The sequence below is a fragment of the Novosphingobium sp. HNCC26DJ243 genome (genome assembly GCF_057180545.1).
The window spans coordinates 1-56,739 of sequence record NZ_JBXUGN010000004.1 but is presented as its reverse complement, the minus strand read 5'-3'; the positions used below and the strand labels follow the sequence as shown (position 1 = coordinate 56,739).

At 65.1% G+C, this 56,739-nt stretch carries 51 protein-coding genes (1 of these 51 only partly in view); 19 read left to right on the top strand and 32 right to left on the bottom strand.

All coding sequences use genetic code 11. The features are described from left to right. The 4 genes in view from AC2A04_RS12805 to AC2A04_RS12790 are tightly spaced (at most 60 nt apart) and all read left to right on the top strand, a layout consistent with a single transcriptional unit that may run on beyond the window. Positions 1 to 200 carry the end of an SDR family NAD(P)-dependent oxidoreductase gene (locus AC2A04_RS12805; RefSeq protein ID WP_484212733.1) on the top strand. Its footprint begins 643 nt before the window's first position, so only the last 200 of its 843 coding nucleotides appear in the window; its start codon lies beyond the left edge, outside the window; its stop codon occupies positions 198 to 200. Further along, the gene (locus tag AC2A04_RS12800) at positions 197 to 1,159 is read left to right on the top strand and encodes a nuclear transport factor 2 family protein (RefSeq protein WP_484212732.1); all 963 of its coding nucleotides are present in this window, start codon (positions 197 to 199) and stop codon (positions 1,157 to 1,159) included. The genes AC2A04_RS12805 and AC2A04_RS12800 overlap by 4 nt, the downstream gene beginning before the upstream one ends. A 2-nt stretch (positions 1,160 to 1,161) precedes the next feature. Then, a complete protein-coding gene (locus AC2A04_RS12795; protein WP_484212731.1) occupies positions 1,162 to 1,923 on the top strand; it encodes a glucose 1-dehydrogenase in 762 nt (253 codons plus the stop codon). Between the two features lie 60 nt (positions 1,924 to 1,983). Then, on the top strand, positions 1,984 to 3,048 hold the full coding sequence (locus tag AC2A04_RS12790) for a helix-turn-helix domain-containing protein (protein ID WP_484212730.1): 1,065 nt from the start codon (positions 1,984 to 1,986) through the stop codon (positions 3,046 to 3,048). 95 nt (positions 3,049 to 3,143) lie between these two features. Here AC2A04_RS12790 and AC2A04_RS12785 read toward each other — a convergent pair whose 3' ends face one another. The 4 genes from AC2A04_RS12785 to AC2A04_RS12770 form a co-directional block, all read right to left on the bottom strand. Next, entirely contained in the window at positions 3,144 to 5,537 is a 2,394-nt protein-coding gene (locus AC2A04_RS12785; protein WP_484212729.1) for a TonB-dependent receptor, read from the bottom strand. A gap of 239 nt (positions 5,538 to 5,776) precedes the next feature. After that, positions 5,777 to 6,556 carry an SDR family NAD(P)-dependent oxidoreductase gene (locus tag AC2A04_RS12780; RefSeq protein WP_484212728.1) on the bottom strand — a complete coding sequence of 260 codons (780 nt, stop codon included), beginning with the start codon at positions 6,554 to 6,556 and terminating at the stop codon, positions 5,777 to 5,779. A gap of 82 nt (positions 6,557 to 6,638) precedes the next feature. Then, positions 6,639 to 7,862 (bottom strand): cytochrome P450, encoded by a 1,224-nt coding sequence (locus AC2A04_RS12775; RefSeq protein WP_484212727.1) that lies wholly within the window; start codon positions 7,860 to 7,862, stop codon positions 6,639 to 6,641. 50 nt (positions 7,863 to 7,912) lie between these two features. Further along, entirely contained in the window at positions 7,913 to 8,110 is a 198-nt protein-coding gene (locus tag AC2A04_RS12770; protein ID WP_484212726.1) for a ferredoxin, read from the bottom strand. 425 nt (positions 8,111 to 8,535) lie between these two features. Between AC2A04_RS12770 and AC2A04_RS12765 the strand changes: the two genes are divergently transcribed. Beyond that, positions 8,536 to 8,907, top strand: a complete 372-nt coding sequence (locus AC2A04_RS12765; RefSeq protein WP_484212725.1) for a Rap1a/Tai family immunity protein — start codon at positions 8,536 to 8,538, stop codon at positions 8,905 to 8,907. A gap of 28 nt (positions 8,908 to 8,935) precedes the next feature. Here AC2A04_RS12765 and AC2A04_RS12760 read toward each other — a convergent pair whose 3' ends face one another. Genes AC2A04_RS12760 through AC2A04_RS12750 form a run of 3 tightly spaced genes read right to left on the bottom strand, consistent with a single transcriptional unit; the run spans position 8,936 to position 13,125 of the window. Further along, positions 8,936 to 10,318, bottom strand: coding sequence for a TolC family protein (locus tag AC2A04_RS12760; RefSeq protein WP_484212724.1), 1,383 nt, complete (start codon positions 10,316 to 10,318; stop codon positions 8,936 to 8,938). Continuing rightward, positions 10,315 to 11,430: an efflux RND transporter periplasmic adaptor subunit gene (locus tag AC2A04_RS12755; RefSeq protein WP_484212723.1), complete on the bottom strand. Its 1,116-nt coding sequence runs from the start codon at positions 11,428 to 11,430 to the stop codon at positions 10,315 to 10,317. Before AC2A04_RS12755 ends, AC2A04_RS12760 begins: the two co-directional genes overlap by 4 nt. A 3-nt stretch (positions 11,431 to 11,433) precedes the next feature. Further along, positions 11,434 to 13,125, bottom strand: a complete 1,692-nt coding sequence (locus tag AC2A04_RS12750; RefSeq protein WP_484212722.1) for an ABC transporter transmembrane domain-containing protein — start codon at positions 13,123 to 13,125, stop codon at positions 11,434 to 11,436. A 251-nt stretch (positions 13,126 to 13,376) separates the two neighbouring features. Between AC2A04_RS12750 and AC2A04_RS12745 the strand changes: the two genes are divergently transcribed. Continuing rightward, entirely contained in the window at positions 13,377 to 14,882 is a 1,506-nt protein-coding gene (locus AC2A04_RS12745; protein WP_484212721.1) for a phosphomannomutase, read from the top strand. Between the two features lie 93 nt (positions 14,883 to 14,975). After that, a complete protein-coding gene (locus AC2A04_RS12740) occupies positions 14,976 to 15,839 on the top strand; it encodes a bifunctional 5,10-methylenetetrahydrofolate dehydrogenase/5,10-methenyltetrahydrofolate cyclohydrolase (protein ID WP_484212720.1) in 864 nt (287 codons plus the stop codon). A gap of 139 nt (positions 15,840 to 15,978) precedes the next feature. On the opposite strand, the gene AC2A04_RS12735 is transcribed toward AC2A04_RS12740, so the two are convergent. Genes AC2A04_RS12735 through AC2A04_RS12725 form a run of 3 tightly spaced genes read right to left on the bottom strand, consistent with a single transcriptional unit; the run spans position 15,979 to position 19,022 of the window. Then, positions 15,979 to 17,505, bottom strand: coding sequence for a DHA2 family efflux MFS transporter permease subunit (locus AC2A04_RS12735; protein ID WP_484212719.1), 1,527 nt, complete (start codon positions 17,503 to 17,505; stop codon positions 15,979 to 15,981). Then, positions 17,492 to 18,580, bottom strand: a complete 1,089-nt coding sequence (locus AC2A04_RS12730) for an HlyD family secretion protein (RefSeq protein WP_484212718.1) — start codon at positions 18,578 to 18,580, stop codon at positions 17,492 to 17,494. The genes AC2A04_RS12735 and AC2A04_RS12730 overlap by 14 nt, the downstream gene beginning before the upstream one ends. Then, on the bottom strand, positions 18,573 to 19,022 hold the full coding sequence (locus AC2A04_RS12725) for a MarR family winged helix-turn-helix transcriptional regulator (RefSeq protein ID WP_484212717.1): 450 nt from the start codon (positions 19,020 to 19,022) through the stop codon (positions 18,573 to 18,575). Before AC2A04_RS12725 ends, AC2A04_RS12730 begins: the two co-directional genes overlap by 8 nt. Before the next feature lie 52 nt (positions 19,023 to 19,074). On the opposite strand from AC2A04_RS12725, the gene AC2A04_RS12720 reads away from it, so the two are divergent. Next, a complete protein-coding gene (locus tag AC2A04_RS12720) occupies positions 19,075 to 20,658 on the top strand; it encodes an acyl-CoA dehydrogenase family protein (protein WP_484212716.1) in 1,584 nt (527 codons plus the stop codon). Here the strand turns inward: AC2A04_RS12720 and AC2A04_RS12715 are convergent, their stop codons facing one another. The 7 genes from AC2A04_RS12715 to AC2A04_RS12685 form a co-directional block, all read right to left on the bottom strand. After that, positions 20,659 to 21,972, bottom strand: coding sequence for an ABC1 kinase family protein (locus AC2A04_RS12715; RefSeq protein WP_484212715.1), 1,314 nt, complete (start codon positions 21,970 to 21,972; stop codon positions 20,659 to 20,661). 113 nt (positions 21,973 to 22,085) lie between these two features. Continuing rightward, the gene (ribH, locus tag AC2A04_RS12710) at positions 22,086 to 22,505 is read right to left on the bottom strand and encodes a 6,7-dimethyl-8-ribityllumazine synthase (RefSeq protein ID WP_484212714.1); all 420 of its coding nucleotides are present in this window, start codon (positions 22,503 to 22,505) and stop codon (positions 22,086 to 22,088) included. A gap of 6 nt (positions 22,506 to 22,511) precedes the next feature. Then, positions 22,512 to 23,783, bottom strand: coding sequence for a 3,4-dihydroxy-2-butanone-4-phosphate synthase (gene ribB, locus AC2A04_RS12705; RefSeq protein ID WP_484212713.1), 1,272 nt, complete (start codon positions 23,781 to 23,783; stop codon positions 22,512 to 22,514). 65 nt (positions 23,784 to 23,848) lie between these two features. Beyond that, positions 23,849 to 24,310, bottom strand: a complete 462-nt coding sequence (locus tag AC2A04_RS12700; RefSeq protein WP_484212712.1) for a GreA/GreB family elongation factor — start codon at positions 24,308 to 24,310, stop codon at positions 23,849 to 23,851. A 51-nt stretch (positions 24,311 to 24,361) separates the two neighbouring features. Beyond that, on the bottom strand, positions 24,362 to 25,339 hold the full coding sequence (locus tag AC2A04_RS12695) for an alpha/beta fold hydrolase (RefSeq protein WP_484212711.1): 978 nt from the start codon (positions 25,337 to 25,339) through the stop codon (positions 24,362 to 24,364). A 40-nt stretch (positions 25,340 to 25,379) separates the two neighbouring features. Continuing rightward, on the bottom strand, positions 25,380 to 25,877 hold the full coding sequence (locus tag AC2A04_RS12690; RefSeq protein WP_484212710.1) for a DUF3237 domain-containing protein: 498 nt from the start codon (positions 25,875 to 25,877) through the stop codon (positions 25,380 to 25,382). A gap of 3 nt (positions 25,878 to 25,880) precedes the next feature. Continuing rightward, positions 25,881 to 27,758, bottom strand: coding sequence for a bifunctional sugar phosphate isomerase/epimerase/4-hydroxyphenylpyruvate dioxygenase family protein (locus AC2A04_RS12685; RefSeq protein ID WP_484212709.1), 1,878 nt, complete (start codon positions 27,756 to 27,758; stop codon positions 25,881 to 25,883). Positions 27,759 to 28,059: 301 nt separating this feature from the next. Here AC2A04_RS12685 and AC2A04_RS12680 point away from each other — a divergent pair, with 301 nt between their 5' ends. From AC2A04_RS12680 to AC2A04_RS12665, 4 genes are all read left to right on the top strand, one after another. Continuing rightward, positions 28,060 to 28,731 (top strand): TetR/AcrR family transcriptional regulator, encoded by a 672-nt coding sequence (locus AC2A04_RS12680; protein ID WP_484212708.1) that lies wholly within the window; start codon positions 28,060 to 28,062, stop codon positions 28,729 to 28,731. 78 nt (positions 28,732 to 28,809) lie between these two features. Further along, positions 28,810 to 30,045, top strand: coding sequence for an MFS transporter (locus tag AC2A04_RS12675; RefSeq protein ID WP_484212707.1), 1,236 nt, complete (start codon positions 28,810 to 28,812; stop codon positions 30,043 to 30,045). 144 nt (positions 30,046 to 30,189) lie between these two features. Next, complete coding sequence (locus tag AC2A04_RS12670; RefSeq protein ID WP_484212706.1) at positions 30,190 to 33,132, top strand: TonB-dependent receptor domain-containing protein; 2,943 nt, start codon at positions 30,190 to 30,192, stop codon at positions 33,130 to 33,132. Positions 33,133 to 33,194: 62 nt separating this feature from the next. Then, complete coding sequence (locus AC2A04_RS12665) at positions 33,195 to 34,022, top strand: shikimate dehydrogenase (protein WP_484212705.1); 828 nt, start codon at positions 33,195 to 33,197, stop codon at positions 34,020 to 34,022. A 6-nt stretch (positions 34,023 to 34,028) separates the two neighbouring features. Here the strand turns inward: AC2A04_RS12665 and AC2A04_RS12660 are convergent, their stop codons facing one another. The 5 genes from AC2A04_RS12660 to AC2A04_RS12640 form a co-directional block, all read right to left on the bottom strand. After that, complete coding sequence (locus tag AC2A04_RS12660; RefSeq protein ID WP_484212704.1) at positions 34,029 to 34,934, bottom strand: sugar phosphate isomerase/epimerase family protein; 906 nt, start codon at positions 34,932 to 34,934, stop codon at positions 34,029 to 34,031. Positions 34,935 to 34,998: 64 nt separating this feature from the next. After that, positions 34,999 to 36,594, bottom strand: a complete 1,596-nt coding sequence (locus tag AC2A04_RS12655) for a HAMP domain-containing sensor histidine kinase (RefSeq protein WP_484212703.1) — start codon at positions 36,592 to 36,594, stop codon at positions 34,999 to 35,001. Beyond that, complete coding sequence (locus AC2A04_RS12650; protein ID WP_484212702.1) at positions 36,591 to 37,307, bottom strand: response regulator transcription factor; 717 nt, start codon at positions 37,305 to 37,307, stop codon at positions 36,591 to 36,593. Before AC2A04_RS12650 ends, AC2A04_RS12655 begins: the two co-directional genes overlap by 4 nt. Next, complete coding sequence (locus tag AC2A04_RS12645) at positions 37,304 to 38,893, bottom strand: DUF4153 domain-containing protein (protein WP_484212701.1); 1,590 nt, start codon at positions 38,891 to 38,893, stop codon at positions 37,304 to 37,306. The genes AC2A04_RS12650 and AC2A04_RS12645 overlap by 4 nt, the downstream gene beginning before the upstream one ends. A gap of 161 nt (positions 38,894 to 39,054) precedes the next feature. Next, a complete protein-coding gene (locus AC2A04_RS12640) occupies positions 39,055 to 39,321 on the bottom strand; it encodes a hypothetical protein (protein ID WP_484212700.1) in 267 nt (88 codons plus the stop codon). A gap of 56 nt (positions 39,322 to 39,377) precedes the next feature. Here AC2A04_RS12640 and AC2A04_RS12635 point away from each other — a divergent pair, with 56 nt between their 5' ends. Continuing rightward, positions 39,378 to 39,638, top strand: a complete 261-nt coding sequence (locus tag AC2A04_RS12635) for a hypothetical protein (RefSeq protein ID WP_484212699.1) — start codon at positions 39,378 to 39,380, stop codon at positions 39,636 to 39,638. Between the two features lie 268 nt (positions 39,639 to 39,906). Here the strand turns inward: AC2A04_RS12635 and AC2A04_RS12630 are convergent, their stop codons facing one another. Genes AC2A04_RS12630 through AC2A04_RS12605 form a run of 6 tightly spaced genes read right to left on the bottom strand, consistent with a single transcriptional unit; the run spans position 39,907 to position 45,596 of the window. Beyond that, positions 39,907 to 42,000, bottom strand: a complete 2,094-nt coding sequence (locus AC2A04_RS12630; RefSeq protein WP_484212698.1) for a beta-galactosidase — start codon at positions 41,998 to 42,000, stop codon at positions 39,907 to 39,909. 23 nt (positions 42,001 to 42,023) lie between these two features. Next, complete coding sequence (locus tag AC2A04_RS12625) at positions 42,024 to 42,656, bottom strand: 2-dehydro-3-deoxy-6-phosphogalactonate aldolase (RefSeq protein WP_484212697.1); 633 nt, start codon at positions 42,654 to 42,656, stop codon at positions 42,024 to 42,026. Further along, positions 42,647 to 43,528 carry a 2-dehydro-3-deoxygalactonokinase gene (locus tag AC2A04_RS12620; protein ID WP_484212696.1) on the bottom strand — a complete coding sequence of 294 codons (882 nt, stop codon included), beginning with the start codon at positions 43,526 to 43,528 and terminating at the stop codon, positions 42,647 to 42,649. Before AC2A04_RS12620 ends, AC2A04_RS12625 begins: the two co-directional genes overlap by 10 nt. Further along, the gene (locus AC2A04_RS12615) at positions 43,525 to 44,394 is read right to left on the bottom strand and encodes an SMP-30/gluconolactonase/LRE family protein (protein ID WP_484212695.1); all 870 of its coding nucleotides are present in this window, start codon (positions 44,392 to 44,394) and stop codon (positions 43,525 to 43,527) included. Before AC2A04_RS12615 ends, AC2A04_RS12620 begins: the two co-directional genes overlap by 4 nt. A gap of 15 nt (positions 44,395 to 44,409) precedes the next feature. Further along, positions 44,410 to 44,580 (bottom strand): hypothetical protein, encoded by a 171-nt coding sequence (locus AC2A04_RS12610; RefSeq protein ID WP_484212694.1) that lies wholly within the window; start codon positions 44,578 to 44,580, stop codon positions 44,410 to 44,412. Further along, positions 44,577 to 45,596 carry a LacI family DNA-binding transcriptional regulator gene (locus tag AC2A04_RS12605; RefSeq protein WP_484212693.1) on the bottom strand — a complete coding sequence of 340 codons (1,020 nt, stop codon included), beginning with the start codon at positions 45,594 to 45,596 and terminating at the stop codon, positions 44,577 to 44,579. The genes AC2A04_RS12610 and AC2A04_RS12605 overlap by 4 nt, the downstream gene beginning before the upstream one ends. 152 nt (positions 45,597 to 45,748) lie before the next feature. On the opposite strand from AC2A04_RS12605, the gene hisD reads away from it, so the two are divergent. Both hisD and AC2A04_RS12595 read left to right on the top strand, forming a co-directional pair. Next, entirely contained in the window at positions 45,749 to 47,080 is a 1,332-nt protein-coding gene (hisD, locus tag AC2A04_RS12600) for a histidinol dehydrogenase (protein WP_484212692.1), read from the top strand. 9 nt (positions 47,081 to 47,089) lie between these two features. Then, a complete protein-coding gene (locus AC2A04_RS12595; protein ID WP_484212691.1) occupies positions 47,090 to 47,857 on the top strand; it encodes an SDR family NAD(P)-dependent oxidoreductase in 768 nt (255 codons plus the stop codon). A 12-nt stretch (positions 47,858 to 47,869) separates the two neighbouring features. On the opposite strand, the gene AC2A04_RS12590 is transcribed toward AC2A04_RS12595, so the two are convergent. Genes AC2A04_RS12590 through AC2A04_RS12580 form a run of 3 tightly spaced genes read right to left on the bottom strand, consistent with a single transcriptional unit; the run spans position 47,870 to position 50,826 of the window. Further along, positions 47,870 to 49,036 carry an acyl-CoA dehydrogenase family protein gene (locus AC2A04_RS12590; RefSeq protein WP_484212690.1) on the bottom strand — a complete coding sequence of 389 codons (1,167 nt, stop codon included), beginning with the start codon at positions 49,034 to 49,036 and terminating at the stop codon, positions 47,870 to 47,872. A 14-nt stretch (positions 49,037 to 49,050) separates the two neighbouring features. Then, entirely contained in the window at positions 49,051 to 49,914 is an 864-nt protein-coding gene (locus tag AC2A04_RS12585) for an HTD2 family dehydratase (protein ID WP_484212689.1), read from the bottom strand. A gap of 51 nt (positions 49,915 to 49,965) precedes the next feature. Next, entirely contained in the window at positions 49,966 to 50,826 is an 861-nt protein-coding gene (locus tag AC2A04_RS12580; RefSeq protein WP_484212688.1) for a LysR family transcriptional regulator, read from the bottom strand. 93 nt (positions 50,827 to 50,919) lie between these two features. Here AC2A04_RS12580 and AC2A04_RS12575 point away from each other — a divergent pair, with 93 nt between their 5' ends. Together AC2A04_RS12575 and AC2A04_RS12570 are read left to right on the top strand one after the other, a co-directional pair. Continuing rightward, a complete protein-coding gene (locus AC2A04_RS12575) occupies positions 50,920 to 52,086 on the top strand; it encodes an isovaleryl-CoA dehydrogenase (protein WP_484212687.1) in 1,167 nt (388 codons plus the stop codon). Next, positions 52,086 to 53,687 (top strand): carboxyl transferase domain-containing protein, encoded by a 1,602-nt coding sequence (locus AC2A04_RS12570; protein WP_484212686.1) that lies wholly within the window; start codon positions 52,086 to 52,088, stop codon positions 53,685 to 53,687. Before AC2A04_RS12575 ends, AC2A04_RS12570 begins: the two co-directional genes overlap by 1 nt. Positions 53,688 to 53,713: 26 nt before the next feature. Here AC2A04_RS12570 and AC2A04_RS12565 read toward each other — a convergent pair whose 3' ends face one another. Beyond that, the gene (locus AC2A04_RS12565; protein ID WP_484212685.1) at positions 53,714 to 54,124 is read right to left on the bottom strand and encodes an endonuclease domain-containing protein; all 411 of its coding nucleotides are present in this window, start codon (positions 54,122 to 54,124) and stop codon (positions 53,714 to 53,716) included. Between the two features lie 74 nt (positions 54,125 to 54,198). Here AC2A04_RS12565 and AC2A04_RS12560 point away from each other — a divergent pair, with 74 nt between their 5' ends. Together AC2A04_RS12560 and AC2A04_RS12555 are read left to right on the top strand one after the other, a co-directional pair. Continuing rightward, positions 54,199 to 56,115, top strand: coding sequence for an acetyl/propionyl/methylcrotonyl-CoA carboxylase subunit alpha (locus tag AC2A04_RS12560; protein ID WP_484212684.1), 1,917 nt, complete (start codon positions 54,199 to 54,201; stop codon positions 56,113 to 56,115). A 97-nt stretch (positions 56,116 to 56,212) separates the two neighbouring features. Then, complete coding sequence (locus AC2A04_RS12555) at positions 56,213 to 56,665, top strand: MaoC family dehydratase (protein ID WP_484212683.1); 453 nt, start codon at positions 56,213 to 56,215, stop codon at positions 56,663 to 56,665. The last annotated feature ends 74 nt before the right edge of the window (positions 56,666 to 56,739 follow it).

Genomic DNA, 56,739 nt, shown 5'->3' with positions numbered 1-56,739 from the left:
GCAGGCTGGGCGAGCCCGAAGACATCGCGCCGGCCATCCGCTATCTCGCCGGACCGGAGTCGAGCTGGATGACTGGCCAGAGTTTTGCCGTCGATGGTGGCAACGAGCTTCGCCGCAACCCGGACCTTTCTGCGATGGTCGCGGCAATGTTCGGCCCCGAGGCATTGGGCGACGTTTCGACAGCGACCGCGCAGCCGTGAACCCCAAGATCACAGGAAATCATATGACTATCAGCAACGAACGCGACGAGGCCGGCATCCGTCGGGCAACGAATCTGTATTCAGTGGGCGCAGATCTCCGCGACAAAGCGTTGTGGGCTCGCGCTTTCACCAAGGACTGCGTTCTGGAAGGACCGGGCTTCCGCACCGAGGGGCTGGAAGCGACGCTGGCCAATCTTGACCATCTCGCGCAGTACTTTCCCCTGACCCAGCATCGCTTGCACAGCCAGAACCACGTGATCGACGGTAATCGCGCCGTTGGCGTCAGCTACGCGACCGCAGATCAGGTTACGATGGCAAATGGCAGGCCCGAGCTGCTGGCATGGTCGCTGCGCTACATGGACGAACTCGTCCGCGAGGGCGACGACTGGCGGTTCAAGTCGCGCAAGCTGGTGGTTGATTGGGAAGAGATTCGCCCTCTGAGCCGCGTCCGGCAGGGGGACGAGCTGGTTGCCGTCGACAACCTTTTGGAGGACGAGCGCCTCAAGGTTGCACAGACGGTCTACAAGTATGCCACAGGTCTCGACAACCGCGATTGGGACCTCCACCGGTCAATCTTCACCGACGAAGTGGAGATGGATTTCGAATCGTGGAATCAGATTCCGCGCCATCGTATCCGCGCTGACGAGTTGCGGGAAAACTGTCGGGTGTTCTTTGCCGGACTCGACGCAACGCAACACAGCATGACCAACCCGACCGTTACCATCGAGGGGGACCAGGCACGTTGCATCGTCTACATGCAAGCCGAACACTTTCTCAACGATGAGGAGCCGAGCCGGCGTTATGTGATCGGTGGATATTATACCGACGATTTGGTTCGCGGAGATGACGGAAACTGGCGGCTGAAGGCGGTGAAACTGACGCTGCTCTGGGAAGCGGGCGACCGCAGCTTCATGAACGATGCATTCGAGCGCGGACTTGCGCGTCTGAAGGAGGCTTGATCATGGCCGGACGGGTTGAAGGCAAAGTTGCGTTCGTGACCGGTGGCGCCAGCGGTCTTGGCGAGGCGATGGTTCGCTTGCTGGTGGCCGAAGGCGCGCGTGTGGTCATTGCAGACCTTTCGCAGGAACGCGGTGAAGCGATCGCGGCGGAAATCGGCGAGGGTGGAAAAAAGGCCAAGTTCGTCCATCTCGACGTTGTCGACGAGGCGGCTTGGGACAGGGCGATGGACGAAACCATCGCCTGGGCCGGCAAGCTTAATGTCCTTGTCAACAATGCGGGCATCGCGCTGCCCGGCGACATGGAGATGGAGTTTGCGCTCTGGCGCAAGATGTTGGCCGTTAATCTCGACGGAACCTTCCTCGGTACCCGGGCGGCCATTCGAACGATCACGCGATGCGGAGAGGTTGGCTCGATCATCAATATCTCCTCGACCCAAGGCATGACCGCCGAGCCGACGACCGCGGCCTACAGCGCAAGCAAGGGCGGGGTCCGGAACCTGACAAAGGCTGCGGCCGTCCACTGTGCGACGAAGAAGCTTCCTATCCGCGTGAACTCGGTTCACCCCGGAATGTGCGTGACGCCGCTCGTCAAAAGCTATCTGGATGAGCACCCGGACCAGCTTGCACCCCAGATCGCCGCGCATCCGATCGGACATTTGGGGGAGCCTGATGATATCGCATTTGGTGTCCTCTATCTTGCATCGGACGAATCGAAGTTCATGCTGGGATCGGAATTGGTGATCGACGGGGGCTATCTGATCTAGCGGGCTCACCATCGGGCGCGGGCACCGCGCCCGATGGTGTAAATAGGGTTAGGAGGGATAGTGGCAAAACAGATTGCGCAGGTTGCTCCGCGGCGAGCATCCCGCGCCTTGCTAAGGATAGTGTTGCAACAACTTCGCGACTTCAGCCCGCAGCTGGCCGAAGAGATTGCCCGTGCTTATCTTGGCAGGACGGTTGCTGAAGTCGTGGATGCCAATTGGGTCGGACCTCTGACCGACCAGGCCTTTGCGGATGCTTTCTCCGCCACCATGACCTTGATAATCGAGCGCTGTGCGTCGCGAGAGGGCAGGGCGCCCATGACCAAAGAAGAGGCCAGCCTGCTTTTTCATTGCGTCATCCACTGCGCGACATTGCGCGAGGTGATCGAGCGGTCCACGATCTTCATGCGCGCCTTGGCAAGCAATCCAGGGCGACTATCCCTGGAGATCCATGATGGCTTTGCCGAATTCATCATCGAAACCAATTACACTGTTCGCGATCTAACGGGGTTGCTGACTGATCTTTCAGGTCTTGCGGCCTTCCATCGCTTCTTCGGATGGCTGATCGACATGCCCGTTGAACTTCAGGGCATCCGGATGTGCTATCCTCCGTTGCTGGACAGTGGTGCCTCGGCTTTCATGATTCCCTATCCGATCACATACAACGCCGAAACAAACGCCTTTCGCTTCCCCGCCGAACTACTCGACAGGCCGGTACTGCGCCATCCGCGCCAGCTGGCGACATTGTTACGGCATTTTCCCTTTGATGTTAACGATACCCAGGTCGCCCACGAAACCCTGACCAATCGTGTCAGGTCGGTCCTGGCATCCGCGCTCTCCAAGCCCGAGCCCTTGCCGACCGAAATCGAGACCGCCGAGCGGCTGAGGATCAGCCTCTCGACCCTCAAGCGTCGTTTGCACGCCGAAGAAACCTCGTTTCGAGCTATTCGGGACGGGTTGCTGTGTACGATTGCGATCGATTGCATCGAAAGCGAGCGCTACAGTATCGGGGAGCTTTCGAGGCGGTTGGGTTTTGCCGATATCGCAAGCTTTCGCCATGCCTTCAAACGATGGACCGGTGCTTCTCCCGGCAGGTATCGCATTCAAGGTGCTGACTTGGCAGTTTGATTCGCCTCCAGTAGGCTGGTGCACCTTTGATCCCGTTCCTGTGAGGCTGGTCAGGGAGGTGCGCACCACATTGCAATTCGCACCTCCGTCAGTCCTCAAAACTTCATTGTCGCTTCGACGCCCCAAGTCCTGGGAAGACCGAAGTTGATGCCCGCGATCCCCAGAGATGGCCCGAAGTCAATGCCGGCGGGCCGGATCGTGTCGTCGAGGAGGTTTTCGCCAAAGACGCTGAACGTGGCACTTGTCGTGCCGATCTGCACGTCCGCAAGCGTAGCGCGAGCGCTGAGCAAGTATTCGCTTGGCGCTGCCAAAGCATCGTTCAAGGGATTGACCGCGACGTCAGTGAAGAACCAGCGTTTTGACTGGTAAGACAAGTCGCTGCGCAGGATCAGCTTGCCGATGCCAAGCGGCGTCGAATACTGCGCGCCCGCGTGAGCGTTCCAACGCGTGACGAAAGGGAATCGTGCGGTCTTGGTGATGTCGACCGTCGGACTCAGCTGAAAGCTGGTGTAACGCGGATCGGTATAGCCTACGCTGCCGTCCAGCTGGAAGCCATTGGCAGGCAGTGCCACGAGTTCCAGTTCGAAGCCGCGGTAGGTGGCGTTCGCGTTGGGCACGAAGCCATCGGCAGCGCCCGTGAATTGGGGCACCTGAAGCCTGCGGTGGCGGGTATAGAATGCGGAACCGTTGAGGCGCAGCGTCCGGTCGATAAGTTCGGCCTTGAAGCCGACTTCATAGGCCGTGACCTTTTCCGGACCGAAAGTCAGCTCTTGGCTGGCATTCGCGCGAGCGAAAAATCCGCCCGCCTTGTAGCCGGTAGAGACCCGGGCATAGGTCATGACATCAGGTGTCCAGCGATAGCTGCCCGACAGAAGGAAAGACCAGTCGGAAAAACTCGCGCTGCCATCTCTGGAAGGTCCGGCCGGGAAGATCGAACCGGGTATGCCGCCCGGCACCAGCGATGCGTTGTTGACACTTGTAATGTCGACCGAGCGTTTGTCTCGCGTATAGCGAATGCCACCGGTAAGTTCGAGTTTCTCTTCGGCAAACTCGGGCTTCCAGCTAATCTGTCCGAAGCCTGCGATGGACGAGCTTTTGGTAGAGTACCTGAAGTCCTGAGCGAGATTCGCGCCGATGATCCCGATTCCTTGGCCAACGATGGCATCTTCGACAGGCTGGGTAAAACCGAACTCGGCCAGGAATGCTGACGGAACGAGCAGGGTGAAGGCGGTCTGATTGCTTTCAGAGCCTCGTTCGTTGAAATAATAGACGCCGGCGACGTAGCTGAGCGTATCCGTGCTCCCCAGGAATTGCACTTCCTGGCTGAACTGCCTCTGCTTCAGGTCCTGCCCCGGGGCCGTGAATGGCGTGACATCCTGCACGCTGAACAAGGTGGGCGAGAGGAAGTCGAGCACACGACCACGCAGGCGGCTTGCATAATTGGTTGGCTGGACGGCGGACCAGCCACGCCAGGATGAAATGCTCTTTATCGTCAGGGCTTCGCTTATTTCATACGCCGCCGAGAATGCCGCACCATAGACTGTGGATGTCTGCTTCCCCAGGTAACTGAGCGGATAGCGACGGAGAAAGTTGTCGGAGGCGATGAACGGATCGCCCCCGAGCGACACGGATTCGTTGTAATAGGAGATCACCGGATAAGTGTCCGTGACCTGGAATGGATTTCGCTGCCCGCTGACATGGTTCCAGTCAGCCGTGACGTCGATCTTCAAGTCACCCCAGTCACCATGGATCTTGCCGAACAAGGCGTCGGAACGCAGCGCGCCTGGATCCTTGCTGCTTTCGACGAGCGTGTTGTCAACGAAACCGTTTCTCTGGCGGTGCATGCCGGAGAGCGTCGCGGTTATGCCGCTGGTACCAAACTGTCCGGTGTCGATGGTGCCACGGACGTTGATGTCCTGGAAGCTGCCGTAAGCCAGCTTCAACGATGCTCCGGGCGTCTCTTCAGGTGTGCGGGTCACGATGCTGACCGCGCCGCCCACGGTATTTCGACCGAACAGTGTTCCCTGCGGGCCGCGCAGAACCTCGATGCGCTCGGGCGCGATGAGGTCAAGGTTGTTTGCGGCAGATCTGCCGAGGTATACGCCGTCGAGGTAGAACCCCACGCCGCTGTCGACAGTCAGAAGCGGGTCATTGGCACCGATGCCGCGAATATAGGCCTGCAGGCCAACGATATTGCCCGATCCCTGCGACATGGAGATGTTCGGAACCAGCTGAGTGATCTTTGCTGCTGAATTGAGATTGAGATTGGTCAGCGACTCTGCGCTAAGCGCCGAAACCGACACAGGGGTCCGCTGCAGATCCTCTGACTTGCGCCGAGCGGTGACAATGATTTCCTGTAGCTGGGCGCGTCCACTCGCCAAGGTATCGTCGCTCGCCTGGGCAGCAGCTGTATCCTGGCCAAATGCAGAGCTGATCGGCAGCAGACAGGCGGCCGATGTTAATAGCGACATCATGATGCGCTTTGACATTAAGAATTCCCCTCCGTTTTCCCGTATTTTTCGGGTTATCTCCAGTCAGCCTGGCATTCAGCACCAGCGACTGTTCGGCGATGCTATCACGAGCCCATGCCGGCAAACGGCTCAACAAGAGCGTGAATTCGGCTCATGCCTGCCGGCACCGGATCACATCCGGGCCTCGGGCACCAAGAAGTTCGGCTGAGCTGGAATGCGAGAGCATGCCTCAGCTTGAAGGGTTCAAATCCTGGCGATCAGCGGACGTAGCCGAGGGCTCCATTCACCGAGATGATCTGACCGGAGATAAACTTGGAGCCATCGGACACGAGAAACGCCATCACCGGTGCCAGATCGGTCTCGGGGTCTCCGAGCTTGCCGCCAAGGGGAATTGCAGCGGCCATTGCTGCATCGTGCATGGCGAGCTCTTCGGTGGACTGGCGCTGCCTGAACTCGTCGTACAGCGGCGTCCAGATGGCAGGCACGACCGAATTGACGCGGATGCCGTAACGGCCCCACTCATATGCCGCCTGTCGGGTATAGGCAAACACTGCGCCTTTGGTGGCAGCATAGTGGGCGCCGACCGGGCCGGGTTTGAGCCCGGCGTCAGAGCCAAAATTTATGATGCTGCCGCCGTGCTTCTGGAGATGGCGAAACGCTGCCTGATTGCAGAACATCAATCCCTTTACATTAATGTCGAAGATCTCGTCCCAGTCCTGTTCGGCAAGAGACTCCGCCGCGCCGCCTCGCTCGATACCGGCAACACAACAGATGGCATCAAGGCCTCCGAGCACATCGACGCCTAGGTCGATAGCGTCGAAAATCTCGGCCCGCTTCGTCACGTCGGCGTGAATGTATCGTACCCAGCCCGGCCCCTTGGCTGTGGCCTCGTCGGCAACCGCCTGACCGGCCTCATCGTTGATATCGAGCGTGACAACTTTTGCGCCTTCACTCGCGAGGACCTTGGCCGTCGCTGCGGCGATCCCTCGCGCGCCGCCGGTTACGATGACGCGCTTTCCGGCAACCGAGTTCGGCATGGCTTTATCCTCTGTTCCGTTGTTCAGTATTCATTGACGCGCAAGCCTGCGGCCCAACGGTCAGGGCGCAGAAGCGCGGACGTCATCGATTCCACGACAGATGAAGGGTGTTAAAGCCCATCGTCGATCCGGTAAGGACATCGCCCTGCGGTTTGTCGCTGTCCAGTTGGAAGTCAGGAATACGCTTCAGCCACTCCTGCAGGGCGACCATGATTTCACGCTTCGCAAGATGGGATCCGACGCAGCGATGGGGCCCAACCCCGAATGTCGTGTGGACGTTGACTTCGCGATCGAGATCAATGGTATCAGGATCGACGAATACCTTGGGATCGCGATTGGCGAGAACACCGGAAAGCACGACGCGATCGTTCTTGCGCAGCTTGATCCCCTGATACTCACAATCATCCGCGACACGCCTGAAGATATTGGCAACGGCATTGATCCGTAGCAATTCCTCGGTTCCGTTTTGGAACGCGACCGGATCGTCGATATTATCGACGAAGTACTGGCGGGCTTCGGGGTTGGTGGCGAGATAGCGCCAGACAAGCGTCATCGTATTGGTGACCGTGTCCAGCCCCGCCACGAACAGCAGGAATCCTGCATTGAGAATGTCCTGCCAGGCATGCTGCTCGCCATCCTCGTTGCGCGCCGTCACGATTGCGCTGGCCAGATCGCTTCCCGGTTTTTCCTGCCGCTCGCGGAACAGTGCATCAAGCTCGGCATATATGTCGGTGATGTTCTGTGCCCGCACCTCAGGATCTGTCGAGCGGAAGAACGTCTGCGAGAGGTTCCGGAAGTCGCCAAGGCGGCTTTCCGGCATTCCGAACAGGTAGAGGAACATGCTCGTAGGGAAGACGTCGGCAAAATCCTCGACGAAATCGCAATGGCCCTTGTCGGCGAAGGTTTCGATGAGCGCGATCGCGCGCCGCTGGATTTCCTGCGTCATCGCGCGAACCGCGATGGGCGTGAACATCGGGGCCAAAAGGCTGCGGAACACTTTGTGCGCCGGCGGATCGACGCCTTGCGGCTGCATTACCGGATAGGGCTCGATCGGCGGAACCGGCGTCTGGTGATTCGAGAAGATCGAATAGTTGCGAAAGCCGTCGGTGATCTGGGCGTATTCCGTGAACACCCAGTGCCCGCCGTTGTGCGGTGTATAGAAGACTTTCGGAACGCCCCTCTTGATCAGATCGGTCCAAATCTGGGCAGGGTCGGTCACACCGGGCGGAACCTTGAAGAAATCGAAATCGACGACAAGCTCCGGCGGAACATGATCGGGTGGCGAGGGCTGAAACCTCAGTTCCATTTTAAATGTCCTTCCTCTCGGGATCTGCCCCGGACGCTGCTTTTTTGGGTTTAGTTTTTCACGATGCGCAGCGCGCCTTCAGGGCAATTTCGCACCGCAAGGCGAACTTGCGGCTCAAGGTCGTCGGAAAATTCCGCCTGGATGATGACTACTTTGCCTTCGACCGCATCTGTCCGGAAAACCTGCGGGCACAAATCTTCGCAACGGGCATGACCCTGACAAAGATTTTCATTTGCGACCACCTTCATGACAAATTACCTCTTCCCAACGACAATATTTTAGCATGTCTTTTTAAGACAAGAGAAACCCGAGTTTAAACAGACTCGAATATAGCCATTAAAAGAACATTGAATTTCATCCGTTCGAAACGGGCTTTGTGTTATAGTCAAGGTCTAACGCAGGGCCCCATCGCTGACAATGTGATTACAGCCCACTTTTGCAAAGAATTCGGCCCATGTTGAAAGGCCTTTGCCTTTGCATCAAGTTGGCCGAGTCAGCATCCATCACCCAACCTTTGCCGAGAAACCCAGGGTCCGGTTTGCGGGGGCGCTGGCAGATTCCGAACTGGCTCTGTCGCCACTTCATACGTCCACAGCGGTGCGAGCGTTGGGTGCGCAATGGAGCGCTACCGCTCATTTCGCGTTGTGGGGTCAGAGGAGTGCTTATGGTCCGCTTGAAATTCCTTTTGCCGCTTGCCCTTGCCGGGATCGCCATGCCGGCCCGCGCCGAGTGGATGAGCGGCGAACAACTTGCCGAAACTTGCGCCGGGAAGGTGCCGGTCGACCGCGCGATGTGCCTGTCCTACGTGATGGGGGTGATGGACGGGGTGCGCTACCTTGACCCGCCGCCGCGCACGCCGGTCGGCACCAGCGCGGGCGAGGTGCGCGATGTGGTTGTGGCCTGGCTTGGCGAGCACCCCGAGGCGCGCGAGTTGCAGGGGCGCGAGATCGTGCGTGCGGCGGTGGTGGCGGCCTGGCCGGAGATACAGCCCAAGGTGGCCAAGCCTGCGGTCAGGAAGAGGGCGGTGCGCAAGAAGCGGTCGTGAGATCTGGCTTTGGCTCAAGGCCCAATCGTCAGAGCATCAGTTGTTCCCTGTCCGCCATTGCTGCCACCAGTTCTGCGCGAGCGGCGGCACTCCGGTAAAGCGCGTCGATCTCGCGGATGGTGGCGTCGGCCAGCGCCTCCTCGCGCAAGTTGACGACGAGGAAATCGCTAGCTCCCAGCGCATAGCGTCGACGTTCGGCTTCCGCCATGCGGCGGGCGAGCGCGGCCTCGCTGGTGGCAAGCTCGGCAAGGCGTTCGGCGCCGTCCATCTGGGTGCGCAGATTGGCGATCTCGACGCCGACCTGGTCTTCGAGCAGGCGCAGGCGGTGGCCGAGCGCGTCCTGTTCGGCGGCGACCTCGGCAATGCGGCCGCGTGGGCCACGCTGTTCGAGGGGGAGCGAGAAGCGCAGCCCGATCAGTGCTTCGGCGGGCGCGCGTGTGGGCGATCCGGGGCCGATGTCCTTCGATCCTTCGACGCGCAGGTCGAGCCGGGGGCGCAAGTCGTTCTGTGCGAGTGCGGCGCGCACGCCGTTCTGGTCGATCCGCGCGAGCAGGGCCTTGATGTCCGGGCGGCCGGCCATGGCCTCGGCACGGTCGATCAGGCGGGGGGTGACGCCAGCGGGCATCCTTGCTGGCAGGCGCGCGGGCTCGGGCACGACCGGGCGGCCCAGATCATCGCGCAGGAACAGCGAAAGAGCGTTGGCGAACAGCGTGAGATCCTGTTCGGCGCGGACGAGCAGCGCCTTGCGGCGGACGATGTTCTGGCGGTTTTCGACGCCGAGGATCCCGGGCCGAGCGCCGAGTTCGATCTGGCGCTCGATGGAGGCCTGGCGTTGCTCGGCCAGATCGAACAGTTCGCGCAAGGTGGCCACGCGCAGGCCTGCGGCGACCCATTGCTGCCACGCCTCGATCGCGCGGCGCTGGACGCCGATGGCGATCATGTCGCGGTCGAGCGCGGCAAGGTCGACGTCGGCCTGAGCGAGTGCGAGGCGGCCGCGGCGCTCGTCTATCGCGCGGTCGCGCAGGAGCGAGAACACCGCGCCGACGCGCACTTCGCCCAGCTGGTTGGTGACCGTCTTGCCGTCATAGCCGGGGAAGCTTCCCGACGAGAGGCGGTAGCCGGTATAGACCTGCCCCCCGTTGGTGGTGAGCGGGCGGGTGGCCTTCACGTCGGCAAAAGTCCCGTCGTAGAAGCCGAGCGCGCGGCTCTGCGCATCGGCATCGAACACCAGATCGAACTGGCCCTTTGCGGACAGGGCGCGGGCATCGGCGGAGCGCTGGCGCGCCATGGCTTCCAGCACCTGCGGCGCGTGGGTGGCGGACGAGCGCAGGACTTCGGCCAGTGTCAGCTCTGCCGCATGGGCTGCGGGCGCAACCAGCAACCCAAGCGCGAACAGGAGGCGGCGGATCATTTCTCGTCCTCACCGTAGCCGCCGCCCGTGTCCTTGGTCTTGGACTTGGTCGCTTCCTTGTCCGAAAGGGCCTTGGCGGCGGTGCCCTTGCGCGGGCCGGGATCGACAGGCGGCGGGAATTCCAGCGGGAAATCGTTGAGCTGTCGCCACAGTTCGTAGCCGATGGTCACCGTCTCCATCTGGATCAAACCGCGCACCTTCGAGCCGAGCCGCACGAAATTGCCATCGGGCCATGCGGGCTTTCCGGGCATGGGTTCGACCAGCACGCGGAACAGGCCGCTGGCTTGCGCCGAAGGATCGATCGCGCGGACGCGGCCGTCGAACATGCCCTGCGCAACCGAAGGCCATCCGCTGAACTGGATCGCGGGCCAGCCTTCGAAGTGCAGGCGCACGGCCTGTCCGCGCCGCACCAGCGCAACGTCGCGGCCATCGACCATGAGTTCGACGACGCGGGTGGCGCGATCGGGCGCAAGCGTTGCCAGCCAGTCGCCTGCGCTGACCAGCGTGGCCCCGGCAGCGGTATTGAGCGCCTGGATGCGCCCGTCGCGCGGCGCGCGCACGAGCTGGGCGGACTGGCGGCCCAGCGCGATATCGACCTTGCTCAGCTTCGCGCGGGCCTCGGCCAGCTTGGCGGCGTGGTCGGAAACCTTGATCTGCGCAGTTTCGTAATCGCGGCGGGCGGCGAGGCCCTCGGCCAGCAGTTCGCCCGAGCGGCCGACATCGATCCGGGCAACGGCCATGGCCTGCTGGGTCGCGGCGATCTGGGCGAGGACTTGCGCGCGTTCGGCGGCAAGGCTGGTCAGCAGCGAGGGATCGTTGTCGATGATCCGGGCGATGGGATCGCCCTTGTGCACCTGCTGGCCATCGGCAACGTACCAACGCTCGACCCGCCCGGGAACGAGCGCGGTGACCTGCTGGACGCGGTCCTCGGGATTGAGCGCGATGATTTCACCCCGGCCCGGCGCGGTCTGGACCCAGGGGACAAGGAACAGGAGAATCGCGATCACCGGAATGGTCGTGGCGATCATCCAGCCAAGGACACGGGTAAGGCGGGGGACGCGCAGGGCGGCTAGCGTCGGGAAGGCGGCGAGATTGCGCGGAGCGGTGGCCATGGTTCAACGCTCCTGCCGGGCTGTGGCAAGATGGAGCAGGTCGGTCGCATCGGCGGCGCGGGCCTGCTGGTCCTTGCCGATCCATAGCCATGTGTCACGCACCAGCCCCTCGGGGCGTTCGGTGAATTGCAGGACGGTGGTGCCGTGGGGGCGCAGGGCTTCGAGCACGCTGTCGAGGCGGGCGGGCGGAAGCATGTCGTAGAGCGGCGAGAGCATGAGCACGCGCGGGCGGGCAAGGATCGCGCCCGCAAGCTTGAGCGCCATCGTCTCGCCCACCGAAAGCGGCCAGCCCGAGGAGGAGAGGCGCGCGTCGAGCCCGCCGGGGAGCGTGCCGATGCGGGTATCGAGCCCGACGCGCTCGAGGGCTTCGAGCATGGCCTCCGGGCGTCCCGGCGCGCTGAGCGAGAGGTATTGGCGCACGGTCATCTCGACGATGGTCGGGCGGTCGAGCACGATCACGTCCGAGCGCAGGCGGTACATGTCGAAGGTGCCGAGATCCGCGCCGCCGACGCTGACAAAGCCGGTGGCAGGCAGGTCGAGCCGCTTGAGCAGGGCGACGAGGCTGCGCTCGACCCCCGGCGCGGCCAGCACGCCCACCTGTGCGCCGCTTTCGATCGCGAAATCGAAGCGGTTCCCGGCGTGGGTGACATCGCGCAGGCGGATCGCGCCATGGGGGAGCGCGGCAGTCTCGCCCTCGGGCGCGACTTCCTGGGGGACGTCCCAGAACAGGTGAAGCTCTTCAAGGCTGGCGGCAAGATCGTAGAAGGTCTCGAGATAGGTGCCGAGCTGGGCGATGCCGTAGAACACGCCCGAAAGGATCAGTTCCGCCGCGACGAGCTGGCCGATCGAGAGTTCGCCCTGGAGGATCAGCCAGCCGCCCATCGCCAGCAGGCCTGCGCTGGCGAGCGCATAGAGCAGCAGCAGCGCGATGGTCTGCGAGAAGGTCTGGCGGAAGTGGCGGCGGTGCGTCTCGACATAGCGGGCGGTAACCGCTTCGGAGCGGTCGATGGCAAAGGCCATGTGGCGGCTCGACTTGTAGATGCCGTTCGATCCGCCGACGCTTTCGAGCCAGTGTGCGGCCGCGTGCTTGGCGTGGCTCTTGGTGATCGCGGTGCGCAGCGAGGCATTGGCCCAGACGCGCCAGATCACCACGACCAGCAGCACGAGCACGACATTGAAGGCAAGGAAGAACGGGTGGTAGAAGCTGGTGACGACAAGGCCGACCATGCTTTGCAGGACGATGGTGAAGCCGCCGATCAGCAGGCTGGTGAGGGCCTTCTGCACCACGACCATGTCGAAGAAGCGGTTGAACAGATCGCCGCGCCGGGCATCGACGAAGAACGGGTTCTGGGCGTGGACCGCGCGCAGGGTGATCTCGGCAACGAGGCGCGCAAAAAAGCGTCGCTCGAACTGCGCAAGAAGATGGACGCGAAAGGCGCTGAGCACGCCCGCAATCAGCAGCAGCACGAGCAGGATTGCGGCGAGCGTGAGCAGCGGCGCGGGCAGGGCGGTGTTGGCGACCGAGTTTATCAGCAACTGCACCGAGATCGGCGTCGCCAGCGAGAGCAGCGAGATCGCGGTGCCATAGAGCAGCGCCAGCCGGATGAATCCCGCCTCGGGACCGAGGACTTGCGCGGTCCAGCGGGCAAAGTCACGGAACGTGGGGACGGGGCGGTCGGCAGGGGTGTCGGCCATCGGGTGCGCTTGCATTCCATTGTTTCGCAGGTGCAGCAGGAATGGGGGGCCGATGGTGACAATGTTGGAACCGCGTGTAAGCAATTGTTGCCGGTTTGCAGGTAGGGCGTGGAACCCATGGCGCACGACGCCGGTTTCGCATCTGCACTCCCCAAGGCTTTTGCCTTTTCGGGGCGGCAGACGCTAAAGATCGGGTGCCTGCCGTACGGCGGGTGCCTGCTGGCAAGGGAAACGCTTTTCAGATGAATGACATGAGCGCGATTCGCAGCTTTTCGGTGGCCGACCTCATGCGTGACAGCGGGGTGCCCTTCGGCACCAGCGGCGTGCGCGGACTGGCCTCTGCGATGACCGACCGGCTGTGCCATGCCTATGCCAGCGCGTTCCTGCAGTACTTGCGCCAGATCGGCGAGTTTTCCGACGGGGACCGTGTCGCGTTGGCGGGCGACTTGCGGATCAGCACGCCGCGCATCCTTGCCGCCGTGGCGACGGCGGTGCGCGATTGCGGCGGCGAGGTGGTGTTCTGCGGGTTCACGCCAACGCCCGCGCTCGCCTATCACGCGATGGGCATCGGCATGGCCTCGATCATGGTCACCGGCAGCCACATCCCCGCCGACCGCAACGGCATCAAGTTCTATCGCCCGCACGGCGAGGTCCTGAAGAGCGACGAGGCAGGGATCGTCGGGCAGGTGGTGGAGATAGACGCCGCGCGCTTCGGCGCGGATGACGGGCTACTTGAGCCTGTGGTGCTGCCCGAGGTGACCGGGGTCGAGGATGCCTATGTCGCGCGCTACGTCAGCCATTTCGGGCCAGATGCGCTGGAGGGGCTGACCATCGGCGTGTACCAGCATTCCGCGGTGGGTCGCGACCTTCTGGTCCGAACGGTGGAGGCGCTGGGCGGGACGGCCGTGCCGTTCGGGCGCTCGACCGTGTTCGTACCGGTCGATACCGAGGCGATCCGCGAGGAGGACGTCGCGCTGGCCGCGGCGTGGGCGGCGGCGAACAAGGTCGATGCGATCATTTCGACTGATGGCGATTCGGACCGTCCTCTGGTGGCCGATGCCAGCGGCACATGGTTGCGCGGGGATATCGTCGGGCTGCTGTGCGCGCGGGCGGTGGGCGCGGACGTGGTGGTGACACCGATCAGCAGCAATACCGTGGCGGAATTGAGCGGCGCGGTGCCGCGCGTCCTGCGCACGCGGATCGGGTCGCCCTATGTGATCGCGGCGATGATGAAGGCGGCGGCGGCCGACCCGGCTGCACGGGTCTGCGGGTACGAGGCAAACGGCGGTTTTCTGCTGCAGACGCCAGTCGATGGCCTGTCCGCGCTGCCGACGCGCGATGCGCTTCTGCCGATCCTGGCGGTCATCACGCAGGCGCTGACGACGCCGGTGGCCGAGGTCGTGGCCGCGCTGCCGCCGCGCTTTACCTTCAGCGATCGCGTGGCCGATTTCCCGCAGGCGCACAGCGCGGCGCTGATCGCGTTCCTTTCAGCAGGGCCCGAGGACGAGCAACTGGCGCGGATCGCGCGGGTGTTCGGCGAGATTGCAGGCTTTCCGACCGGCATCGACACCACCGACGGCTATCGCATGACCTTTGCCGACGGTGCGATCATCCACTTCCGCCCATCGGGAAACGCGCCCGAACTGCGCTGCTATTCCGAGGCCGAGACCGAAGCCAGGGCGCGCGAGATCAACGCACGGGCGCTGGCGCATGTGCTGGCCGATGTCATTCCCGAGGCGCTGACGACACAAGTCTAAAACGCTGGTTGATAAATTAGTATGCAACACATACAATATTACCCGTTACGACGCGGGGGGAGAGACCCTGCGCAGATGCGGGGATAGCTGAACATGGCACAGATCATCGATGGCAAGGCGCTGGCTGCGCAAGTGATCGAGCGCACCGCAGCCGATGTGGCGGCAATCGTCGCAGGCGGCGGCGCTGCGCCGGGGCTGGCGGTGATCCTCGTCGGCAATGATCCGGCAAGCGAGGTCTACGTCGGGCGCAAGATCGCGCAGTGCCGCAAGGCCGGCATCCGTTCGATCGAGCATCGGCTGGCAGCGGACACGCCACAGGACGAGGTGCTGGCGCTGATCGACACGCTCAACGCCGATGCAAGCGTGCATGGGATACTGGTGCAGTTGCCGCTGCCCAAGCACATCGATGCCGCACTGGTGCTCGACCGGATCGATCCGGGCAAGGATGTCGACGGGTTCCACCCGGTCAACGTCGGGCGCCTGTCCACCGGCACGGGCGGGCTCGTCCCTTGCACGCCGCTTGGCGTCATGCTGCTGCTCGACAGCGTGATCGAGGATTATCGCGGCCTCAACGTGGTGGTGATCGGCAAGTCGAACATCGTCGGCAAGCCGGTGTCGATGCTGCTGCTGGAGCGCGAGGCGACGGTGACCGTGACGCATATCGAAACGCGCGACCTGCCCGATGTGGCGCGCAAGGCCGATGTCATCGTGGCGGCGGCGGGCGCGCCGCATCTGGTGCGCGGCTACTGGGTGAAGCCCGGCGCGGTGGTGATCGATGTGGGTATCAGCCGCGTGACCGATTTCGACGGCAAGACGCGGATCGTGGGCGATTGCGCGACGCACGAACTCGATCATGCCAAGGCGGTGACGCCCGTGCCGGGCGGCGTCGGCCCGATGACGATCGCCTGCCTGCTCAGCAACACCGTGCTGGCGGCAAAGCGGGCGGCGCCGAAGTGACTTGCGTTGATTGCAATCGCAACCGCCCCTTTCGCACTTGCAGCATCGGGCGTCGGGGTGGATAGAGGGGGTGCCTTTCAGGCATCCTCTCCCAAACTTTCCAAGGGGGCCAGCGCAAGCCGGCCCCCCTTTTTTTGGTCTAGCGCGAAGGCTTGGCTGTCCTGACGAGGAACAGCAGCGGAATGGCGATGAAGCAGGCGATCGCCATCGCGTAGAAATCGTTGATATAGGCGATCATCGCTGCCTGCTGGTTGACGATCCCGTCGATTATCTGCAGCGCGGCATCGCCCGCGCCGCCATAGGCGGTGATGCGATCGAGATTGAACGGCACCAGCGCGCGGGTGACATGCGCGCCGAGTTCCGCATGGTTGACCTGCACGTTGCGCGCGAGTTCGACCGAAGCGGCGGCGATGCCGATCGAGGAGCCGAGGTTGCGCATCAGGTTGCCGAGGCTCGAGGCGTCGGTGCGGTATTGCGGCGCGAGGGTGGCAAACGAGATCAGGTTCATCGGCATGAACGTGAAGCTCAGCCCCAGCCCCTGGAGCAGCCCTGCGACGATGATCGGACCGCGCGGCATGGAGGTGGACCATCCGGTCATCATCCACATCGAGGCCCCCATCATCAGCAACCCGATGGCCAGCAGCAGGCGCGCATCGACCTTGGTCATGAACCGGCCGAACAGCGTGACCGAGACGAGCATGCCGATGCCGCGCGGGGCGAGCAGCATGCCCGATTGCAGCGGCGTGTAGCCGTAGATCTGCTGGAGCAGTCCGGGCAGCAGGGCCATGACCGACATCATCACAAGGCCGATCAGGAACATGAAGGCGAGCCCGACCGTGAAATTGCGATCGCGGAACAGCGCGGTGGGAAACAGCGGGTGCGGATTGCCGGTCAGGTGGAACGCGGCGAGCCATGCGCAGGCGGCGGCGATTACGGCATAGACCACGATCTCGGCCGAGGCGAACCAGTCCTGCGTCAGGCCGCGGTCAAGAATGAGCTGGAGCGCCGAGACGGTGATCGCGACGAGCGCCCAGCCGACCAGGTCGACCGGCCTGCGGCGGGTGGGTGTCCGCGGCAGGTAGAGCGCGAGCAGGGCAAAGCACAGCACGCCGACCGGCAGGTTGACGTAGAACACCCAGCGCCAGTTGAAGTTGTCGGTAAGGTATCCGCCGATGATCGGCCCGGTGATCGGCCCGAGCATGACGCCCTGGGTATAGAGCGCCATCATCCGCGGACGTTCGGCGACGGTGCTCGAATCGAGCGTGACCGTCTGGGCGAGGGGCGAGAGAAACGCGCCCGCCAGACCTTGCAGGATGCGGAACGCGACCATCTGTTCGAGGCTTTGCGCCACCCCGCACAGCATCGAGGCGACCGTGAACAGCAGCACCGAGGCCAGCATCATCATGCGGATGCCGAACTTGTCGACCAGCCAGCCCGCCAGCGGCAGCGCCACCGCCGAGGCCAGCACGTAGCTGGTCAGCACCCACGAGATCGTGTCGCGCGTCGCGCCGAGCGAGGCGGTCATGTGCGGCAGCGCGACGTTGGCGATGGTCGTGTCGAGCGTGTACATGACCATCGCGGCCATCGACCCGAGCAGCATCAACATCCGGTTGCGCGAGACGATCGGTGGCGTCTCGTGACCGGGAGCGGCGCTACTTGCCGACATGGACGGTGACGTCGGAACTCAGCCCGGCGATCAGCGGACGGTCGGACTTGCTGTCGATCGCGATGCGCACGGGGACGCGCTGGATTACCTTGACCCAGTTGCCGGTGGCATTCTGTGCGGGCAGCACCGAGAATTCCGAACCGGTGCCTGCGCCGATGGATTCGACGTGCCCCTTCAGCGCAAGGCCGGGATAGGCGTCGAGTTCGATCTCGGCCTTCTGGCCGGGGCGCATGTGGGCAAGGTCGGTTTCCTTGAAGTTCGCCTCCACCCGCGCGCTGCCATCGCGCACGATCGAAAGCATCGGCACGCCCGGGAAGACCATCTGGCCGACCTGCAGGCGCGTGACTTGCGTGACCACGCCATCGGCGGGCGCGCGCACTACGGTGCGTGTCACCTCGAGACTGGCACGAGCGCGCGTGGCCTGCGCGGCGGCAATGGCGGGATCGACGCCGGGGACGGCCGAGCCTTGCGCCATCTGGGCGCGGGCCTGCGCCACTTCGGCCTGGATTGCGCCGATCCGGTCGCGCGCGACGGCAACGGCGTGGGTGGCGGCGTCCATGCGCGCGCGGGTGTTGAAGCCGCGGTCCATCAGCGCCTTCTCGCGCGAATAGTTTGCCTGGGCGAGCGCGAGATCATCGCGCGCGCCGGCCAGTTCGGCAGCCTTGGCGGAGATGTCGGAACTCATCGCGGTGACGCGCGCCTGCGCAGTGGCGATCTGGGCATCGGCCTGGCGGACGGCGGCGGTGAATGTGGCCGGATCGATCGTGAACAGCACGTCGCCTGCGCGCACGTGCTGGTTGTCGCCCACGTTGACGCGGGTGATGAGGCCCGAGACCTCGCCTGCGACCGAGACGATGTCCTGCTTGACGTAGGCATTGTCGGTCTCGACCACGCCGGGGCTGCCGAACCAGTACCACAGGCCTCCGGCAATCGCGAGGACGGGGCCGAGCACCATCAGCATGGCGCGCAGGCGGCGCGGCCTTGGTGCCGGGGCGACAGGGGGTGGGGCGACAGGGGGTGGGGCGACAGGGCGCGGGGTGGCTTCGTTGGCGGGGAACGGATCGGCTTCAGCCATGGGCGGGGATCGCTTCTGCAGGAATTTCGTCGGAAAGATTGGTGCGCACGCGTTCAAGCAGCGTGAGCAACTGGTTCTGCTCGGCCTCGGTCAGGCCGGCGACCGCCTCGTCGATGACGGCACGGGCACATTCGCCCATGCGACCCATCAGGTCTTCGGCGGCCGGCGTGAGATAGAGGCACCAGCGCCGCCGGTCGGCCGGATCGTCGCGCCGTTCGACGAGATCAAGTTTTTCGAGCCGGTCGATCATGCGCGCGGCGGTGATCGCCTCGACCTCGAGCCAGGAGGCGAGCGCCTGCTGGGTGGTGCCGGGGCTGCGCTGGATCGCGGCCAGCGCGCGCCATTGCGGGCCGGTGACGCCGAACTTGCGCGCCGCCACGCCAAACCGCTTGCGGAACAGCCGTCCGACGTCGGATGAGAGGAAGGCCACGTTGACTTTCATGCCGTGGCGATAATAGCCATGCTTACATTCATCAATGCAAAAAAGGATGGGGATGTTCGAAAAAGCTCTCGCAGCGGCACGGGCCTATCGCGCGCAGGCGCAGGCTGGACTGGTCGCGCGGATCGCCGATGGGTCGGTCGATGCGCACCAGCGTGCCGCGCATGGCTTTGCCTGGGTGGCGACAAGCGTGGCCGCGCTTGAGGCGGTGACGGACTGGGCCGGGCGCGGGGGAAGCACGCTCGATAAAGGTGTGGCCCGGCTCGCCTTTGCCGAGACGCTGGCGCAGATCACGGGCGGGCTGCCGATGGGGCAGAACGAGATCGCGCGGCCTGCCGACCTCGGTCTCGGGCAAGCGGCGCGTGCGCTGGCACAGGCCTGCGCCGAATTCGTAGACGCTGATCATGCCGCCTGGCGGGCGCAAGTTGCCGCCGCGTTGGCTGATGGGCAGTGGCCGTCAGAATCGTTCGGTAATGCCGATCTCGACGCAATCCGCGAGCAGTTCCGCCGCTTTTCCGATGCGGAGATCCTGCCCCATGCGCACAAGTGGCACCTTGCCAACGCTCTGATTCCCGAGGCGACGGTGCAGGCGATGGCCGACCTTGGCACGTTCGGCGTGTGCATTCCCGAGGCGCACGGCGGGTTGGGCCTTGGCAAGCTGGTGATGTGCGTGGTGACCGAGGAACTCTCACGCGGGTGGATCGGCGCAGGGTCGTTGGGCACCCGCTCTGAAATCGCGGGCGAGCTGATCGCGCTGGGCGGGACCGAGGCGCAGAAGGCGCAGTGGCTGCCGCGCATTGCCAGTGGCGAGGTGCTGCCGACCGCCGTGTTTACCGAGCCCGATACCGGATCGGACCTGGGATCGCTGCAGACGCGGGCGCGGCGCGATGGCGATGGCAGGTGGGTGATTGACGGCGCGAAGACCTGGATCACCCATGCCGCGCGGTCGGACCTGATGACGCTGCTGGCGCGCACTCTGCCCGATGCGAAAGGCTACGCGGGCCTGTCGATGCTGCTGGTGCCCAAGCCGCGCGGCACAGATGATCAGCCGTTTCCAGCCGAGGGCATGAGCGGCAGCGAGATCGAGGTGCTCGGCTATCGCGGCATGCGCGAATATGCGCTGCAGTTCGATGGCATGCGTGCGCCGGGCGAGGCGCTGCTCGGCGATGAACAGGGCCAGGGCTTCAAGCAGTTGATGCGCACTTTCGAGGGCGCGCGCATCCAGACCGCCGCGCGCGCGGTGGGCGTGGCGCGCCGCGCGCTCGAACTGGGGCTGGACTATGCGCGGAACCGCAAGCAGTTCGGCAAGGCGATCGTGCATTTCCCGCGCGTGGCCGACAAGCTGGCGATGAGCCTTGCCGACATGGTCATGGCGCGTGAGCTTACCTATGCCGCCGCGCGGGCCAAGGATTCGGGCAAGCGCTGCGACATCGAGGCGGGCATGGCCAAGCTGCTGGCCGCGCGCTGTGCCTGGGCCAATGCCGATGCCGCGCTTCAGATCCACGGCGGCAACGGTTATGCCCTGGAATACGAGATCAGCCGTGTGCTGTGCGATGCGCGCATTCTCAACATCTTCGAAGGCGCGGCGGAAATCCAGGCGCAGGTGATTGCGCGCGGGCTGATCGAAGGGCGGAACTGATCAGGCCGTTGCGCGCTCCACCATGTCGCGCAAGGGCAGGCTGACCTTGAGGCGGATGGCGAGGAGCGCGGTGCCGCTGACCTTGCGCTGGACGAACAGGGTTTCGGCGGGCGGCAGGTGCCAGGCGCTGCGGTCGGCGAAGATTGTCTCGGCCTCGGCGCGGACGCGCTCGACGAACGAACGGTCGGCAAAGTCGAACAGGCCGGGCTTGCCGAGATGGGCGAGCAGCACCGCGATCATCCGGTCGAGCGCGGGGCCGTGGCGCGCAAGGACCACAGGCGCGACGAAGCCGATGTCGAGCAGGGCGGCGCGCAAGGCACCGGCATCGTCGGCAAGGCCTGCGTGCATCAGGCGGCGGTAAGCCTGCGTCGTGGCCGGATCGATCGCGCGGGCCGCGCCGAAATCGAGCAGGACTACGCGGTTGCCGTCCGGTTGCCAGCGGAAATTGGCGAAATTGGGATCGGTCTGCATGAACCCGAATTCGAAAAGTTCGCGCAAGGTCAGGCCGAGCATCGCCGCCATTGCCTGCTGGCGCGCCTCGGTATCGGCGGTGGACAGCGCCTCGATCGGTCGCGCTTCGATGAAGTCCATGGCCAGTACGGTGGACCCTGAAAGCTCCGGGTGCGGGCGCGGCACGAGGAATGCGGGGTCATCGGCCAGAAGTTCGGCATAGCGGGTCATCATCGCCGCCTCGCGCAAGTAGTCGGCTTCCTCGTGCAACTGTCGCTTGGCTTCGGCCAGCAGCGGGGCGATGTCGAGGCTGGAGGGCAGCAGGCCCGAGACGCGCAGGAGCGTGGCGACATTGTCGACATCGGCATCGATGCTGGCGGCAATGCCGGGATACTGCACCTTGATTGCCAGAACCCGGCCATCGGGCAGCGTTGCGCGGTGGACCTGTCCGATCGAGGCTGCCGCGATGGGCCGCGCCTCGAAATGGGCAAAGCGGCTGCGCCAGCCAGTGCCCCATTGCGCGGTGAGCACGCGCTCGAGCTGGGCAGGCGGCATGAAGTGCGCGGATTCGCGCAGGCGCGCGAGAATCTCGGACAGTTCGCGCGGCAGCATGTCGCCCGCATCGAGCGAGATCATCTGGCCAAGCTTCATCGCCGCTCCGCGCAGCCGCGAAAGCTGGTCGGCCACGCGCATGGCATTGCCCGGAGTGAGCAGCATGTCCGAAAGGCGCGGGACATCGCCGCGCGCAAGACGCCTTGCGCCTTCGGCCAGCATGCCCCCGGCCACGCCGCCCGCAAGCTGTCCGAACGAGGCCAGGCGCGACAGGCGACGCGAGGGAACTTTCCGATAGCGGTCGCCGCTCAACGGGCGAGCCTCGGCCGTGCGGGGCGGCTCGGGGGAGGGAAAGGACTCATGGCCCCCCTATGGCGGTCTGCGTCAGTCGCGAAGACCTGCCATTTGGGGCAAGCCCCATGAACTCAGGCCCAGCGTTCGCGCAGCTTGAGCAACTCGATGGCCGCCTTGGCCGCTTCGCCGCCCTTGTCCTTCTGTGCGGGGTCTGCGCGGACGAGGGCCTGCGCTTCGTTCTCGACCGTGAGGATGCCGTTGCCGATGGCGGTGCCGTCCATGGTCAAGGCCATGATGCCGCGCGCGCTTTCGCCCGCGACGATCTCGAAATGATAGGTCTCGCCCCGGATCACGACGCCGATGGCGACATAGCCGTCATATTCGCCCGACTGTTCGGCAAGCGAGATGGCGCCCGGAATTTCCAGCGCGCCGGGGACGGTGACGACGTCGGACGTATGTCCGGCGGCCTTGATCGCGGCCTTGGCGCCTGCGATCAGCATGTCGTTGAGATGGTCGTAGAAGCGGGCTTCGACAATCAGGAACTTGGCCATGGAAAATCAGTCCTCGGTGATCGGCTGTTCGCCGACGATGTTGAGCCCGTAGCCTTCGATGGCCACGACGTTGCGGTGGGCGTTGGTCAGCAGGACCATGTCGTGCACGCCAAGGTCTGCCAGGATCTGCGCGCCGATGCCGTAGCTGCGCAAGTCCATGTTGCCGCCGCCGGTACCCGATACCTCGTTGACCAGCTGGTCGGGGTCGCTCGGCATCAGCAGCACGATCACGCCCGAGCCGGCCTTGCCGATCTCGGCCATGGCGCGCTGGAGGATGCGCTTGCGCGGTCCGGGCGCGCCGAGCACGTCGGACAGGACCGAAATCGCGTGCATGCGCACCAGCGTCGGCCGATCGGGGTGGATCGCACCCTTCTGCAGCACGAGATGGACCGAGCCATCGACCTTGTTGCGATAGGTGCGGATCGTCCAGTCGCCGCCGTAGTCCGAGGTGAACGGGGCAAGGGCGGTGCATTCGACGAGATGGTCGTGGCGACGGCGATATTCGATCAGATCGCGGATCGTGCCCATCTTGAGGCCGTGCTTGCGCGCGAAGGGGACGAGATCGTCCATCCGCGCCATCGTGCCGTCGTCCTTCATGATCTCGCAGATCACGCCCGAAGGATTGAGCCCGGCCAAGCGGCTGATGTCGACCGCGGCTTCGGTGTGGCCGGCGCGGACGAGCACGCCGCCATCGCGCGCAATCAGCGGGAAGACGTGGCCGGGGGTGACGATGTCGTCGCGGGTCTTGGCCGCGTCGATCGCGACCGAGACGGTGCGCGCGCGGTCACCCGCCGAGATGCCGGTGGTGACCCCTTCGCGCGCCTCGATCGAGACGGTGAACGCGGTTTCGTGGCGCGTGCCGTTGTTACGGCTCATCAGCTCGAGGCCAAGCTGTTCGCAGCGGCTGCGGGTGAGCGTGAGGCAGATCAGGCCGCGGCCATGCGTGGCCATGAAATTTACCGCATCGGGCGTGGCCATCTGTGCGGGGATCACCAGATCGCCTTCGTTCTCGCGGTCCTCGTCGTCCACCAGGATGAACATGCGACCGTTGCGCGCTTCCTCGATGATCTCCTCGATCGGCACGAGCGCGGGCGTGTCGTCGCTGTCCGAAAGGAAGCGTTCGAGCTTGGCCAGCGTGTCTGCCGTGGGATTCCAGTTCGGCTCGGTCAGGTCACGCAGCGTATTGGCGTGGAGGCCTGCGGCCCGGGCGAGGCCGGAGCGCGACATGCCGCCTTCGTTGACGAGGCGGCGGATTCGGACGATGAGTTCGCTGGACATGCCAGCCTAATTTCACATCGCAATGTGTGGCGCAAGCGCCTAATCACATCAAGGCGTAATTTCTGTCAGGCTGCGCGCGTATCCAGCACCTCGACGGCGTCGGACTTACCGGCGAAATCAACATGTTCCCCGGCTTCGGCACCGATCAGTGCGCGCGCCAGCGGTGCGGAGAAAGACACGAGGCCCTGCGCCGGATCGGCCTCGTCATCACCGACGATGGTGATCGAGCGTTTCTTGCCATTGAGAGCGAAGGTTACGGTACTGCCAAAGGCGACGGTATCACCTTGGGGCGGGTCCTGCAGCAAGGCGGTGGCCTGGCGCGTGCTCCAGTAGCGCAAGTCGCGCCGCGCGGACTTGATCGCGGCCTCGTCGGCCAGCGTGGGGATCAGCGCCTCGATGGCCGCAAGCCTCTCGCCGATCAGCGCAAGACCGCGCGCCGTGACAAGGTTCGGTCCCGGCGGGATCGGCAGCTCGAACTTCGGCTCGAGATGTTCATCGTCACTCTCGCGGCGAAACGCGACACTCATGGCTCTCTCCTTGGGCATCCAAGATCGGGAGCCGGGGCCGCGCGCGCAAGGTCATTTGCGCGGAACGCCGAGCTTGTCGTGAAAGAAATCGAACGTGGCGTTCATCGCGGCGAGCGAGGACTTGCGAGTCTCCTCGGGCGTCTTGCCCATGAAACTGTGGTCCGTGGCGGGGTAGTAGATCGCCGTGACCGGTACGCCCGCTGCCTTTAGCGCGTCTTCGGCCTGTTGCGACTGGCCGACGGGGACGACCTTGTCCTCGGTCCCGTGGATCAGCAGGAAGGGCGGATCCCTGGGATCGAGATAAGTGAGGGGGCTGGCGAGCCGCAGGGCCTCGGGCGCGCAGGTGCCGTCCTTGCAGCCGAGCAGAACCTGCTCGGGCGTGCCCGCCACGAGGCGGCGCGGCATCGTGTTCATGTCGAACACGCCGTACCACGAGGCGACCGCCTGCGGGCAGTGGTCCTGCGCCGAGGCGGGATCGAGCGTGGTATCGCGGCAGCCGAGGCCGGCGAGCGCGGCAAGGTGGCCACCGGCCGAGCCGCCGAAAATGCCGACGCGATCGGGGTCGATGCTGTACTTCGCAGCGTTCTCGCGCAGGAAGCGCAAGGCGGCATTGACGTCGCGGGACTGGGCCGGGAAGGTCGCTTCGCCCGAGAGTCGGTATTCGACGCTGGCGACGGTGAAGCCCTCGGCGGAAAAAGCCGCGAGCATCGCCGGGAAGTTTTCGAACGCGCCCGACTGGCGGGTGTGGCCGCCCATCCAGCCACCGCCGTGGATATAGAGCACCAGCGGGTGCGGGCCCTTGCCGCGGGGCACGTAGATGTCGACGATCTGCGGGCGGAAGCCGGGCTGGACCTGGTAGGTCACGTCGCGCCACGCCTTGACGCCCTTGGGAAAGGCGACCGGCACTTGCGGAAACTTGTCGGCCATCGACGGTTCGGGGCCGACCGGAAGGACGCGGGGTGGTGCGGCGTCGAGCGCGGTGGCGGTAAGCAGCGATGCCAGCGCGACGGTGAGGGCGTATCTTGCCATGGGGGTCTCTCCGGGATTGTTATGTTTTCGGGCTGCTGCGTCAGGTGACGCGGAAAAAGCGGATGCGCACGGCACGCTGGCCGTCCGGCAGGCTGACCGGATCGAGCGTGCCGACGAAGCTCGTCTGGCCGAGCCATTCGTACTTGCCCATCGGCGCTTCGAATACCGGCTGGGTGCGGACCACGGCAGCGGGGTTCTTCGCGCGGCAGCTGACCCCGGTGTTGACGACATTGATCACCACGCCGTCGTCGGTGCGCAGCATGTAGTCGGCCTTGATCTGCAGGCAGCCGTCGGCGCGGCGCAACTGCCAGTCCCATCCGCCGCCGATGACCGTGCCCTTGAGGCCGGGGCCTTCGAAGGTGCCGCCGGTGATCGGCACGATATTCCGCCTGCCCATTGGTGTCTGACCCGCTGGCGTGTCGGGGCCGAGCAGCACGGTTTCCTCGAAGACGAATTCGAGGCCGGGTGCCGGGGCGGGGGCGGGAACTGCAGCAGCGACGGCGGGGGCTGCTGCGGCGAGGGCGAGAAGGATGGTCATAGCTTATCCCGGAAAGTCGGTCTTGTGGCGCGCCTGTGCGGCGAGGCGGATCGGAGCGTTGGCGGCACCATAGCCCGCATAGCCGCGCCGCTCGACCACTTCGAAGAATACGCGGCGGGCAAAGGCGCGGCTGTAGAACTGGAAGTATTCGGTGTCCTGCCCGTCGTCGCCGGGGGCGCGATCATAGAGCATGTCGTCTGCGGCCATGCGATCGGCGAGTTCGGGATCGATGCCGAGACGGGCCTCGAGATCGTCATGGTAATTGCGCGGGATGGCCAGGCGCGGGAGGCCTTGTGCGGCGGCAGCCTCGGCCGCGGCAAAGGCATCGGGCGTGGCGAACGCGACATGCTGGACGCCCGCGCCGAAGTAATTCTGGACGAAGCGCGAGGTGAGCGACTGCGCTGCGAGCGAGCCGTTGAGCGTGAAGCGCACCGCCTTGTCCGCGCTTTCGACCGCCTGGCTTTGCACGAGGCCCATCGGATCGGCGATCTCGAGCTGCGGGGTTTTCGAAAGATCGAACAGTGCGACGTAGAACAGCAGCCAGCTGAGGAATTCCTCGTACTGCATGGTCTGGGCGATATGGTCGATGCAGGTCAGCAGAGGCCCTTCCGGCGCGGGTTCGAGCGGGTGAGGGAATTCGTGCGCCCACATCGCCGCGCGCGTTGACGCATCGACGAAATAGAGCAGGCTGCCGCCGACCGCGCGGACGCTGGGGATTGGCCATTCATCAGGGCCGACCGCCTGCTCGAAGCGGGGCACGCGCAGGAAATCGGCGCGCGCCAGCGCCGCGGGGACGTCGCCCACCGCCAGGCCGATTGCGCAGACAGATGCGCCGTGAACCATGTCAAAGCTGTGGGCGAGGCCTTCGGGCTCGCAATTGATGACGATGTTGATCGCGCCCTGCTGCCAGCGGGTGACATCCTTCGAGCGGTGGCGTGCGGTGGGGCGAAAACCGAGCGGGCGGAGCATCGCGCCCAGCGTTTCGGCTTCTTCGTGGCTGGCGGCAAATTCGATGAATTCGGTGCCGAGCGGGGTAGCCTTGGGCGGGAGCGTGGCTGCTTCGGCGCTGGGGCGGGCGATACCGCCCTGCATCAGACGCAGCGAGCGGTAGCCATCGAGCGCGACACCGTGGGCCGAGCCAGCCCGGAAGCGGTCGTTGAAGATCTCGAGGCTCCAGTACCCGTCATATCCGATGCGGCGGATCGCATCGGCCCAGTCGTCGAGCGGGAAATCGCCCTGTCCCGGCATCGAGCGGAAATGGCGGCTCCATTGCAGCAGATCCATGTCGAGCACGGGTGCGTCCGCCACCTGCACGATGAACAGCTTGTCGGCGCGGATGTCACCGATCGAGGAGGAGGGGATCTTGCGCGAGAGCGAGTGAAAGCTGTCGAGCACAAGCCCGATGGCGGGGTGGTCTGTATCGCGCACGATGCTCCAGGCATCGCGGTGATCGTTGACGTGGCGACCCCAGGCGAGCGCCTCGTAGCCGATGCGCAGGCCCCGCTTGTCTGCCCGCTCCCCCGCTTCGTGCAGGTCGGCGATGGTGCGCGCGCGGTCGGCATCGGCCAGCGGCGAACAGGACGAGCAGACCAGCAGCAGATCGGTGCCCAGCTCCTGCATCACGTCGAACTTGCGTTCGAGCCGGTCAAAGGCGCGGGCGCGCTGGAGATCGGGCAGGCCTTCGAGATCGCGGAACGGCTGGAACATCGTGCAGGCAAGGCCGAGATCGGCCATCATGGCGGCCACCTCGCGCGCGGAAAGGTGCGTCGAGAGCAGATCGTTCTCGAACACTTCGGCGCCATCGTAGCCGGCAGCGGCAATCGCCTGCAGCTTGGCGTCAAGCGTGCCGCTGATCGATACGGTTGCTATCGAGGTTTTCATGAGCTGACTGCCCGACTCCCGCATCCGGCTCTGTGGCCGGTGTTGACATGTTTAACTGTTAGGGACTAGTTCGTTACATAAATGCCGGGATGTGGCAAGGCCGGGTTTGCAGTCGGGGAGGTTTGCAGGTGGACATTGACGCTGGCGCAATTGTGGCTGGGGAAAACCCTGCCGCGTGCGCGTCGCGGCGCAAGTCACAGGCAGACCGGGTGAACAAATGGCGCTAGGGTCGCCCGCGGCGGAGGCGCTGCATCCCATTTCGGTGCCGGGCCCCGCGTGCGAAGCCCCGGAGGTTGCCGACTTGTCCCGAACAGCAGAGCCCGAAGCCCCGGCGGCAGAGAAGCCCGCCCGCCGCAGCCGCGCCGAAAGCCGCGAGCAGGCGATCAACGAGATCATCGACATCGCTACCGCAGAGTTTGTCGAGAAGGGTCTGGCCGGCGCGCGCATCGACGAGATCGGCACCAAGGCGACCAAGCGCAAGATCTACTACTACTTCGAGGGCAAGGACGAGCTTTATCGCGCGGTGCTGGAGCGCGCCTACCGCCGGGTGCGCGAGAGCGAGGGCGAAGTCGACATCGAGAGCGGCAGTGCCGCCGACGCGCTGCGCCGCCTGATCGAGCACGACGTCCATTACCACGCCCGCCATCCCGAACTGGTGCGGCTGGTGATGAACGAGAACATCCACCGCGCCGAGCATCTGCGCCAGATCCCCTCGCTGCCGCAGGGCAACCGGCGGGTGATCGAAATGCTCGAGAAGATCATCGCGCGCGGGCAGGCCGAGGGGCTGTTCCGCGCCGGTCTGGCTGCGGTCGACCTGCATCTCAACCTGACGGCACTGAGTTTCTACAACGTTTCGAACCAGTTTACCTTCGCGCACAACTTCGGGGTGGACATGACCAGCCCAGAGGCGATCGCGCGGCGGGCGAGCCAGGTATCGGACATCATCCTCGCCTGGGTGACGAAGCAGGACTGATCCTTGCGCCCGGGCCGATGTGGCCCGGCAGTGCAAGGCCGGTCATTCGTCCCTCCGGCGCGGCAGAGGAGAGGGCGAATGGCAATACCCGTGAGCGCCGAGGGTGCGGGCGGTCCTGAAGACTGGACCCGCACGGGGCTGGGCATCGTGGCGCTGTGCTTTGCGATCAACATGGCCGACGGCGTGGACGTGACGATCCTTTCGTTCATCGCGCCCCGGCTTCAGGCCGAATGGGGCATCGGCCCCGATACGATGGGCAGCCTGTTCAGCGCAGGACTTGTCGGCATGGCCATCGGCGGCATGTTCATCGCGCCGCTGGCTGACCGGGTGGGACGGCGCGCGGTGATCCTTGCCGCATTGGCGTTGATGTCGGTCGGCATGTTCGCCAGCAGTTTTGCCGCGAGCGTGCCCGTGCTCTTTGCGATGCGCGTGCTGGTGGGATCCGGGATCGGCACGGTGCTGGCCGCGATGGCCGCGCTTGCTGCCGAAAGCGCGCCGCCGGCCCGGCGCAATCTCGCGGTGGGCGTGGTTCAGGCAGGTTATCCCTTTGCCGCGGTGTTCACCGGGCTGATCGTGGCGCGTCTGCTGCCGGTCTACGGCTGGCAGGCCATGCTCCTGGGTGCCGCCGTGCTGACGGTTGCGCTGTTTCCGGCCGCTTTGCTCGTGTTGCCACACAAGCGGCCGGACGAGGCCGGCACGGTCCGGACCGAGGCAGGGAAGGTTGCGCACCTGTTTGCGCCGGACCTGCGCGCCCGGACGATCGCGCTGTGGTGCGCGGTGTTCTTCGGGCTGATGGTGCTCTATTTCATCGTCAGCTGGATTCCCAAGCTCTCGATCGCGGCGGGGCTGTCGGAAACCAACGGCATCTATGCCGGTGCGCTCTACAACGCCGGTGCCTTCGTCGGAACGATGACGATGAGCTTTCTTGCCTTGCGCGTGCCGCTCGGAAAGCTGGTGCCGACGATGCTGGTGCTGGCGGGCGTGGCGATGGTGGTGTTCGGATCGGTGGCGATGCCGGTCTGGACCACGTTGTGCGTCGCCTTTGCGATCGGCGTCCTGCTGCAGGGCGGATACAATGGCGTCTGGCCGATTGCGGCGGGCGCCTATCCCGAAAAGCTGCGCGCGACGGGCGTGGGCTGGGCGATCGGCGTGGGCCGGGGCGGCGCGGTGATCGGGCCGATGTTGGGCGGATACCTGATGGCAGCCAGCGCGCCGCTGCCGTTCCTGTTTGCGGCTTATTGCGTGCCGCTGGTGATCTGCGCGGGCGCGGCCAGGCTGGTCGAACGCCACAAACGGCCCGTTTCACAAGTGTAACTGGATAGTTACAAGATATTTGACAGGGACTGGTTCGTAACATAAATGGGCAGGGTGAAGGATGGCGAATCAAGCCGTCCGAGGAGGAGGATGACCATGCGTTTGAGGGGCACACGCCTAGCTGTTTCCGCGTCTTTGCTTTCGGTGGGTTTCGCGATCGCCGCGCCCGCACTGGCACAGGATGCCGCCCAGAATGCAGGGCAGGATGCCGCACCTGATGAAGCCGATGCCGCGCCCGCTGCGGACAAGGAAATCGTGGTTACCGGCTCGCTGATCCAGCGCCCGAACAACACCGCGGTCAGCCCCATCGTCACCATCAGCGATGCCAGCATCCGCCAGACCGGCAAGACCAGCCTTGTCGATTCGCTCAACCAGCTTCCCGGCTTCACCGTGGGCGGCAACGAAGCGACCGGCGGCCAGGGCACCGGCGCGCGCGCCAGCATCAACCTTCATGGCCTCGGCACCAACCGCAACCTCGTGCTGCTTGACGGCCGCCGCCTGCCCGTCTCGGACATCCGCGGCAACGTCGACATCAACATCCTGCCCGATGCGATCATCGGCGGCGTCGATGCGATCACCGGCGGTGCTTCGGCGGTCTACGGTTCGGACGCCATGTCGGGCGTGGTCAACTTCAAGTCGATCCGCTCGCTCGAAGGCCTGGTATTCGACGCGCAGAACACGATCAGCTCGCGCGGCGATGCCTACAAGTTCAAGGGTTCGCTCGCAGGCGGCACCACCTTTGCCGAGGGCCGTGGCCACGTCGTCGCAGCCTTTGCATATGCCAAGCAGAACCCGCTGAACGGCAGCCGCCGTTCCTACTTCTTCGACAAGACGCCGTCGGGCTTCATCGGCACCGGCACTTTCGTGCCAAGCGCCCTGAACGCGCCGAGCGCAGCCGCCGTAACCGCGCTGTTCAACAGCTACGGCATCGCCGGTGACCGCAATCCGCTGGGCTCGAACCTCGGCTTCAACAACGACGGCACCCTGTTCACGCAGACCGGCGGGCTCAACTACAAGGGTCCAAACGGCACCGGCGGCTACGCCGTTGTCGGCGGCAACGTGCGCATGCCGGTCGGTCAGCAGATCGACTACATCAACGGGCTTGAGCGCAAGAGCGCGTTCCTCAAGGCTGACTACGACATCACGCCTTCGCTCAACCTCTATGGCCAGCTCATGTATGTGGATCTGACCACCAGCACCGAGAGCGGCGGCAGCCTGACGCAGTTCCCGCGCCTGACCACGATCCCGGTGACAAACCCGTTCATCCCGGCGGACCTGGCCACGATCCTTGCATCGCGCCCCAATCCGACCGCAAACTTCAACTGGAGCGCGCGCTACGTCGGCGTGCCCTACAAGGGCTGGGACGAAAACTACAAGGTCCAGCAGTACCTTGGTGGTCTGAAGGGCGACATCACCGAAGGTTGGACCTTCGACGGCTTCGTTGCCTACGACCGGTCGGTCCACAGCTCGATCATGCACAACGCCGTGCTCAAGAGCCGCGTCCAGCAGCTGCTGAGCGCGCCTGATGGCGGTGCGTCGCTTTGCGCTGGCGGCTTCAATCCGTTCGGCGATGCCAACGCGCGTTCGCTGTCCGATGCCTGCCGCGCCTACATCACCAAGGACGCGGTCAGCAAGGAGCGCCTGAGCCAGACCCAGGCGCAGCTCCAGATCAACGGCAAGCTGTTCGATCTGGGCGCAGGCCCTGCCCAGATCGCGCTCGTTGGCGGCTATCGCCGCAACACCTACGAATACGCGCCAGACTTCGACGTCACGCCGGCATCGGGCTTTGCGCCGAGCGGCAACGTCGAAGCATTCGCTGCCCAGCTTCCGGTCTCGCGCGTCGGGATCAACGTCAAGGAACTGGCCGGCCAGATCGACATTCCGCTGATCTCGGGCAAGCCGTTCTTCGAGGAACTGGGCATTGGCGCAGCCGCGCGCGTCTCCGACTACTCGGTGACCGGCTCGGTCACGAGCTACGAGGCCGACATGCGCTGGAAGCCGGTGGAATCGATCCTGTTCCGCGGCAGCTACCAGCGCGCCGTGCGTGCGCCCAACATCGCCGAACTGTTCTCGCCGCCACAGAACGCGCAGCTTGCCCTCGGCACGCCGCCCGCATCGCTTGGCGATCCATGCGACGTCCGCTCGAGCGCCCGCACCGGCGCGAACGGCGCGAAGGTGGCAGCGCTCTGCGTGGCGCAGGGCGTTCCCGCTGCGCAGATCAGCACTTACCAGTTCCAGACCACTGCGACCGGCTCGACCACCGCGGGCAGCCTCACGGTGACGCCTGAAAAGGCTGACACCTTCAATCTCGGGTTCGTGTTCAACGCACCGCGCGGTGGCGGCGTGTTCGGCGATTTCTCGCTCTCGGTCGACTACTACAACATCAGCATCAAGAACGTGATCTCTGCAATCCCGGGCGGCACGGTGCTGGCGGGCTGCTACAACCTCAACGGGAGCAACCCGAACTACTCGCCGACCGACGCGAACTGCGCGCTGATCTCGCGCGATGGCAACGGCCAGCTCCTGAACGTCAACACGCCGTTCAAGAATCTGGGCGCGCTCAAGACTGACGGCGTCGAGGTGCAGGTGCACTGGGGCATCGGCGTGCCGTTTGTCGCGCAGAGCGGCAGGCTCTATGTCGACTCCGCAATCGGCTACCTTGCCAACTACAAGGTGCAGCTCCTGCCGGGTGCGGCGTTCCTCGATTATACCGGCATCAGCAATGGCTCGGTGTTCGACGCCGGCGCCGTGCCGCCGCGCGCCACGCCCAAGTGGAAGGCGCTGACGACGTTCGGCTATCGTTCGGACGGGCTCAGCTTCGGCCTTCGCTGGAAGTACCAGAACGCACTGGATGACGTGAGCCGGATCAATAGCCCGAACAACGTCGCGCTGGGCGTCCCGTCCTACCAGACCTGGGATCTGTTCAGCTCGGTGAAGGTGAACGATCGCTTCGAACTGCGTGGCGGCGTGAACAACCTGTTCGACCGTGGCCTGCCGTTCGTGGCCAGCAATCAGACGCTGACCGATACCGCACAGTATGACGTGGTCGGCCGTTCGTTCTACGTCGGCGTCCGCGCCACCTTCTGATCTCCCCTGTATCCCGGTGCGGCTTGCGCCGTGCCGGGATTTTTTCGTAACCCAAGGAACAGATGATCCGCTCCGGTCTCATTGGACGCTCCATTCTCGCATCGCGCTCGCCCGAGTTGCACGAGAAGGAAGCGCAGGCACAGGGCCTGGACCTGACGTACGAACTGTTCGACTTCTCGGCCCGCGGGCTGGACGATGCGGATCTCGCCAGCGTCATGGCCGATCTGGTCGAACGCGGCTTCAGCGGTTTCAACGTGACATTTCCGTTCAAGCAGGCCGTCGTGCCGCTGCTCGACGAGCTTGACGAAAGCGCAGCGGCGGTGGGCGCGGTCAACACCGTAGCGATCCGCGACGGACGGCTGATTGGCTACAATACCGACATGGCCGGCTTTCGCGGCTCGGTTCTTGACGGACTGCCGGGGGCGGGCCTGACCCATGTCGTGCAGCTGGGCGCGGGCGGGGCAGGATCTGCTGTTGCCAATGCGCTGCTCTCGATCGGGGTCGAACGGCTCGACCTGGTCGACATCGACGCTGACCGGGCGAGTGCTCTGGCAGCGGACCTTTCCGCACGTTATCCCGGCAGAACGGTCACTTCGGGCAGTCTGGAAGACTTGTCCACGCAGGGCGCTGACGGCATCGTCAACGCCACACCCATCGGCATGAACGGCAAACCCGGCATGCCGCTCGACGCTGGCAAGATTGCCCCGTCGCAATGGGTTGCCGACATCATCTATTTTCCGCCGGAGACTGAGCTGCTTCGGGTCGCACGGGAAAAGGGCTGTGCCGCGATCAATGGCGTCGGCATGGTCGTGGGCCAGGCCGCGCGCGCGTTCGAGATCATCACCGGCCATGTGGCCGATGCCGAACGGATGCGCGCGAGCCTCGGCTGATCCGGCCTAGCCGATTGTCCTGAGATAGCCGATGCTGCTGGTGGCGGCACCCATCGGGTTGTCCGACCGGTCTATCTCGACGAAGAAATGCTTCGCGCCCGATTGGCGCGCGGCAGCGATCAGGCCCGGCAAGTCTAGCTTGCCCGAACCCGCCGGTGCGAAGTCGCCGTTGGCGTCCATGTCCTTGACGTGGCAGCCGAAGAAGCGGCCCGGATTGGCGGCGAGATAGGCCGGGGCATCCTTTCCGGCCTTGTTGATCCAGTAGAGATCGAGCTCCATCTTCACCAGCGCCGGGTCGGTATTGGCGAGGATCCGGTCATAGATGATCTGGCCGTCGAGCATGTCGAATTCGCGCGCGTGATTGTGGAAGGCAAAAGTCACGCCTTCTTCGCGCGCGATCCGCCCGGCTTCATTGAACATCGCGATATAGCCGTCGAGAATGGCCGTGTTGGCCAGCATCTGCGGCATCAGGATCGGCCAGGTGACATAGTGCTGGCCAAGGACCTTCGCCTTGGCGATGCCATCGCGCACGGCGGCGATGGCGCGCGGCAGGGCGAGCTGGATATCGTAGTTCTCGCGGTTCTGCTCGGTCGTGATCTGCTTGCGCGACCATGCGCCGAACGAAGCATAGAGCGCATCGGGCGCGACATGCTGCGAGGGTGAGGCGAGGCCGAAGCGGTCAAACTGCGCGCGCAGCCATTTCGGATCACGCCCGAAGCTGCCGATTGTCTCGACCTCGCGATAGCCGAGCTTCGCCACTTTGCGCAGCGTGCCTTCGAAGTCCTGTTCGAGCGCGGCTATCACCGTAAAGAGCTGCAGGCCCCACTTGCGGCGAGGCCTGGCCACTGCTGGCGCGGCCAGGCCGGTGCCGATGATGGCAGCCGAGGCCCCGAGGAAATGCCTGCGATCCATCGTTTACCTCTCCCATGCCAGTATTTTCTGACACGAAGCTAGAGCAATCCGACAGCGTTGCCAATCAGGCCGGACCTGACTTTCCTGAGAGGGGCAGGCGCAGGACGAAGCAGGCACCGCCGGGGGCATCGGCCAGATCGAGCGCACCGCCACGATTGGCGACGAGCGCGCGGGCGATGGGCAGGCCGAGGCCGGTGCCGCCTTCACCCCGGCGCGTGGTGAAGAACGGATCGAACACGCGGGCGCGATCCGGCTCGGGCACGCCGGGGCCATTATCGTCCAGAGTGATCGTGCCTTCGCGGGTGTCGTGCGCGGCAGATATGGCAAGCTGCGTGGCCCCTGCCTGACGCGCGTTTTCGATCAGCGTGGACAGCACGGTTTCCAGCGCAGCGGCTTCGATCGCCAGAGGCGGCACGGGTCGGGCCACGGTGATGGCAATGGCAAAGCTCTCGCGCTTCATGCCATCGGCAAGGCGGGCGAGGAGGGGGGCAAGCTGCGCGGGCTCGGTCACCTCGCCGCCGCGCATGTCGGCCTGGGCCATTTCCATCAGGCGGCTGACGAGACGCGATAGGCGGTCGGTGTCCTCGCCCATGTTGGCCAGGAAGCGCCGGCGTTCCTGCGCGGTCATGTCCGTCTCGTGGTCCTGCAGCAGTTCGACACCACCGCGCAGGGCGGCAAGCGGCGTCTTGAACTCGTGCGCGAGCGAGGCGGCGAAATCGCGCAAGTAGCGCGAGCGGCGGGCAATCGACTGCGCCATTACTGCGAAATCATCGTAGAGGCTGCGGATCTCGCGCACCTCGAGCGTCGGCCGCAAGGGAGCGGCCTCGTGTCCCGAGGCGAGCGCGCGGGCAGCCTCGCTCAACTTTTCGACCGGGCGGACGATGGCGCGGGCAAGGACGGCGCTCAAGGCGATCAGCAGCGCGAGGATCATCAGCGTGCCCGCGGCGATCTTGCCCGCATCCTCCCACATGCCGCGAAACAGCGCGGCGGGGCTGCGCGAAACCAGCACGACGCCGGCGACCTTCCCGCCGACCATGATCGGCCGCGCGTGGTGAAGGCGGATCGAGGTGCCGCGACTGATCCATTCGAGCGGCGAGGAGCGCGCGTAGCTGTCGTTGTGGCGCAACACGGTGAGCGCACGGCCCGCGAGCGCTGTGCGGACCTCGGGCACGCCCGCAAGGCTTCCGCCCGTCTCGCTGCCATTGAGGACAATGCCGTGGGAATCGAGCAGGACGATGGCCGCCAGTGTGGTGCGGCGAGTCTCGGCGAGGGCAGGCGCGATCCGCTGTGCGAGGTAGACGCCGACCGGATCGGGCGCTTGCCTGACCGCGATGGCATGGGGGCGGGAACCAAGCACGGGCGAGGAGCGCAAGTCGATGCCGGTGGGGATGGGTTCGTAACGCTCCGCCGCGTCGGATGCGGTGTCGGCCGCCGTTTGCGGTGTCGAGTTGAGCAATAGCGCGGCGCTGGCGGCGAGCGCGGCGGACTGCGCGACGACTTCGGCTTCAGTGCGGCGGACGAGGGCATTTTCGTAGACGCGCAGGCCCAGTGCGGCAAAACCGGGGAGCGCTGCCACGAAGACCAGCGTGCCGAAGAACAGCCAGCGCAGCCGCATCACCGGCCAGACCGCGCGGGCCAAAGCGCGCAAGCGCTCGATCAAGCGGCGGCTCCGGTGCAGGGCCCGAGCCGATAGCCGACGCCCGAACGCGTCTCGATCAGGTCATGGCAACCGGCCTCGGCGAACTTGCGGCGCACGTTACGGACGTGGCTGTCTATCGTCCGGTCGGTCACGGCAAAGCGCGGGCCGTGAAGCTGGTCGATAAGCTGGTCGCGCGTGAAGATGCGGGCAGGGGCCGAGGCGAGAGCCTTGAGCAGCGCAAATTCGGTGACGGTAAGATCGACGGCGGTCTCGCGCCAGCGCGCGGTCCAGCCCTCGGCATCGATGGCGAGCCCGCCATGGGCGTGCGTGGCCGTGGGGCTGGCGGGGGTGCGCGGTGCGCTGCGGCGCAGGATCGCCGATGCGCGGGCCACGACCTCACGCGGGGAGAAAGGCTTGACCACGTAATCGTCGCCGCCCAGCTCGATGCCGAGCACGCGATCGAACTCGTCATCGCGCGAGGACAGGAACAGGATCGGAAGGTCGCCGACGGCGCGCAGACGGCGGCACACCTCGAGCCCGTCCATGCGCGGCATGTTGATGTCGAGCACGACGAGATCCGGCGCGCTTTCGGCTACGCGGGACAGTGCCTCCTCGCCATCTGCCGCTTCGCGCGTGGCGATCCCGGCCTTGTCGAATGCGAAGGCGAGGACCTCGCGGATATGGGGATCGTCGTCGACGAGCAGGACGGTGCGCGGCATGGCTTCGTTGTTCAACGAACCGCTCCGGCAGTCAATGACGGGGCTGGCAATGACGGGGCTGGCAATGACGGGGCTGGCGCTGACTCCGGAGCGGGGACGGGGATGGGGGAGCCATCGCAATCGAAGGCGCGATCCGGGCGCGGGCCGATGTCGGGGCCGATCAGGTCGCGCGCGCGATTGAGCCGTGATTGCGACAACCAGTCCCATGCGCCCCATGAAACCTCGTCGGCAAGGCGATAGTGGACCATCAGGCGGACGTTGCGCAGGCGCTGGTGAAACGCCGGAGCAAGCGGGCGGGCCTCGAGTTCGATCAGCGGGAGAAGCGCGGAGCCGTTGAGCGAATTGAGGTAGCACAAGTCGAGCGTGGCACCGTCGCCGTCGATCTCGCGGGCGTGGGCCACATTCCAGCGCGCGGCAATGGCGCCCAGATCGGTAAAGGCGATGATGGTCAGCAGCAGGCCGAGCGCGGCGCAGTTGGCGTTGATCAGCCAGCCGGTGCTTTTGCCTGCGAGCATACGCCAAAGCACGAGGACAAGGCCGAGCGCGACCAGCGCCATCCACAACAGCGCGGCAATGCGCAGGATCGTCAGCGAATAGGCCTCGACATAGTCCAGCGTGCGCAGGGCGGCGTTGAGGACGAGAAACAGGTTCTGTGCGGTCCAGGCCATGACAAGGCGGCGGATCAGCGGATTTTCCGCCATGCGCGATCCAGGGCGCAGCGCAATCAGCACGAACAGCGCGGCAAGCAGCGCGGTGACGACGAGCGGATAGGCGCCGCGATGGGCATAGGCGGCAAGCGTCATGCCTTCGGGCAGGGGGACGAGACCCCAGAGCCAGGCAGCGTCCATGGCGTTCTGAATGAGGAACAGCGCGTTGAAGGCGATGAGCGAGATCAGCACCGAGGCGGGCGAAACGCCGGGGATCGCGGCATCGCCCGCGCCGTCGAACGTGCCCAGCAGGTTGCGGGCCATGTGCGGGCGGAGCAATCCCCAGGCGAGCCAGACAAGCACCGCCCACAGGATCATGCGGCCGATCATGCTTTCATCCAGGCCCGGCAGGCTGAGCGAGGTGAGCCACGCGTCGATCACCGGATTGGCGGCAGAGAACAGCGCGATGAAAGCGGCCGTGCCAAGGACCGGAAGGATCAGCATGGGCAGTGTCGTGCGCAGGCTTGGGCCAGTGTGCTTGCGACGGGCGTTGGCACGCGCGCGGCGGATTAGATCCGGAATCGGCCCGGCGAGCGAGACGAGGCCGTGGTAGAAAAGCCGCTGGAACCAGCGCCAGCCGTTATCGAACGCCGCCGTGCGGGGCAGCAGCGTGGCCATGCCCGCGGCGGTCCAGAACAGCATCCACGCCAGCGGACTGGCGCTGATTGCCATGGCCAGCGCATAGAGTGCGGCCAGGATCAGGGCGAGGCGGGCACGGGGCTGGAAAGTCACCGCCGGGCGCGCGATGGCGAGGGCCAGCAGCAGGGCAAGGCCATAGAGCCCGAAAGTGCCACCGTGGAGGCCAAGGCGGAAGAACAGCACATCGCCCAGCGCGATCAGGGCACCGACAAGGATGCGTCTTGCCCAGCAAGAGCTTCGCCAGCGTGCGGTCATCGTCCTTCGTCTCCTTTGTCTTGCGTCGAGGAGACGGTTTTGGCGCAGGCTTGTGCGCCGGTGATGGTCGAGGCTGTGCTGTTGTCGTGCAGGAAATGTGCAGAGGGGCGGCGTGCAGCAGATCAGAATCATGCTCGCAAGGACGAGATGTGGCGCTGATATCAGTCGTCAGGCGCGGCGGCGCGGTCGATCATGTCCATGAAGTTGCGCGCGGCGTCGCGTTGCCCTGCGTCCTTGAACGTCACGTCGAGATCGGGGGCGGCGCCCAGCATGTAGAGGATCGACCAGAGGGCGAACCGGCGGGCAGGATCGCGATCGAGGCCGAGCGCGACGCGCATCTGTTCGGTCCCGCCTTCAAAGGCTTCGGGGGATACCTGCGTGAGTTCGGCGGTGCCGAAAAAGCGGCGGAGCTGGTCGTCGAAATCCATGGCCACTCTATCGGCGCGGCTTGTGCGCCACGCAAGGGGCGTGGCATGGCCGCCCGATGGCCAGGAAGAAGCGCTACCTTACCGCAAAGATGCCCGATGGCTACGTCAAGACGATCGGCCCGACGAGCGACAGCTTCACGCATTACTGGCGGATCGTCGCCGTGCTCGAGAACGGCAAGACCGAAGTGTTCTGGGGCCACGCGCGTTCGCTGGCCGAGGCAAAGGCCAAGCGCCAGCCCGCGCAGGACGCGGCGAAGATGCGCGGGTGGAGGAGCTTTGCGTTCGAGATTGCCGAACTGGTCGAGACGCCGGCCTGATCCAGGGTCAGGACCTATTAATCCCACCGTCGAGGCGTCGGAATGGCGAACATATCGGGCGGATACTCGCACCGGGAAGGCTGGTTGCCTTTCCAAGCGAGTATCCGGTCGAGATGGAAGCCATTCCGGCGTCCCGCAGGGATTTGACCAAAATGGCCCGGCGCTGCGTTGGAAAGGTTTGAAATAGAACCACTATTCCTGCACCTTTCCGCCTTGCACCAGGCCATTTTGCCTCAAACCTCGAAGGTGGGACTAATAGGTCCTGACCCTATCGCCGCTGCTCCACGATCGCCACGCCCCATGCAGGAAGGTCGAGCGTACCGCCCGCTCCGATCGGCTTGCCGCTGAGCAGCTCGGTTCCGGCGGGTGCTGCCACGCTGCGCGCCTGCGCGGAGAAGTTTAGCAGGTAGCTGACCGCGTGCCCGTTGTTCAGCGTGCCACCGCGCACGATCAGCGGGAAGCGCGCTTCGGGCAGGGAAACGCCTGCGTTGCGCGCCTCTTCGCGCAGGATCTTCTCGGCCAGCGCCTCACCCGGCATGAAGCCGACATAGGCGACCGAGCCGGAGCCCCAGCGATTGCGCGTGACCGCTGCGTATCCGGGCCATTGCGGGTGCTTGTAGCGCGCCAGTACGGTGGCGGTGGTGGGTTCGAGGAACTCCATCCACTGGGTGACGGCATTGTCCTTTTCGCCCACTGCGAAAGGATCGCCGTCGAGGGTCGCGCTCTCGGGCACCGCGAACTGGCTGTAAGTCACGCCTGCGGCCTCGGCGATCAGGCCGGGCTGGGTCACGGCACGGACCTTGGTGTTCTCGTCCGAAAAGCCGCTCTTGAAGGTGTAGAGCAGGTGCCCACCTGCCTTGGCATAGGCGTTGAGCCGGGCGATCTCGGCCTCGCTTGCCGCATAGAGCGCAGGTACGATCACCAGTTTGTAACGGCCAAGATCGACCTTGCTGTCGGGCGAGACGAAATCGACCTCGATGTTCTGCCGGTAGAGCGCGTCATAATAGCGCCGGACGACATCGTTGTAGGCGGGCGAGCCTCCGGTGATGAAAGTGAAGGCGTCCATGCCCGAAAGCGCGGTGTTGCTGACGTAGATCGCGACCTTGTTGGTCTTCTTCAGATTGACCAGCCGCTTGCCCAGCCGTTTCAGGTCTGCGCCGATCGTGGCCGCTTCATTGAAGGTGGGGTTGGGCTTGAAGTCCTGTGTCAAAAGCCCGCGCCAGTAAGTTTCGATGCCGTTCGCGGTGGTGCCCCAGTGCCAGTATTCGAGCATGTTGGCGCCGCTGGCGAGGTGGCTGAACGCCTGGAGGCGCAGCTGGCCGGGATAAGGCGTCCAGAACGGGAAGCCCTGTGCCTGCGTTTCAAGCACGAGGTAGTTCTGTCCGTCCTTGATGGAGCGCGCGATGTCGCCGCCGAGCGCAATCTCGGCCCCGGTCAGCTGCGCTTGCGCGGGGTGGTAGATGTCGATCCCCGCCACATCGAGCGCCCTGCCGGCCTGCCAGTGATCGACCTCGGGCTGGACGCCGTAGGAATGGCCTTTCCACGCAAGGTCGAAATTCTGCGTCACGAACTGGCCGGGCTTGGCGTGGGCGCGCACAAGATCGGCCTGCCATGCGAGGTATTCCGTCACAAGCGAGCGTTGGAAGCGGAGGAAGGCGTTCGAGAGGCTGGCATTGATCGAGCCGTTGACCGAGGGAAAATCCTCCCAGCGGTTGATGCGGTTGCTCCAGTAATCGAGACCGAAGGCCTTGTTCAGATCTTCGAGCCTGGGGAACTGGCGCTTCATCTCGGCCTGGAACGCGGCCTGCACGTTGGGGCCGCTGGTGCCGTAGGCCTTGGTCTCGTTATCGATCTGATAGCCGATCACCGCCGGATCGTTGCGCACATGATCGACCAGCGCGACGATCACGCGCTGTCCGGCGGCGCGGAAATCGGGATCGGTGATATCCATGTTCTGGCGCGGACCATAGGCGGCGGGGCCTTCCTTGCGCTGGACCAGCACGCCGGGGTGCTCCTTGGCCAGCCAGGTCGGGATCGCATAAGTCGGCGTGCCGACGATCACCTTGATGCCGTGGCGATTCATTGCCGCGAGCGTGCGGTCGACATGGGAGAAATCGAACACGCCGGGGGTGCGTTCGAGCGTGCCCCAGGTGCTTTCGGCAATGCGCACGACGGTGATCCCCGCCGCCGCCATCATCGCGGCATCTTCCTCGACCCGGTCGGTCGGGGCATATTCGTCGTAATAGGCCGCGCCGAACAGCACCGTATCGGAGAGCCTGGCCTCGGCGGCGCAGGCGGGCGACGTCGCGGCAAGGGCTGCTCCTGCCAGCGCGAAGAGTGCGGAGCGGGCTGCTGCGGTCATCGAAGTCTCTCCCATCAGAATGTTCAAGCGCGGGCCTGCTGCCAGCTTGCGATCAGCGCCGCCGCGCGCGTGCCCACGTCAGCCGCGCTGCGCCCTGGCGCGTAGAGCGAGGAGCCGATCCCGAAGCCTGCGGCGCCTGCGGCGAGGTAGGCGGGCATGGTGCCGGGATCGATGCCGCCGACCGGGAACACGCGGGTTCCGGGCGGAAGGACCGCGCGGACCGCCTTGAGCGTGGCCGGGCCTGCGGCTTCGGCCGGGAAGAGCTTGAGCGCGTCTGCACCGGCGGAAAGCGCGCGGAAAGCCTCGGTAGGCGTGAAGAACGCAGGCAGCGACGCCATGCCTGCCGCCTTGGTCGCGCTGATTACGTCGACGTCGGCGTTGGGCGAGATGACGATCCCACCGCCAGCGTCCTTCACGCGCGCCACATCGGCGACGGTCAGGACGGTGCCCGCGCCGACCAAAGCGCGGTTGCCCAGATGTGCTGCCATCGCAGCGATCGAGGCGAAGGGATCGGGCGAATTCAGCGGCACCTCAAGGCAGCGGAAGCCCGCCTCAAAAAGTGCCTCGGCCACAGGCACGGCTTCGGCGCGCGTGATCCCGCGCAGGATGGCGATGAGCGGCAGCGCCCCGAGCGCTTCGTCGAGAGTCACAGGCATTCTCCGATGGCCCAGAGGCCGCGACCGGCGGCAAGATCGCCGTCGATGGTTTCGATCCGGCTGGCTCCGGCAAGCCGGAGCGCGGTCTCGTAGCGTGCGACGAGATGCGGGCTGCCGATCAGCGTGGCGGCTCCGGCCTCGCGCAACCGCGCGCCGAACCCGGCGATCTCGCCGCCGATCAGCAGGCCCGAAAGATAGCTCTCGACCGCGTTGGGTGGCAGGTCACCGAGCAGGACGCCGGCGCGGGCCGAGAACAGCAGCGGTCCGAAGCCGCCTGCCTCGAGCGCGCGGGTGACGCCTCTGGCGAAGGCCCCTTCATCAAACGGACCTTCGCAGGCGAGTTGTCCGAGCAGCGAATGCTGGCGCAGAAGGGCGAAAAGTTCGCCAGTCATCGCGGTGGCAAAAGTGACTATGCGGCCCTGTTCGAGCGTGGCCCATTTGCTGTGCGTGCCGGGCAGGATGACGAGGCCGTCCGTCAGCCCTACGCCAAGCAGCTGGGTTTCCTCGCCGCGCATGACGTCGGCGCTCCCACCGGCAGCGCGCGCGCTAAGGCCCGGAACGATCACCGCGCGGCCCAGCGAGGTTTCTGTGGGCAGCGCGGCTGCGGCTAGCGCGGAGGGAGATGCGGGGCAGGGCAGATAGGCCGCTTCACGCCAGCCATTGCGTCCGCCGACCATGCCCGCCAGCACGATCGGGGTGGAGCCATCGGTCCAGCCTTCGACAATTTCGGCGAGAACCGGCTCGAACTCGTGCGGAGCAAGGCCGCCCGCGCCTCGCGGGGAAGCACGGCATTCGAGTACGTCGCCGCCGGGACCAAAGCGGAAGGCGCGCAGGTTGGTCGTGCCCCAGTCGACGCCGATCAGCGTGCTCATCCGGCGAACGCCCGCGCGGGCAGGCCGCGCACGCCGGGATCGACTTCGAACAGGCAGCCCGCTTGCGGCTCGTCGAGCCTTCGGTCGGCCGAGGAGGTCACGAACATGCGATCGAGATCGGGCCCGGCGAAGGTCATGCTGGTGATGTTGGTGGCGGGCAGCGTGATGGCGCGCATCTGGCGTCCCTCGGGATCGAAGCGGCTGATCCGCGCACCTTCCCAGTGCGCGACCCATAGGCAGCCCTCGGCATCGGTGGTCATGCCGTCCGGGTGGCCCCATGCATCGTCGAACCGCAGGAACAGGCGCTTGTTCGACAATGTGCCGTCAGGTGCGAGATCGAAAGCGAAGATCGTCCGCGCGCCGCTGTCGGTGTGATAGAGCGTTTTGCCGTCCGGGCTGAAGGTCGGGCCATTGGTGACCTGATAGCTATCGTCGTGGCGTGACCATGTGAGATCGGGATCGAGCCTATAGAGCGCACCGCTGGCGGCGGTATCGGTATCGTCCTTCGATCCGGCCCAGATGCGCCCCGCGTGATCGACCTTGGCATCGTTGAGGCGGTTGTCAGGGCGATCGGGCTCGGGATCGCCGATGGAGGAAAGGGCGCCCGTATCCAAATCGAAATGGTGGAAGCCGCTCTTGAGGCCAATCACGAAATCGCTGCGCCCGACGCGCGGAATGATCCAGCCGATGCGCTCGTCGAACGCGCGCCGGCCCGTCTCGCCGCTGGCCAGATCCAGCCAGTTGAGTGCGGGCGCGAGGATATCGACCCAGAACAGGCGATTGCGTTCCGGTACCCAGACCGGGCCTTCGCCAAGCAGATCGCGATGGCCGCGTTCGATAGTGTGCAGGAGCATCAGCGTGCGCACCAGTCGCGTGGATTGTCAGGCCAGTTGCAAGCAGGAAATACCCGATTTCGCGCCTGCTGCATCCCTTGAAGCCCCCAACCTTGCGTGATTCTGCGACACGGCCTGCGCGATGCCGTCACGGATATACTCGGAGTATTTAATGGGCGCAAGAATGCCGTGCGTGGACTTGCCGCGCTGGCCGCTCAACTGGCCTGAGGCAGTCTACGGGTGCTGCCGCGCAGGACCAGTCGGCCCTCGATCAGCTTGTGCACCGGTTCGGTCGCGCCTTCGCCGAGGGCGAGCGCGATGGCGAGCGTTTCGGCGACCATCTCGTCGGCGGGTTGGGCATAAGTCGTCAGCGCAAAGGACGGCCAGCTTGCCATGGGCACGTCATCGAAGCCGACGACAGAGATGTCGCGGCCCACATCGAGGCCGAATTCGGCGCGAGCAACGTCGATCGTGGCAAGTGCCATGTGATCGTTGGCGCAGAAGATCGCGTCGGGCGGCTCGGGCAGGGTGAGCAGGCGGCGGGCGGCGGCGGCGGCGCCTTCGCGCGTGAAATGGCCGGTCTCACGCATGGGGGCGGGCAGGCCCTTTTCGCGGAAATAGCCGGCAAAGCCTTCCTCGCGCGCGGTGCTGGTCGAGGCATCGTCGTGCCCCGCCATGAAGCACGGACGCCGGTGTCCTGCGGCGACGAGATGCGCGGCGATGGCGCGTGCGCCGCCCCGGTTATTGCCCGTGACCGACGAGACGCGGCCCGGATCTGCGGTCGTGCGGTTGTACATGATCACCGGAATCTGCGCGTTGCGGCACTGGTTGGCGAGGCTGGATGAAAGGTTGGTCGACAGCAGGATCAGCGCGTCGAGCCGGTATTGCAGCACTTCGTGGACTTGTGCCTCGGACGCGCCTTGCGCCGTGGCGGGAAACAGCAGCACGCGCAGGCCCGCCGTGGCGAAGGCCGACGAGAGGCGGTTGAGCGAATCGGCGAAGAACGGATTGTCGAGATTGCCGACGCCGATGCCGACGATGTTCGATCGGCCGGACGTCAGGCTGCGGGCGATGAGGTCGGGCTTGTAGCCGATCTCCTCGGCCACTTCGATGATGCGGCGGCGGGTTTCGGGCGCGATGCTCGCTCCTGGCGTGAAGGCGCGGCTTACCGCCGAGGTCGAGACCCCGGCCTTCCGGGCCACGTCGCGGGCGCGCACTACCGAGCTTTCATCCATGGAAGCGGATTAGCATCGCGATTGCGACGGTTGCAAGGCGAATGCAACGAATTGCAAAATCATGCATGCGGTTGCAATAGTCGTCCGGTGCGGGTATCAGCAGGCGGTGAGAGCGGCGCAGGAGTCGCTCGCAAAGGCATGGGAGCAGTTCGATGGCAGTGTGGCTCAAGCGGGGATCGACGGCGGAAGCCAAGGCCGATGCAGACCGGAAGGTTCGTGACGTCGTGGAAGCGACGCTGGCCGATATCGAGAAGCGCGGTGATGCCGCGGTGCGTGACCTTTCGGTCAGGTTCGATGGCTGGGACCGCGAGGATTATCGCCTTTCGCAGGCAGAGATCGACGCAGCGGTCGACAGCCTCTCGCCGCAGGAGCGCAAGGATATCGAGTTTGCGCAGGCGCAAGTGCGCAACTTCGCGCAGATCCAGCGCGATTCGATGAAGGACGTTGAAGTCGAGACGATGCCGGGCGTCATTCTGGGCCACAAGAACCTGCCGATCCAGAATGCGGGCTGTTATGTGCCCGGCGGGAAGTATCCGCTGCTGGCCTCGGCGCACATGTCGGTCATCACCGCCAAGGTGGCGGGCGTGCCGCGCGTCATCACTTGCGCGCCGCCGTTTCAGGGCAAGCCTGCCCGCGCGATCGTTGCGGCGCAGGCCATGGCCGGCGCCGATGCGATCTATGCGCTGGGCGGCATTCAGGCCGTCGGCGCGATGGCCATCGGCACGCAGAGCATCGACCCGGTCGACATTCTGGTGGGTCCGGGCAACGCCTTCGTTGCCGAGGCCAAGCGCCAGCTGTTCGGCCGCGTGGGCATCGACCTGTTCGCTGGCCCCACCGAGACGCTGATCATCGCTGACGAAGTGGGTTGCGACCCCGAAATGGCCGCGACCGACATTCTCGGACAGGTCGAACACGGACCCGACAGCCCCGGCGTGCTGCTGACCAACAGCGAGAAGTTCGCCCGTGAGACGATGGTCGAGATCGAGCGCCTGCTGCAGATCCTTCCCACCGCCGACCACGCCCGCAAGGCCTGGGAAAGCTTCGGCGAGGTGATCGTGGCCGAGAGCTATGACGAGATGGTGCGCATCGCCGACGAGATCGCCAGCGAGCACGTGCAGGTCATGACCGCCGATCCCGATTACTTCCTCAGGAACATGACCAACTACGGCGCACTCTTCCTCGGCAACCGCACCAACGTTTCCTATGGCGACAAGGTGATCGGCACCAACCACACCCTGCCGACCCGGAAGGCGGCGCGCTATACCGGCGGCCTGTGGGTGGGCAAGTTCCTCAAGACCTGCACTTACCAGAAGGTCCTGACCGACGAGGCATCGACGCTGATCGGCGAATACTGCAGCCGCTTGTGCGCGCTGGAGGGCTTTGCAGGCCATGGCGAACAGGCCAATATCCGCGTGCGCCGGTTCGGCGGGCGCAACGTGCCCTATGCGGGCCAGGCCGAACCCAGCGAACTGACCCGAGCCTGAGGACCGAGCATGACTGACTTGCCCCGCACCCCGACGTTCCGGCTGGACGGCAAGCGCGCGCTGGTGACCGGCGCGGGGCGGGGCATCGGCCTCGCCATGGCGGCGGCGCTGGCTGAAGCTGGCGCGGCGGTAACGCTGGCCGCCCGTTCGCAAGGCGAGATCGAGGAAGCCGCGCGCGCTATCCGCGCAAGCGGCGGCGTGGCCGAGGCTGCGGCACTGGACGTGTCCGACACCGCCGCTGTCACGGCCTTCTTTACGGCGCGCCCTGCGTTTCACGTGCTGGTGAACAATGCGGGCACCAACCGGCCCAAGCCGATGTGGGAGGTGAGCGAGGCCGACTACGACGCCGTGCTCGACCTCAACGTAAAGGCCGCGTTCTTCGTGGCCCAGGCCTGCGCACGGCGGCTGATTGCTGCGGCCGAGAAGGGCAGCCTGATCCACATCGGCAGCCAGATGGGGCACGTCGGCGGGCCGAACCGGTCGCTCTATTGCGCGAGCAAGTGGGCGCTCGAGGGCATGAACAAGGCTTTCGCACTCGATCTTGCGCCCCATGGCATCCGCAGCAACACGATCGCGCCGACTTTCATCGAAACACCGATGACCAGACCGTTCTTCGAGGATCCGGCGTTCAAGGCGAGCGTGCTGGCCAAGATCAAGCTCGGTCGCCTCGGCACCGTCGAGGACCTGATGGGCGCGGTGGTGTTCCTTGCCTCCGAGGCCTCGGCGCTGATGACCGGGACAAGCCTGGTCGTCGATGGCGGCTGGACGGCGGACTAATGGGTCCTGACCCTAGAACGAGCGCGGCATGCCGAGCACGTGTTCGGCGATGTAGGACAGGATCAGGTTCGTGCTGACCGGGGCGACCTGGTAGAGCCGCGTTTCGCGGAACTTGCGTTCGACATCGTATTCATGCGCGAAGCCGAAACCGCCGAAGGTCTGGATCGCGGCATTGGCAGCTTCCCAGCTGGCCTTGGCGGCAAGGTACTTGGCCATATTGGCCTCTGCCCCGCAGGGCTGGTGGGCATCGAACAGCCCACAGGCGCGAAAGCGCATGAGGTCGGCCGCGCAAATCTCGGCATAGCTTTCGGCGATGGGGAACTGCACGCCCTGGTTCTGCCCGATGGGCCGTCCGAAAACCTCGCGCTCGCTGGCATAGCGGCTCGCGCGATCGACGAACCAGTAGCCATCGCCGATGCATTCGGCGGCGATCAGCGTGCGTTCGGCATTGAGCCCGTCGAGGATGTAGCGAAAGCCCCGGCCTTCCTCGCCGATCAGGTTTTCTGCCGGGATGCGCAAGTCGTCGAAGAACACCTCGTTGGTCTCGTGATTGACCATGTTGGCGATGGGCCTGATCTCCATGCCGTGGCCCAGCGCCTCGCGCAGATCGACGATGAAGATCGACATGCCGTCCGAGCGCCTGGCCACCTGATCGAGCGGAGTGGTGCGCGCGAGCAGGATCATCAGGTCCGAATGCTGGATCCGGCTGATCCAGACCTTCTGGCCCGAGACGCGGTAGTGATCGCCATGGCGCACCGCGCGGGTCTTGAGGCTGGTGGTATCGGTGCCGGTGGTCGGCTCGGTCACCGCCATCGATTGCAGGCGCAGTTCGCCCGAGGCGATGCGCGGCAGGTACGTCCGCTTCTGCTCGTCCGAGCCGTGCCGCAGCAGCGTGCCCATGTTGTACATCTGGCCGTGGCACGCGCCCGAATTGCCGCCCGAGCGGTTGATTTCCTCCATGATGACCGAGGCTTCGGCAAGCCCGAGACCCGAGCCGCCATGTTCGACCGGGATCATCGCAGCGAGCCACCCTGCACGGGTCAGTGCTTCGACGAATTCCTCGGGATAGCCGCGTTCGGCATCGATCCGGCGGTGGTATTCATCGGGGAACTGGGCGCAGAGCGCGCGCACCGCCTCGCGAATGTCCTGATAGGCGTCGGAAGTGGCGGGCAGGGGCATCGGGAGAGGTCTCGTCAGGTGAAGGTGGCGGTCGCATCCATGCACAGCGCGCCGCCTTCATTCATGGCAAAGAGGCGCGCAGTGCCATCGGCTTCGAGCGTGCCGCAGATGTCGAAGGGCGCGGTGTCGAAAAGCGGTTGGACCGCGCGGAAGCGGTAGCCGGTGACGGTGAGGCCGGGATGGCGCGCAACCAAATCGTGCAGCAGCAGCGTGGCGATCAGCGGGCCGTGAACGACGAGGCCGGGATAGCCTTCGACACCGGTGGCATAGGGCAGGTCGTAATGGATGCGGTGGCTGTTGAAGGTCAACGCCGAATAGCGGAACAGCAACACCGGATCGGGCACCACGCGCGTCGACCATTGCGGTGAAGGAGGTGCGGGCACGGGGGCAGGCCCAGGGGCAGCGGGATTGGCCGCCTCGCGATAGACGATGGTCTGGCGTTCGCGCAGCAGCTCGCCTTGCGCATCGGACACATGATGATCGACCTCGACAAAGGCGAGCCTGCCGCTGCGGCCGTGCTTCTGCGTGGCGCTGGCGATGGTCGAACGGCGGGTGATTGCGCTGCCGATGCAAAGCGGGCGGATGAAGGTGATGTCGCTTGCTGCCCACATGCGGCGAGGCAGGGTAACCGGTGGCAGGAAATCGCCGCGAGAGGGATGGCCGTCAGGGCCCAGTTCACCTTGTGGCGCGGCAGGCTGGAAGTGGAGCCAGTGCGAGAGCAGCGGCGCGGCATCGCCCGGCCGAGGTTCGACGATACGCGATGCCAGCGTGGCGACAAGGCCCTTCACCGCGCGGGCGCTGACCGTGTCGTCGCTGTCCTGCGTGCGGCCGACCCAGTCGGAAAGCGGCGCGCCGGGTGATGTCCTGTCCCTCTCCATCGCGGGGGACTATGGCGCGCAGCGAGGCAAAGCGCCAGTTTAATTGGATGGCTAAACCTCGAAGGCGGAAGCAATGTGATCGAGAATGCCCGAGGCCGTGACCGGACCGTCCGATCCGGATTCGGCGACCACGCCGACCGTGCGGGCAAGGTCGAATTCTTCGAGCGGAACCGCGACCATGCCCGGTGTCATCAGGCTGGCTGGCATCACGGTCACGCCCATTCCCGCCACGACATAGGCAGCGATGCGTTCTTCGTGGAGGCTCTTGACCGGAAAGAACGGGCGCACGCCGCGCGCTGTGAAGAACTGGCTCACCCGCGCCAGCACCTCGCAATGGCGGCGCGCCAGCATTGGCTCGCCCGCAAGGTCCTCGCAGGTGATGGACGGCGCTGCGGCAAGGCGGTGGCGTTCGGACATGACCAGGACATAGGGCTCGCGCAGCAGTTCGATCGTGCGCCGACCGGCGGTGCCATCGAGCGGGCCGAGCACGAGATCGACCCGGCCACGGTCGAACAGCGAAAGCAGTTCGCCGGGGCGGCGCTCGATAACCTCGAGGCGGATCGCGGGGTTGGCAAGCGCGGCGCCCGCGATGCGCGTGATCGTGTGGACCGGGATGGTCGTGGCAACGCCAAGGCGGATGTGCAGTACCTTGCGATCCTCGCGGATGGCGCGGCTCGCCTCCTCGAACTCGTGTTCGATCCGGCGGGCGTAGGGCAGCAGTCGCGCACCGGCTTCGGTCACCTCCACGCGGCGATTGTTGCGCACGAACAGCGCCTGGCCGATCTCGTCCTCCAGCCGCGCGATGGCGGCAGACACGGTCGGCTGCGCGACGCGGCACAGTTCGGCCGCGCGCGAGAAGTTGCCCGTATCGACGATGGCTGTGAAATAGCGCAGCGCGTGGCGGTCGATCATAGCTTTTATCTATTCACTTCATCGCCCAAGTCCAAGTTTTCTTCTGCAGCCAATGCGCGTAGCCTCGTGCCGACCTTTGGAGAGGCGCCTGACATGCGAGCTACCCCCGATTTCGATTTCGGCCTGACCGAGAGCGCGATGATGATCCGCGAAAGCGTCGCCCGTTTTGCCGACGAGAAGATCGCGCCGCTGGCCGCGCGTGTCGATGCCGAGGACTGGTTCCCGCGCGAGGAGCTGTGGCCCGCGATGGGCGAACTGGGCCTGCACGGCATGACCGTGGGCGAACAATGGGGCGGCCTCGGGCTGGGATATCTCGATCACGTGATCGCGGTGGAGGAAGTGAGCCGCGCTTCGGCTTCGATCGGGCTTTCCTATGGCGCGCATTCCAACCTCTGCGTCAACCAGATCAGCCGCTGGGGCAACGACGAGCAGAAAGCCAAGTACCTGCCCAGGCTGATCTCGGGCGAACATGTCGGCAGCCTTGCCATGTCGGAGGCGAGTGCCGGGTCCGATGTCGTCTCTATGAAGCTCAAGGCCGAGGCGGTGGCGGGCGGCTACCGGCTCAACGGCACCAAGTTCTGGATCACCAATGCCGCCTATGCCGATACGCTGGTGGTCTACGCCAAGACCGCGCCCGATGCGGCGAGCCGGGGCATCACCGCGTTCCTGATCGAAAAGGACATGCCCGGTTTCTCCATCGGCCAGAAGATCGACAAGATGGGCATGCGCGGATCGCCCACGGCCGAACTGGTGTTCGATGAATGCTTCGTTCCGCAAGAGAACGTGATGGGTCCGGTCAATGGCGGCGTCGGCGTGCTGATGAGCGGGCTCGATTATGAGCGCGTCGTGCTTTCGGGCATCCAGATCGGCATCATGCAGGCCTGCCTTGATGTAGTCATCCCCTACCTTCGCGAGCGCAAGCAATTCGGCAAGCCGATCGGCGCGTTCCAGCTGATGCAGGCCAAGGTGGCGGACATGTACGTTGCGATGCAATCTGCCCGTGCCTATGTCTATGCCGTGGCGCGCGCCTGCGATGCCGGGCAGACCACGCGCTTCGATGCGGCAGGCGCGATTCTGCTGGCGAGCGAGAACGCCTTCCGCGCGGCGGGTGAGGCGGTGCAGGCACTGGGCGGCGCGGGCTATACCAGGGACTGGCCGGTGGAACGCTTCCTGCGCGATGCCAAGCTGCTCGATATCGGCGCGGGCACCAACGAAATCCGGCGGATGCTGATCGGGCGTGAACTGCTGGGAGCCGTATAATGGCTGGCCCTGTCCTGCCCACCAGTCTCGACCTCTCCAGCCCCGAGGCTCAGGCGCGCGCGGCGCACAATCGCGCATTGGCGGACGAACTGCGCGCGCGCGTGGCCACGGCCGCGCAGGGCGGTGATGCAAAATCGCGCGACCGCCATGTTTCGCGCGGAAAGCTGCTGCCGCGCGACCGGGTGGAGCGGCTGCTCGATCCGGGCGCGCCGTTCCTCGAGATCGGCCAGCTTGCCGCCAATGGCATGTATGGCGACGAAGTACCGGGGGCGGGGATCATCGCCGGGGTGGGCCGGGTTTCGGGCCGCAAGTGCATGATCTTTGCCAATGATGCGACGGTCAAGGGCGGGACCTATTTCCCGATGACCGTGAAGAAGCACCTGCGCGCGCAGGAAATCGCGATGCAGAACCACCTGCCCTGCATCTATCTGGTCGACAGCGGCGGCGCCAACCTGCCCAATCAGGCCGAGGTCTTTCCCGATCGCGATCACTTCGGGCGGTTTTTCTACAATCAGGCGCAGATGAGCGCGAACGGCATCCCGCAGATCGCGAGCGTCATGGGCAGCTGCACCGCAGGCGGCGCCTATGTGCCCGCGATGAGCGACGAAAGCGTGATCGTGCGCGAACAGGGCACGATCTTTCTGGCAGGCCCGCCCCTCGTAAAGGCCGCGACGGGCGAGGAAATCACCGCCGAGGCGCTTGGCGGTGGCGACCTCCACGCGCGCAAGTCTGGCGTGGTCGATCACTTGGCCGACAATGACGAGCATGCGCTGACGATCGTGCGCGATATCGTGAGCCACCTTGGTGAAAAATCAGGGACAATCCCTGCTTCTCAACAGCCGGTGCCGCCCAGGTATCCCACCGAGGATCTCTATTCGATCATCCCCGACGACGTGCGAGCGCCTTACGATGTCCACGAGGTGATCGCCCGCATCGTCGATGGCAGCGAGTTCCACGAGTTCAAGGCACTCTACGGCACCACGCTGGTCTGCGGTTTTGCGCATATCTGGGGCATGCCGGTGGCGATCCTGGCCAACAACGGCGTGCTGTTTTCCGAAAGCGCGCAGAAGGGCGCGCATTTCATCGAACTGGCCTGCCAGCGCCGCATTCCGTTGCTGTTCCTGCAGAACATCAGCGGTTTCATGGTTGGTGGGAAGTACGAGGCCGAAGGCATTGCAAAACATGGCGCAAAGCTGGTGACGGCGGTGGCGACGGCGCAAGTGCCCAAGCTGACCGTGCTGATCGGCGGCAGCTTCGGTGCGGGCAATTACGGCATGTGCGGCCGCGCCTACGACCCGCGTTTCCTGTTCACCTGGCCCAACGCGCGGATCAGCGTGATGGGCGGCGAGCAGGCGGCAAGCGTGCTCGCCACAGTCCACCGCGACGCGGAAAACTGGACGCCGGAGCAGGCCGAAGCCTTCAAGGCGCCGATCCGCCAGAAGTATGAAGACGAAGGCAATCCTTATTACGCAACGGCGCGAATGTGGGACGACGGCGTGATCGATCCGGTCCAGACGCGGGATGTGCTGGGGCTTGCTCTGGAAGTGTGCCTCGAAACACCGATCCCGGAGGCGCCCCGGTTCGGGGTGTTCCGGATGTGAGGGTGGTCCAAAAGTTCCTCCCCGAGCTAGTCTCGGGGAGGGGGACCGCCCGAAGGGTGGTGGAGGGGCAATTTGCCACGCACGACGGCAACGATGCTGTCTGCCACCGCCACAGGATCGGCGAGCACGCCTTTCGCGGATATTCTTACCGTTTCGATCGCACTGCGCGCAAAGTACGCATCGCGTGTTGCATCACGCTGGGGCCTGTCTCCCATGTCGTGTGCAAGGCCGTCGATCTCGATCGCAAGCCGCGCATCGTTGCAGTAGAAGTCCAGGACATAGGGTCCGCTGGGATGTTGGCGGCGAAACTTGAGGCCGCCGGGCCTTGTTCTGAGCAATTGCCAAAGCAGAACTTCGGGCAGGGTCATTTCCCGGCGTCCCCGGCGAGCGCGCTTGATGGTGCCGGAGTCCGATTGCGGCGAGATGTCCTTCAGCATTCCAATACCCCTCCACCATGCTTCGCATGGTCCCCCTCCCCGAGCAAGCTCGGGGAGGATCAAGGAGCCTGCCCATGATCTCCTCCCTCCTCATCGCCAATCGTGGCGAGATCGCCTGCCGGGTCATTCGCACTGCGCGTGCGATGGGCATTCGTACCATCGCGGTCTATTCCGATGCCGATCGAAACGCGCTGCATGTGCGCCAGGCGGACGAGGCGGTGCACATCGGCCCGAGCCCTGCGCGCGAGAGCTATCTGGTGGGGGAGAAGATCCTTGCCGCCGCGCGTGCCACCGGGGCCGAGGCGATCCATCCGGGTTATGGGTTCCTGTCCGAGAACGCGGAATTCGCGCAGAGCGTGATCGATGCCGGGCTGGTGTGGGTCGGGCCGAAGCCAGCCTCGATCACCGCCATGGGTCTGAAGGATGCGGCCAAGGAACGGATGATCGCAGCCGGCGTGCCGGTGACGCCGGGCTATCTGGGGGAGAACCAGGACCCTGCTTTCCTGGCGCAGGAAGCCGCGAAGATCGGCTATCCGGTGCTGATCAAGGCCGTGGCGGGCGGCGGCGGCAAGGGAATGCGGCTGGTCGAGCGGGCCGACGACTTTGCCGATGCGCTCGTCTCGTGCCAGCGCGAGGCTTCGGCTTCATTCGGCAATGCCCATGTGCTGATCGAAAAGTACATCCTCTCGCCCCGGCACATCGAGGTGCAGGTGTTCGGCGATGCCCACGGCAACGTGGTGCATCTGTTCGAACGCGACTGCTCGCTCCAGCGCCGCCACCAGAAAGTGATCGAGGAAGCGCCCGCGCCGGGAATGGACGCGGCCACGCGCGAGGCGATCTGCGCGGCGGCGGTGCGCGCGGCCAAGGCAGTGGACTACGAAGGCGCAGGCACGATCGAGTTCATCGCCGATGGCTCGGAAGGCCTTCGCGCCGACCGCATCTGGTTCATGGAAATGAACACGCGGTTGCAGGTGGAGCATCCGGTGACCGAGGCGATCACCGGGGTCGATCTGGTCGAATGGCAATTGCGTGTGGCGAGCGGCGAAGCGCTGCCAAAGCGTCAGGACGAGCTGGAGATCACCGGCTGGGCGATGGAAGCGCGGCTATATGCGGAAGACCCGGCGAAGGGGTTTTTGCCGAGTGTCGGGCGGCTTCATAATCTCGCATTTCCTGAGAATTGCCGTGTCGATGCGGGCGTAGAAGAGGACGATGAGGTCACGCCATACTACGACCCGATGATTGCGAAGTTTATTGGCCATGGAACCAGCCGGGACGCTGCCATTAGTCAACTCCGTGAAGCTTGCGGCTGTTTCCAATGCCAGCCGGTCCAGTCGAATGCATGGTTCCTGCGCCGCATTCTCGAGCATGTCGACTTTCGTGCGGGCTCGGTGACGACGGGGTTCATTGCGCTGAACTTCGAAAATTTGACTGCACCGCCAATGCCGAGCGACATGGTCTTGAAAATCGCCGCCACCAGTCTGGCCAATGACCGCTTTGTGAGCGGGCGGAGCGGCGAGCCGAGATTTGAGATGGCTCGCAGTCTGCGAGGCTTTCGGTTGAACGCCGAGCCGTCGTCAGCCTTCCTGCTGATGGTCAACGGCTCACGGACGATGGTGGACGTAATCGAAGATGATGCGGAGCTAGTGTCCGAAAGCTGGCGCAGACAACAACAACTCAATGGCCCTGAAGGTATAATAGCCTTTGAACATGGGGCCGTGTTTCGGATCGCCTTGGATGAGCCGAGAGGCGGTGGCTCGGCCCATGCCCATGACGGCGCGATCCTTTCGCCCATGCCGGGCAAGGTCATTGCGGTCGAGGTGGCGGCGGGGCAGGCGGTGGTCAAGGGGCAGAAGCTGCTGACGCTTGAGGCGATGAAGATGGAGCATTCGCTGACCGCGCCGTTCGATGGCGTGGTTGCGGAATTGAACGTGAGCGCGGGCGCGCAAGTGCAGGTCGATGCTCTGCTGGTGCGGGTCGAGAAGGCGGAGTAACCCAGCATCCGTTCGTGGCGTGCGCATTCGCGACACATTGCGCGGTGTCTCGACTTCGCTCGACACGAACGGATCAGGGTGCTTTGGGGAATGACTGATGGCCGGACGTTACTTCGATGAATGGGCCGTGGGCGACAGGATCGAACACGAGATCCGGCGCACGGTGACCGAGACCGACAACCTGCTGTTCTCGGTGATGACGCACAATCCGCAGCCGCTGCACATCGATGCCGAGGCGGCCAAGGCGAGCGAGTTCGGCCAGATCCTGGTCAACGGCACTTTCACTTTCGCGCTGATGATCGGGCTTTCGGTGGGCGACACCACGCTGGGCACGCTGGTGGCGAACCTGGGCTACGACCAACTGGTGATGCCAAAGCCCGTGTTCCTCGGCGACACGATGCGCGCGATGAGCGAGGTTGTGGAACTGCGTCCATCGAAATCGCGCCCCAAAGCGGGCGTCGTCGTGTTCCGGCATGAGCTGCTGAACCAGCGCGACGAGGTCGTCTGTCGCTGCCTTCGTTCGGCCATGCTGCTTCGCCGCAACGCCTGAATTTGCCGATCAAGGCTTTCACGAGCCTGCATGACAGACTATGGACCGCCACGTTCAAGGCGCTGAACGCCAAG

Coding starts and splice junctions, on each gene's coding strand:
- AC2A04_RS12795 (WP_484212731.1), top strand. CDS start 1,162: ATGGCCGGACGGGTTGAAGGCAAAGTTGCGTTCGTGACCGGTGGCGCC.
- AC2A04_RS12785 (WP_484212729.1), bottom strand. CDS start 5,537: ATGTCAAAGCGCATCATGATGTCGCTATTAACATCGGCCGCCTGTCTG.
- AC2A04_RS12780 (WP_484212728.1), bottom strand. CDS start 6,556: ATGCCGAACTCGGTTGCCGGAAAGCGCGTCATCGTAACCGGCGGCGCG.
- AC2A04_RS12775 (WP_484212727.1), bottom strand. CDS start 7,862: ATGGAACTGAGGTTTCAGCCCTCGCCACCCGATCATGTTCCGCCGGAG.
- AC2A04_RS12770 (WP_484212726.1), bottom strand. CDS start 8,110: ATGAAGGTGGTCGCAAATGAAAATCTTTGTCAGGGTCATGCCCGTTGC.
- AC2A04_RS12760 (WP_484212724.1), bottom strand. CDS start 10,318: ATGATCCGCCGCCTCCTGTTCGCGCTTGGGTTGCTGGTTGCGCCCGCA.
- AC2A04_RS12755 (WP_484212723.1), bottom strand. CDS start 11,430: ATGGCCACCGCTCCGCGCAATCTCGCCGCCTTCCCGACGCTAGCCGCC.
- AC2A04_RS12750 (WP_484212722.1), bottom strand. CDS start 13,125: ATGGCCGACACCCCTGCCGACCGCCCCGTCCCCACGTTCCGTGACTTT.
- AC2A04_RS12745 (WP_484212721.1), top strand. CDS start 13,377: ATGAGCGCGATTCGCAGCTTTTCGGTGGCCGACCTCATGCGTGACAGC.
- AC2A04_RS12740 (WP_484212720.1), top strand. CDS start 14,976: ATGGCACAGATCATCGATGGCAAGGCGCTGGCTGCGCAAGTGATCGAG.
- AC2A04_RS12735 (WP_484212719.1), bottom strand. CDS start 17,505: ATGTCGGCAAGTAGCGCCGCTCCCGGTCACGAGACGCCACCGATCGTC.
- AC2A04_RS12730 (WP_484212718.1), bottom strand. CDS start 18,580: ATGGCTGAAGCCGATCCGTTCCCCGCCAACGAAGCCACCCCGCGCCCT.
- AC2A04_RS12725 (WP_484212717.1), bottom strand. CDS start 19,022: ATGAAAGTCAACGTGGCCTTCCTCTCATCCGACGTCGGACGGCTGTTC.
- AC2A04_RS12720 (WP_484212716.1), top strand. CDS start 19,075: ATGTTCGAAAAAGCTCTCGCAGCGGCACGGGCCTATCGCGCGCAGGCG.
- ribH (WP_484212714.1), bottom strand. CDS start 22,505: ATGGCCAAGTTCCTGATTGTCGAAGCCCGCTTCTACGACCATCTCAAC.
- ribB (WP_484212713.1), bottom strand. CDS start 23,783: ATGTCCAGCGAACTCATCGTCCGAATCCGCCGCCTCGTCAACGAAGGC.
- AC2A04_RS12700 (WP_484212712.1), bottom strand. CDS start 24,310: ATGAGTGTCGCGTTTCGCCGCGAGAGTGACGATGAACATCTCGAGCCG.
- AC2A04_RS12695 (WP_484212711.1), bottom strand. CDS start 25,339: ATGGCAAGATACGCCCTCACCGTCGCGCTGGCATCGCTGCTTACCGCC.
- AC2A04_RS12690 (WP_484212710.1), bottom strand. CDS start 25,877: ATGACCATCCTTCTCGCCCTCGCCGCAGCAGCCCCCGCCGTCGCTGCT.
- AC2A04_RS12685 (WP_484212709.1), bottom strand. CDS start 27,758: ATGAAAACCTCGATAGCAACCGTATCGATCAGCGGCACGCTTGACGCC.
- AC2A04_RS12675 (WP_484212707.1), top strand. CDS start 28,810: ATGGCAATACCCGTGAGCGCCGAGGGTGCGGGCGGTCCTGAAGACTGG.
- AC2A04_RS12665 (WP_484212705.1), top strand. CDS start 33,195: ATGATCCGCTCCGGTCTCATTGGACGCTCCATTCTCGCATCGCGCTCG.
- AC2A04_RS12660 (WP_484212704.1), bottom strand. CDS start 34,934: ATGGATCGCAGGCATTTCCTCGGGGCCTCGGCTGCCATCATCGGCACC.
- AC2A04_RS12645 (WP_484212701.1), bottom strand. CDS start 38,893: ATGACCGCACGCTGGCGAAGCTCTTGCTGGGCAAGACGCATCCTTGTC.
- AC2A04_RS12640 (WP_484212700.1), bottom strand. CDS start 39,321: ATGGATTTCGACGACCAGCTCCGCCGCTTTTTCGGCACCGCCGAACTC.
- AC2A04_RS12635 (WP_484212699.1), top strand. CDS start 39,378: ATGGCCAGGAAGAAGCGCTACCTTACCGCAAAGATGCCCGATGGCTAC.
- AC2A04_RS12630 (WP_484212698.1), bottom strand. CDS start 42,000: ATGACCGCAGCAGCCCGCTCCGCACTCTTCGCGCTGGCAGGAGCAGCC.
- AC2A04_RS12625 (WP_484212697.1), bottom strand. CDS start 42,656: ATGCCTGTGACTCTCGACGAAGCGCTCGGGGCGCTGCCGCTCATCGCC.
- AC2A04_RS12620 (WP_484212696.1), bottom strand. CDS start 43,528: ATGAGCACGCTGATCGGCGTCGACTGGGGCACGACCAACCTGCGCGCC.
- AC2A04_RS12605 (WP_484212693.1), bottom strand. CDS start 45,596: ATGGATGAAAGCTCGGTAGTGCGCGCCCGCGACGTGGCCCGGAAGGCC.
- hisD (WP_484212692.1), top strand. CDS start 45,749: ATGGCAGTGTGGCTCAAGCGGGGATCGACGGCGGAAGCCAAGGCCGAT.
- AC2A04_RS12595 (WP_484212691.1), top strand. CDS start 47,090: ATGACTGACTTGCCCCGCACCCCGACGTTCCGGCTGGACGGCAAGCGC.
- AC2A04_RS12590 (WP_484212690.1), bottom strand. CDS start 49,036: ATGCCCCTGCCCGCCACTTCCGACGCCTATCAGGACATTCGCGAGGCG.
- AC2A04_RS12585 (WP_484212689.1), bottom strand. CDS start 49,914: ATGGAGAGGGACAGGACATCACCCGGCGCGCCGCTTTCCGACTGGGTC.
- AC2A04_RS12580 (WP_484212688.1), bottom strand. CDS start 50,826: ATGATCGACCGCCACGCGCTGCGCTATTTCACAGCCATCGTCGATACG.
- AC2A04_RS12575 (WP_484212687.1), top strand. CDS start 50,920: ATGCGAGCTACCCCCGATTTCGATTTCGGCCTGACCGAGAGCGCGATG.
- AC2A04_RS12570 (WP_484212686.1), top strand. CDS start 52,086: ATGGCTGGCCCTGTCCTGCCCACCAGTCTCGACCTCTCCAGCCCCGAG.
- AC2A04_RS12565 (WP_484212685.1), bottom strand. CDS start 54,124: ATGCTGAAGGACATCTCGCCGCAATCGGACTCCGGCACCATCAAGCGC.
- AC2A04_RS12560 (WP_484212684.1), top strand. CDS start 54,199: ATGATCTCCTCCCTCCTCATCGCCAATCGTGGCGAGATCGCCTGCCGG.
- AC2A04_RS12555 (WP_484212683.1), top strand. CDS start 56,213: ATGGCCGGACGTTACTTCGATGAATGGGCCGTGGGCGACAGGATCGAA.